Genomic DNA, 57,425 nt, shown 5'->3' with positions numbered 1-57,425 from the left:
GATGCCGAACAACAGCAGATGTCGAAGCTGAGCCACCGAGAAGAAAAGCCCCATCATCGTCGATGGGCCGTCGCCCATGACGGCAGCGATGGTTGCCCAAACGACGAGGCCGGCGAGTGCGTACCCGGCGATCCGCGCGCTACGATCGGTTGGTAGTCTGAACCGTGCTGAGGTCCACACCAACAACAGGACAGCAAGCGGCACTGCCGCGACGTCAACCAGCATGATCTCTAACGTGTACGCTCCGAGCTGACCACCGCGACTGATTCCAGCGATTGGAATCTCAGCCTGGAACGTACAGAGGACGATGACCCCGCTACACAGCCCTTCAAGGAAGTTGTCCGTGAGAACTGCCCAACCAGCATAAACGACGCCAGCGATGGCCACCACCGCGAGGAGTGGGAAACCAGTTATAAGCGTTACGAGAGGAACGACACCCACGAGAAGAACCGTAAGTGAGAGCGCAGAGAGAAGCATACCACGCTCGGTAACAGTACCGGGCGGATCGGAGAAAAATGAGAGTAGTGAGTTTCGCACTACTGTATAACTCATGACTTCTCAGTGACTTCCGGCATAGATAATTATTTTGTCTTGGAGTCAACTTGGCAACGTCTCTCATCGGTACAGTGATCGCAAACGCCCCATACGGCGTTTGCATGGCAAGATTAGCAACGAGAGAAAGATATTTACGAAAACACTATACGGACAGCGGGAAAGTTTCGTATATGCTGCAGAGGGAAGTATGAGTACGCTACAACGCGACCCCGATAAGCGCGTTCAGGTTCTCGACGAAGAGGGACGCGTCTACGATGGGGCCACGGTACCGGAACTCGAGGAGGACGAACTCATCGAGATGTATCGAGAGATGAAGATCGGACGTCACTTCGACCAGCGTGCGGTGAGTCTCCAGCGACAGGGACGGATGGGCACGTTTCCGCCGATGTCGGGACAGGAAGGAGCCCAAGTAGGGAGCGTTCACGCGTTGGCAAAAGACGACTGGCTGATACCCTCCTACCGCGAACACGCGGCTGTCTATAGCTCTGACGTCAATCTGTCGGAGACACTTCGGTACTGGATGGGTGACGAGCGCGGCAACAAGATGGATGACCAGCCCGTCTTCCCGTCGACCGTCCCGATCGCAACCCAGATACCACACGCCACGGGAATGGCGTGGGCGTCGAAGCTCAAGGGAGAAGACCGCGTGTTCATGTGTTATTTCGGAGACGGTGCGACGAGCGAAGGTGACTTTCACGAGGGATTGAACTTCGCAGGGGTGTTCGATACCCCTACGGTCTTTTTCTGCAACAACAACCAGTGGGCGATCTCCGTCCCACGAGAGCGCCAAACGGCTAGCCAAACCATCGCGCAAAAGGCCACTGCGTACGGATTCGAGGGCGTTCAAGTCGATGGGATGGATCCGCTCGCGGTGTACCAGGTGACCGAAGCGGCCGTCGAAAAAGCCCGAGAACCGGACGGAGACGACAGGCGGCCGACGCTGATCGAAGCCGTTCAGTATCGATTCGGTGCGCACACGACGGCGGACGATCCGAGCGTCTACCGCGACGACGACGAAGTCGAACAGTGGAAGCGCCGCGATCCGATCCCGCGGTTCGAGGCGTATCTCCAGAACGAGGGACTCCTCGATGAGGAACGCATCGACGCGATCACGACCGAGATCGAAGCGGAGGTCGACGACGCGATCGACGCGGCCGAATCAACCGATCGACCCGATCCATCAGAGATGTTCGAACACGTTCATTCGAAAACGCCGGATCGGGTGGCAGATCAGCGCGAGGCGTTCGAACGACTTCGTGACAGACACGGCGACGAGGAGCTACTGGAATGAGCACACAAAACCAGCAATCGACCACAGAAGATCTCACGCTCGTACAGGCGGTCCGAGACGGTCTGTACGGCGAGATGGAACGGAGCGAGGACGTCATCGTCATGGGCGAAGACGTCGGGAAAAATGGTGGCGTCTTCCGCGCAACCGAGGGACTGTACGATGAGTTCGGGGGAGATCGCGTTATCGACACGCCGCTGGCCGAATCGGGCATCGTCGGCACCGCGATCGGGATGGCAGCCTATGGGCTGCGTCCAGTCCCCGAAATCCAGTTCATGGGGTTCATCTACCCCGCATTCGATCAGATCGTCTCCCACGCCGCGCGGATTCGCACCCGATCACGAGGACGATTCTCCTGTCCGATGGTGGTGCGCGCGCCCTACGGCGGTGGGATCCGCGCGCCCGAACACCACTCCGAATCCAAAGAGGCCTTTTTCGTCCACGAACCCGGTTTGAAAGTCGTCGTACCGAGCACACCGACGGACGCGAAGGGATTGCTCGCGTCGGCGATCCGCGATCCGGATCCAGTCGTGTTTCTCGAACCGAAGCTCATCTACCGGGCGTTCCGCGAGGAGGTGGCAGAAGACACCTACACCACGCCGCTCGGTGAGGCAGCGATCCGTCGGGAAGGATCGGATGTATCGGTGTTCACGTGGGGCGCGATGGCCTACCGGACGCTCGAAGCTGCCGAGGAACTCGCCGGCGAGATCGACGTGGAAGTCGTCGATCTCCGAACCCTATCGCCACTGGATACGGACACCATCGTGGAGTCGTTCAAGAAGACGGGACGGGGAGCCGTCGTTCACGAAGCGCCCAAGACCGGTGGGCTTGCGGGCGAAATCACCGCCACCATCCAAGAGGAGGCACTGCTCTACCAAGAGGCACCGATCAAGCGTATCACCGGGTTCGACACGCCGTTCCCGCTGTACGCGCTCGAAGATTACTATCTCCCGGAACCGACGCGGATCGCCGATGGGATTCGAGACGTTGTGAACTTCTGAGTACAGATATCGAACGATGACACACGAATTCGAACTTCCGGACGTTGGAGAAGGTGTCGCAGAAGGTGAGATCGTCAACTGGCTCGTCGAAACCGGCGACCCTGTCGAGGAAGACCAGCCAGTGGTGGAGGTCGAGACGGACAAAGCCGTCGTCGAAGTCCCCTCGCCAGTAGATGGGACGGTCGCTGAGCGACGGGCCAAAGCGGGCGAGATAGTGCCCGTCGGTGACGTTATCATCGTCTTCGACACCGACGGAGATGGAAAAGCAACCGAGACCGAGACCGAAACAGAAGCCGAATCCGAAGCCGAAGCCGAACCGGCGTCGACGACGGACGTCGAGGCGGAAGCCACGGATCGCGTTTTCGCCGCACCCAGTGCGCGCCGCCTCGCGCGCGAGCGTGGAGTGGATATCAGTGCCGTCGAGGGATCCGATCCGAGCGGCCGCATCACTGCGGAGGACGTGCGTGCCCACGCTGAAGAAACCCGGGCAGAGGCCAGCGACGGCGTCGAATCGGCCGTCCAGCCGGCCGACGAAAGCGAAGGGGACACATTCACCCCGGCGAGCGAGGGAGCCGACCGCGATAGAACCCTCGCCGTGCCCGCCACCCGGAAGCTCGCCGACGAGGAAGGAGTAGACATTGACGCCGTGCCGACAGACAGCGAACACGACGGCGAGCCGTTCGTTACGGCCGAGCAGATCGAAGCGTATACGGAGCGCCAACAGGCTGCTCAGGCAGCTGATACCAGAGCACTACAGACCGGAGAACGCGAAGAGCGCGTTCCCTACAAGGGGATCCGGCGCACGATCGGCCAGCAGATGGAACGTTCGAAGTTCACTGCGCCCCACGTCACCCACCACGACGAGGTTGACGTGACCGAACTGGTCGAAACGCGCGACGATCTCAAACAGGTCGCAAAAGAGCGGGGCGTCTCGCTCACGTACATGCCCTTCGTGATGAAAGCCGTCGTTGCCGCGCTGAAAGACCATCCGTATCTCAACGCCTCGCTGGATGAATCTACCGAGGAGATCGTGCTCAAAAACTACTACAACGTTGGGATCGCCGTCGCAACCGATGCGGGGCTGATGGTACCGGTGATCGACGACGTCAACCGGAAGGGGCTGCTCCAGCTCAGCTCCGAGATGAACGAACTCGTAACGAAAGCCCGCGAGCGTGAAATCGCCCGCGAGGAGATGCAAGGTGGGACGTTCACGATCACCAACTTCGGTGCCGTCGGTGGCGAGTACGCCACACCGATCATCAACCACCCCGAATCCGCGATCCTCGGACTGGGTGAGATCAAGGAAAAACCCCGCGTGATAGACGGCGAAATCGTCCCACGGAAGGTGATGACGCTCTCTCTGTCGATCGATCACCGCATCATCGACGGAGCGGTCGCCGGGTCGTTCACGAATACGGTGAAGCAATATTTGAACAATCCAGCGCTGTTATTACTATAAGAACATGGTCGTTGGAGATATCGCAACCGGAACCGACGTCGTGGTTATCGGCGGCGGTCCGGCCGGCTACACCGCAGCCATCCGGGCTGCACAGTTCGATCTCGATGTCACGCTCGCTGAAACGAACGCCCTCGGCGGGACATGCCTCAATCACGGCTGTATCCCATCGAAAGCGTTAGTGACCGGTGCAAACACCGCTCATGAAGCCGCCACCGCCGAGGAGTTGGGGATCCATGCCGATCCCAGTGTCGATCTCGGAGAGATGGTGGCGTGGAAAGACGACGTCGTCGACCAGCTCACGGGCGGTGTCGAGAAGCTCTGTAAGGCAAACGGCGTGAATCTCTTGGAGGGTCGAGCCGAATTCGCCGACGAGAACACGGTCCGCGTCATCCACGACGGAGAAGGCCAAGGCAGCGAATCGGTCGAGTTCCAAGACGCCATCATCGCAACCGGAAGTCGACCCATCGAGATTCCGGGGTTCGCGTTCGACGGCGATCGGATCCTCTCCTCGCGCCACGCGCTCGCACTGGAATCGATCCCCGAGAGTCTCCTCGTGGTCGGCGCGGGCTACATCGGGATGGAGCTGTCGACAGTGTTCGCCAAACTCGGGACGGACGTAACGGTCGTCGAGATGCTCGATGACGTGTTGCCGACCTACGAGTCCGACGTATCGAGCGTCGTCAAAGAGCGCGCCCAGCAGCTCGGCATCGACTTCCAGTTCGGTGAGTCCGCACAGGACTGGGAGGAAATGGACGGTGGAATCACCGTACACACAGAGACCGAAGAGGGAGAAATCGACGAATACGGCGCAGAGAAAGTACTCGTCGCTGTCGGACGCACGCCTATCACGGACACGCTGAATCTCGATGCGATCGATCTCGACACTGACGATCGGGGATTCATCCCGACCGACGACCGCACACGGACGACCCTCGATCACGTGTACGCTGTCGGCGACGTGGCTGGCGATCCGATGCTCGCCCACAAAGGAATGAAGGAAGGAGAAGTCGCGGCCGAAGTGATCGCGGGCGAGCCGGCGGCACTGGACTACCAAGCCATCCCGGCAGCGGTGTTCACCGATCCCGAGATCGGAACCGTCGGGCTGACCGAGACCGAAGCAAAAGAAGAAGGGTTCGAACCGGTCGTCGGCCAGATGCCGATGCGCGCGAGCGGACGCGCGCTCACGCTCGAAGAGACGGATGGGTTCGTGCGCGTCGTCGCCGACGAACCCAGCGGATTCCTCCTCGGTGCCCAAGTCGTCGCCCCCGAAGCCTCCGAGCTGATCGGCGAGTTGGGTCTTGCCATCGAGATGGGCGCAACCCTCGAAGACGTGGGCGCGACAATCCACACCCACCCCACTCTCTCTGAAGCCGTCATGGAAGCCGCCGAGAACGCGACCGGCAAGGCGATCCACACGCTGAATCGGTGACCGACTCAACCGACTCGAACGGAGGGGATGATCAGTAACTACGGATTTCGAGGTCGGGAACCCGATCGAAGTGCTCCGTAGTGGCTGTCACGAGCGGTTTCGAGTCGAGAACACCAATGAATAATAATAATAATAATAATATATTAGATCATTCGCGGTGAAGTCTCTTATCAATCCGGTCACGACGCCGCGGAGATCGTTCCCGACTCCTCGATAGCGGCCGCTAGATCGTTAGTATCACCCGCCCAGATTCCGGCGACCACTTTCCAAGAACGCTCACCGGAGAGACGTTTGACCACATCGCTGAAGCTTTCACCCTCACGCTTGCGCCCGCTGAGGAGTTCGTAGGCTTCCTCATCGAGTTGAATAGTCTTTGTGCCATATTGTTACACAGTACACTGTGTACGCTCGAATAGATTGTGCGTTTCAGGAGTTTGCAAGCAATCCGACCCCGAACACTCCACAGAGTCCGACGTGTTTTTCACGCGACCGGGGAAACGCCGTGTAATGAGAGCCATCACGCTGGGACCGTCAGGCACGTACTCCCACCGCGCGGCCCGGGCAGTCGCCGAGGAGATCGAGTTCGCCGAATCGGTGACGGGCATCGTCGAACGCGTCGCAAGCGAGGAGATCGAGCGCGGGGTGATCCCGATCGAGAACAGCATCGAGGGATCGGTGACGGAGTCCCTCGACGCGTTGGTCGAGTATGAGGTTGCGGTCGTCACGGAGATCGTCACACCCATCCGACACGCGCTGCTCGCACAGAAACCGGAGTTCGAAGTCGTCGCGAGCCACGCCCAGGCGCTCGCACAGTGTCGGACGTATCTCGAATCGACCTACCCCGACGTTGTGCTGGAACCCGTATCAAGCACGGCCCGCGGGGTCGAACGAGCACGGAACGATCCGACGGTGGCGGCGATCGCCCGACCCGACAACAGCGGAGAGCAACTCGACGTGCTCGCCGAAGACATTCAGGATCGCAGTTCGAACGCCACCCGGTTTGTCGTGCTCGCACCCCCAGACGAGCGGTCGGTCGCGGGTGGGAAAACGTCGCTCATCATCTATCCCGACGCCGATCATCCGGGGCTGCTGCTCGATCTCCTCGACCCGTTCGCAAAGCGGGACATCAACCTCTCGCGGATCGAGTCACGACCGAGCGGCGATCGTCTCGGCGACTACCAGTTCCACATCGACATCAACGCCGGCCTGTACGAGGAACGCACCCAACGAGCGCTCGACGAGATCCAAACCGTCGTACAGTCGGGGTGGGTCCGACGGCTCGGATCGTACGACACCAAACACGTGATAGAGTGAGCTGCTCGACTGAGTCGAGAGCTATTCGGGTGCTAGATTTATTCAGTATGAGATCGTATCTATCGATATGACGTCGCGTAACCCGTTCGAAGAGATCGAGCGCATGTTCGAACAGATGGACAAGGGGCTCCGATCGTTCGACGCGAACCTCACTCAGGGTATCCCGCTTGATCTCGTCGATGAGGGTGACACCTACAACGTCACAGCTGACCTCCCCGGGTACGACAAAGACGACATCGAAGTACGGCTCTCGCGATCGACGCTGAAGATCAGCGCCGAACGGGACGTGGAAACCGAATCCAGTGAAGGAGAGTTCGTTCGACGCGAGCGCAGCCGTGAATCCGTCAGCCGTTCGGTTCGGCTGCCGGAATCGGTCGTGGAAGACGAAACCGACGCGAGCTACAAAAACGGGGTACTCACCATTACGCTGTCGAAGGAATCGCACAGCGACGATGGAAAATCGATCCCGATCGAATAAGCAACACTCAACGGTCGAACAGAAACCGGCGAGACGAGATGTATACTTCTTTAGGCAGCCCTCCCATTCGTAGCTTCATGACCGACTACGATCCCAACAGTATCGAATCGAGGTGGTACGATCGATGGACCGAGACGGAACGTTACCAAGCGGATCCCGACGACGACGAAGCGACGTTCATCACAGTGCCGTATCCGTACCCCAGTGGAGGGATGCACATCGGCCACGCTCGAACCTACACCGTTCCCGACGTGTACGCCCGATACCGACGGTTACAGGGAGACTCCGTTCTGTTTCCGATCGGGTGGCACGTCACCGGAACGCCGATCATCGGCGCTGTCGAGCGACTGAAAAAAGGAGAAGAGAAACAGCTCGACGTGCTCCAAAACACCTACAACGTTCCCAGTGACACGCTCTCGGAGCTGGAAACACCGATGGGTTTTGCTCGATATTTCATCGAAGAGCACTACAAAAAGAACATGAAGGCGCTAGGTTTGTCTGTCGACTGGCGTCGTGAGTTCACTACCAACGACGAACGTTACAAGCGGTTCATCACGTGGCAGTACAAACGGCTGAACGATCGTGGGCTGTTAGAGAAGAGACTTCACCCCGTCAAATACGATCTCGAACAAGAAAACGCCGTTACGACCCACGACATCCTAGAGGGTGAAGAGGAGGAGTTCCAGGAGTACACGCTCGTGAAATTCGACTGGGACGGAACGACCGTCCCGATGGCAACGCTGCGTCCCGAAACGATCCACGGCGTGACCAACGCCTACATCAATCCCGACGCCGAGTACGTCCGAGCACGGGTAGACGACGAAGAGTGGATCGTTTCGACTGACGGTGTCGAGAAACTCGACTACCAGGCCCGCGACGTCGAGATCCTTGATACGTTCACGGGGGATAGTCTCGTGGGCGAGCAGGTCACGAATCCGGTCACCGAGGAGTCAGTGCTCGTACTGCCCGCGGGGTTCGTGGATCCGGACAACGCGACGGGCGTGGTGATGAGCGTGCCCGCCCACAGCCCCGACGATTGGATCGCTCTCCAGGAAGCAAAAGAGGATGAGGAACGTCTCCGTGAACACGGCATCGACCCTGAGGCGGTTCAGGCGATCGATGCGCGTCCCATCGCGGACGTCGAGGGGTACGGCGAAGTCCCTGCGCGCGATGCCGTCGAATTCGCCGAGGTCGAGTCGACGACCGATCCGGAACTCGAAACCGTCCGGCAGGAGCTGTACAACAACGAGTTCCACAGCGGTCGGCTGAAGGAGATGTATGGCGAGTACGCCGGGCAAATCATCAGCAACGTGCGCGAAGAGATCAAACAGGAGTACCAACAGCTGGGGGCGTTCGATGCGATGTACGACTTCGCGGAGACGGTCATCTCCCGGTCAGGGGGGAAGGTGATCGTTTCGGAACAGGAAACCTGGTTCCTCCGGTACAACGATACCGACTGGACGGAAAAAGCCCACGACGCCGTCGAATCGATGACGGCGATCCCCGAAACCACCCGGGAACAGTACACTCACACGATCGACTGGCTCGAAGAGTGGCCGTGTATCCGCAACTACGGGCTGGGTACGCCGCTCCCGATGGACGAGGATTTCATCATCGAGCCGCTGTCGGATTCGACGATCTACATGTCGTATTACACCATCGCTCACCGGCTCCAGGACGTCCCGGTCGAGCAGCTCACTCCCGAGTTCTTCGACACGCTGTTTTATGGGGCAGACGCCGTCGAGGAGCCGGACGAGACGGCGCTCGAACTCCACGAGGAATGGGAGTACTGGTATCCGGTCGACTTCCGCTGCTCGGCGAACGATCTCATCTCGAATCATCTGACGTTTTACCTCTATCACCACGCGGAGCTGTTTGAGAAGCCACAGTGGCCCCAAGGAATCACCAGCATGGGGATGGGGCTGCTCGAGGGAGAGAAGATGTCCTCCTCGAAAGGCCACGTCGTGCTCCCAGCCGAGGCGATCGAGGAGTACGGTGCGGACACGGTGCGGTTTTTCCTGCTCAACAGCGCCGAACCGTGGCAAGATTTCGACTGGCGCAACGACCGGGTCGAAGACACCCGCGATCAGCTCGAACGATTTTACAACCGGGCGAGCGAACTCATCGAGCGAGACGTTCCCGACGAGCAGCCCGCTCTCGAACCGATCGACCGGTGGCTGCTTGCCAAACTGCAAGCGACGGTCGAGGCGAGCACTGACGCACTCGAAGCGTTCGAAACCCGAAAGGCCAGTCAGGCCGCCTTCTATGACTTCGAGGAACATCTTCGGTGGTATCGACGCCGAACCGACCGGGATCGCGCTGGCGCGGGCTGGACGCTCCAAGAAGTGCTCCGAACCCGGCTAGAGCTGCTCGCGCCGTTCGTTCCGTTCCTCACGAACGAGCTTCACGAACAGTTGACCGGTGAGCCGGCGACGAGATGGCCGAGCGTCGATCCGGCGTTCACCGACCAAACCATCGAGATCAAGGAGTCGCTGGTAGAACAGCTCACCGAAGACATCAACGACATCGTCAACGTCACGGGCACGGATCCGGAACGGATCGCTGTCTACACGGCCGCTGACTGGAAACGCGACGTGTTCGAACAGGTCACGGAAACCGGCCCCGACGTCGGAGCCGTGATGAGTGAGGTGATGGAGCAACCCGAACTCCGCAAGCGGGGTGAAGAGGTGAACCAACTCGTCGGTGATCTCGTCGGACACGTTCGTGGCCGCGACGATGAGACGCTCTCGACGATGACCGAGATCGAAGAGCAGGCAGTGTACGAACAGGCAGAGGCGTTCTTCGCCCAAGAGTTCGGTGCCGAAATCGTCGTCAAAAACGAAACCGACGCCGGAGACGACGAACGCGAACAAGCCAGCGATGCGGTGCCGTTCCGTCCAGCCGTCCATCTGGACTGAACACGCTCGATCCCAGCGTACACGTCCGTGGTCAAAGTATCCAGCCCGCGTACTGACGATTCGGGGAACGTTTTATCTGTTGGCGTACTAGTTACAACCATGAGCACCGACGAGGAAAATCAAACGAGCGTTCCTACCGTGACCCCGGAGTATTTCGGCCGCCCAGATCGAGAGATGGACGTGATCGGCTGGATAATCTTTCTCGGGCTGATCGTGTTGCTCGTCCCGTTGTCACCGTTTTTGATTCTCATCTGGGTTGTCGGTCGACTCATGAACCGCGCGACCAGCCGCGAGTGACCCAGAAGAAGGACACTCACCGAACCGTGGTGTCGACGAGAGAGACAGGCCTACCGTTTTCCTCCGCCTGTGCACGTCCGTAAACCACGTGTGCGGCGGCGACGTCCTGAATGGCCAGCCCCGTACTGTCGAAGACGGTAAGCCCCGTGTCTGCCGTCCGTCCGGTGATGTCGCCGACGACGATCTCGCCGAGAGCCGCGTGAATATCCTCGTCGGTCAACGCGCCCACGCTCCACGGAACGTTGATCTCCCCGGAGTGGGTAGTCTGTTCGAAATCGTCGATGACGAGCGTCGACTCCGTGAGCAGTTGGTCCTCGAGTTCGTGTTTGCCGGGAGCGTCAGCGCCGATCGCGTTGATATGGGTATGGTCGCTCACCATCGATCGATCGACGATCGGTTCAGTCACTGGGGTGACCGTTGAAAGCACGTCACAGGCGGCAGCGTCTGCGACGGAACCGGCCGTGATCTCGAACGCATCGCTGTACCGGTCGACGAACCGTTCGACACGTTCCTCATCGAGATCGCTGATCACGACTTCCTCGATCGGCCGTACCGCGGCGATGGCCTCCAACTGGGTGTACGATTGGACCCCCGCGCCGACGATCCCGAGGCTGGTGGCGTCCTCGACAGCGAGGTGATCGGTAGCGACCGCGGCCGCCGCACCGGTCCGGAGCCGCGTCAGCGCCGTGCCGTCCATGATCGCTAACGGAAACGCGTTTGTCGGATCGGAGTAGATCATCGTCCCCAACACGGTCGGCAGATCGTACTTCTGGGCGTTCTCGGGGTGGACGTTCACCCATTTGATACCGGCTGCGTCCCACTCTCCGGCGTCCAGATACGCGGGCATCGATCGAAAATCACCGTTGTACCGGTCTAACTCGATGTAGGATTTCGCGGGCATCTGGGCGTTGCCCCGCTCGTAGGCAGCGAATGCATCCGATACCGCGCTGATCACGTCCGCCATCGGGGCGTTCGCCTCGACGGCCTCGTGGTCCAAGAGTAGCGTCTCCATGACGGCAAGTTTTGCGCGGACATACTAAACCTACCTGAATCGAAAGAAGCGCAACTGATGTCACAAAAGACTTATTTTAACTTTGTATGAATGAACGGTATGCGAACACTCACACCAGTCGTACTCGCCCTTTTGCTCGTTTTGTCGGGGTGTAGCGGGTTTCCGGTGATCGGAACGGACTCGGATCCCGTGACCGTCACGCCCGCACAAGTGCCGACCGATGGAGAGAAGGGGATGCCGCCGGGCGTTACGGAAAGCGGGATCAGCAGTGTTCAAACGCTGATCGACGCCCACCGGGAGGCGCTGGCGAACCGGTCGGTCGCGATCAACTCGACGTATCGGATCGCTGTGGACGATCGGACAGTAGGAGAGTCGAACACCACCATTCGCGTCGCTGCGGATCGAACGGCCGTCTCCACCGTATCGAAGCACACTCCATCCAATGCGACACGCGAGACGTGGACGAACGAAACGGGTTTCTACTCGAAAGGCACGCAGAACGGGACGGATACATATCGTCACTACAACGCGACACGAGAGAGTTTGCCCCAAGAGCGATCCGACAGTCGGCTGTCGATGGGCATCAAATCGCTGCTGCAGAAGGCGTCGAACGTGTCGGTCGAACCGATATCGGACGACGGATCGCCGGATCGGTATCTGCTTCAGGGGACACAGCAGAGAGATGAGCAATCAGGATTCTCCAGTACCAATATGACGATACAGGAAGGTAATCTGTCCGCAGTGATCGACGAAAACGGATTCATCCGTGAGTACGAATACGAGCGGCGGCAGCGAAACGACACCACGATCGCTCGTGTTAGGACCGACGTGCAGTTTCACGTGAACGCGACGCCACCGGAGCAACCAGCGTGGGTGGATAAAGCGGAAAACGCAACGAGAAACGCTGAGCAGGAAACAGAGGCGTAGAGGGAGCCGCGAGCGTTCTACATCGCGCCGCCCATGCCACCCATGCCGCCCATGCCGCCGGGGGCACCACCGGGACCGCCGGGCCCGCCGTCCTCTTCGCCCTCGGTGGAGAGGTCGCCAGCGGAAATGATGTCGTCGATCTTGAGCACGAGGTTGGCGGCTTCGGAGGCGCTCGCTAGGGCCTGTTCTTTGGCGTGGGCCGGTTCGACGACGCCACCCTCGAACGTGTCCTCGATATCGCCACCGAAGACGTTCAGTCCGGTGTTAGCGTCGCCGTCCTCGTGGACCGAGCGGAGATCGACCAGCGTGTCGATGGGATCGATACCGGCGTTCTCAGCGAGCACTCGCGGGATGAGTTCGATCGAATCCGCGAACGCCTCGACAGCGAGCTGTTCGCGCCCGCTGACGCTGTCGGCGTAGTCGCGGAGGCGACTTGCGAGCTCGACCTCGATCGCGCCGCCGCCAGCGAGCACCCGCCCGTCGGCGACAGTCTGGGAGACGACATCGAGCGCGTCGGTGAGTCCACGTTCGAGTTCGTCGACGACGTGCTCGGTCGAACCGCGCAGCAACAGCGTCACGCCGTGAGACTCTTCGTTGTTGCCCTCGACGTAGAACAGCTCTTCGTCGTCGTCACGCCGGATCGATGCCGAGCCGAGATCCGCTTCGTTGGCGGTATCGAGGTTGCTCACGATTCGCGCACCCGTGAGTTCCTTGAGGAAGCCGATATCGGACTTCTTGACGCGGCGTGCTGCAAGGATTCCCTCTTTGGCAAGGTAGTGTTGGGCCATGTCGTCGATGCCTTTCTGACAGAAGACGACGTTTGCGCCCGAATCGACGATCTGCTCGACCTTTTCTTTGAGCTGGGCTTCCTCCTTATCAAGGAACTGCTGGAGCTGGTCGGGGCTGTCGACGCTGAGCTGGGTGTCGACATCGGCCTCATCGATCTCGATCGGTTCGTCGATGAGCAGGATGTCCGCGTCCTCGACGTCGCTCGGCATGTCGGGATGAACCGGATCCTTGCTGATAACGGCCCCATCCAGCAACTCGGAGGCGCTCGCGGAGCTGCCAGTCTGGGTCTCAATGTTCACGTAATCGAGATCGACGATGCTCTCGCCGTCGCTCTCGACCGTCACGGCACTGACGGCGTCGACGATGAGCTGACTGAGCAGTTCCTTGTTGAGCTCTGCGCCCTTGCCGGTCATCGACGTCTCGGCCACCTTCCGCAACAGTTCCTCATCGGAGGCGTCGACGTCCGTCGCGATCTCGTCGATCTCCGCGCGAGCGTGTTCGCTCGCCATGTTGAACCCGCGGATCACTGCCGTCGGATGAATGTCCTGTTCGAGCAGATCCTCGGCCTGTTTCAACAGTTCGCCCGCGATCGCTACCGCCGTCGTCGTGCCGTCACCCGCCTCGTCCTCTTGGGTTTCGGCCACCTCGATGATCATCTCCGCCGTCGGGTTGTCGATGTCCATCTCCTGTAGGATCGTCACGCCGTCGTTCGTGACGGTCACATCGCCCATCGAGGAGACGAGCATCTTGTCCATCCCTTTCGGTCCGAGTGTGGACCGAACGGCTTCAGCCACCGCTCGCGCGGCAGCGATGTTGTGTGACTGTGCATCGCGGTCTTTGACCCGCTGAGCATCGTCACCGAGGATAACCATCGGCTGACCCATTTGCTGACTCATGATCAGTCAGTCGTTGTTTGCGATTCTATATAAATGTATGTGGTTCAGGAAGCAACAGGGTAACACACGGCATGGAAGTAAGCCCACCCAAACCACGGGAGACAACGAGCACACAGCCACTCCAATGCGGCCGGCTGAGATCGGTTACAGCAATGGAGAGTCCAGTTCGGTAGAAGATTTATATGGTCGACATGGAAAACCGACGAATCGTTGATCAGGTGTCGACGAGACGAAATGAAAACGCCGGGACAGGGATTTGAACCCTGGATCCCAGAGGGAACACGCTTTCCAGGCGTGCGCCTTACCACTCGGCCATCCCGGCTCGTATGAGTGTAGTTTGACCGTCCGTTAATCTTTTTCGTTATCCATGGACGCGTTCGGGAAGTCATGGTCGCTCCTGGTTCAACGTTTTCCTGACGTAGTCGGTATCGATGTGTGTGGCAGCCTCCCGATAATCACGATACAGTTGCTTTGCCCAGCCGACGGCTTTTCTGGTGTCGTTCTCGATGATTCCACTCAGTCCGTTGTCGGCGTACAGAGCCAATACGACCGTGTGAGAGCCGTCCGATTTCCGTTCAAAGATGGCTAATCCGAAGGGTGGGAGCTGTTGGCATTCGTAAATCACGAACGCATCCCGTTGGAACGCGTTGATGAGCCATTCGGAATACAAGGAAACGAGTCCATCGAAGATCTGAGACGTGATGAGAAACTCGAACTCCAAATCGTGCATCATCACCTGTTCGTAGCTAGTAGAGACGTACTGATCGTGCATAACCGGAGTAAGGCCGTACACCGCACGGGAGTCTGTGATCAATGAGAGGATCCGTCGTGTGGGTTTTTCCGGGAGGTGTGGCTCCGGAAGAACCACGTCACCGCCGTCAAACAAGATCTGTTCCCCGTACTGATCGGTCGGGAGAGGCGTCTGCATCCCTTGAGCGCGATAGATCGTCTCCAATGAACGTAAATACGATTTTCGGAGCTGGCAGAGGAGATCACCGAACGCCGTTAGTTGGTAGCCGTTAGCAGTTCGATCGACGATTTCAGCCGATTCCAACTCAGACACTCCTCTATCGACGGTCGAACGGGAGACATCTATCCGATCACACAGTTCCGGCTTTGTGAGTTCGGACTCTGCCAAGTATGGAAGCCACTCATATCTTTTCCGTAGTATTTCAGCGACCTCTGAGGTGGATGGCATACGAAGGCTCTTTGAGCAAGCAACAAAAAATTTATTGATATATGACCACATCCAATCGACAAATTGATAAAGGAACTATACAACCACATAACAATCATTCAGCTAATACTTGTAGCATGTTATAAATATATACTTTCATATATTTATGATATAATATTATTAGATATAAGTTTGGAAGATATACGGAGTCTCCACAGCGCACGTACGAACGAGTCGATGGTTACGAAAGGAACCAGTCGATGGCGACGTGATAACCCACGTCGGTAGAGCGTCGTTCGGAAGGCCGATCAGAAGGAGAGAGAGGTGTATCGAGAGAGATCTGGATCGGATCGAGTCGGTCAGTAGTAATGTCATAGAGAACTGCCGTGTCGGCTTGCATCGCGTTCGGTTGCGGATCGACGATGGTCACTACGGAATCGGACGATCGATCGATCGTGCGGCCGAAGATCGAATACACGGTGTTTTGGTGAGGATACGTGATCTCGAACGCGAGGAGTTCCCACGTTCGTTTGGCGACATCGGCGACAGCAGTCAGCGTACACTGAGGTACCGTCAATCGACAGTCGCCACGTTTCCCGATAACCGCGACGAGTTGCTCGTAGTCAGGGAGCCGTCTGACGATTTCGGTGGTTTGCAGGGGTTCGAACGCCGTCTGACGAACGTCAATCGCCGCGTTCGACACCGCATTCTCCGACCGGTCCAGAACGTTGGCTGCGAGTTCACGAAGACAGCCGCTTTCGATGAGGACGTGTGATCGATCGTCATCGAACTGGTCGAGTCGGTCGTCGGTACGTCCATCAGTTGGACCGGGAGGCGCTGTCATTGTCACCCGATATTCGTGAGAATCTTATTATCTCGCTGGTCGAAAACGTCCAGCATCCATTACCCATTCGTGTACCGTTTCACAGAAATAATTACTGGATGACCAAATCGATCACGTAGTGAGCAAATTACTCAATGGATGAGCAGCGCCCGCGTGCTACAGCCAGTCCACAAAGCGGCCCTCAATGAGCGTCTGTTCTTGTCGTTCGATGTACTCGGTCTGCATCTCCCACACAGCCTCGACGAACGGCGTTCCCGAATCGACCGCGTTTCTGACCCGGTCGTGTTTCCACCGAGCGGGCGTGACACCCTTTTGATACCGTTCTTCTAGCGGTGCGATGTACCGATCGATCTCTCGACGTGTCAACCCTCGCAACGACAGTCCATCCCGAGCATAGTCGAACAGTTCTTCGTAGATGGTCGCTTTGTCCGTCGTCTCGACACCATCGGCAGTGAGCCACTGGAACGATCCCGAAAGACCGTTCCGAGCGGCAGTATAGAAGTTCTCTTCGCTCGCATCCCACGGTAGTTGTTTGACGGGATGTTCACGCTTTGCGAGGCTTTCGAGTAGGCCCGCGTACATCGCCTGTAGACAGATCACGTCTCGAACCGTCGGCTGTCCGGGAAGCGGACGGAACTCGATTCGGGCGTTTGCGTGTGATTTCGTCGGTCCATCAAAGACGGGACGAACCCACCGCCAGTACGTGCCGTGTTTGTGGCGAAAGTGGGCGAACTGATCGCCAAAGCGATCCGATCCGTCGAACAACATCGGAACGACAGTACGGTCGTCTACGATCCGATCGATCGCCATCTCGACGGAATCGATGTCCTCGGGAAAGCACACTTTGGGCTGTTGTGGGGGGTTCAGAATCGACTCGAAAACGGCGATCCGGTTTTCCATCCATCCGTCGTCTAGAATGGTTTGGACATCGACATCGTCGTTGTACAGCTCTGGTGGGAAAAACGGCGAGTTCACACCGAGCGCAAGCAACGGCCCAGCGATCCGAAGCGCGTACTGGAAGTACGTCGGAAGGTCAGGCGCGTGAGAGACCTGGTAGTGCGGTTGAACTGAAGTGATAAGACTTTCAGACATCACGGTGTCGGCTGACAGCGTGACGTGAGGGGCGTCCAGGGACAACTCCGCACCGAACTCCACGTTCGCCATCGCGTGGTAGCGTTCGGAACCGCTCATATTCGTCGCAATGCGAATGTCATTGTCGAGGACGCTCCCCGTGAGATACCCCGTCGCGCTTTCTCCGACCGGGGGGATCGTCCACATCCCATCGCTCACGAGGCGGATCCCGGACGATTTCGTCTCGCGCAGCGCAGCATCCAGTCGGGCCTGAACTTCCGCCTCCTGAGCGGCAAGTCCGTACGTCGACAGCGGCTGTGGCGTGGTTTGCATCTCCGCGTTGTGGAGTCCCAACTCCTTTTCGAATCCGATGTATTCGAGCAACCGGCGTGGGACTCGCTTCAACGCGTCAGTTTCGTCGTCGACACCGTAAAACTCGTATTCGAGACCGACGATTCCCTGTGGATTATCGAAGGTCCCGTCCCGTATCTCCGCTTTCAACCACTCGGTTTCCCGTTCAACACGGGCCATGAACTCGTCGTGGTCTACCGACAGCAACTCGGCAACACGATCCGCGAGATCCGGTGTGGACATACCCCCACCATGTCATCTGGGGTTTTCAACTGTACGGTAGCACGGATATGATCAGTCCTCGGAAAAGGATAAGTATGCAATTGTAGAATACGATAAGGATGATGCATGATGTGTATTGACAGTATCCGACAGTAATTCTCAGGAGCTTCTCGCTACCGACATCGAACAATGGTTCGGCGACTGCCGGAACTATTACAGTCAAATAATACATCTACTAGTATTTATATAGAATCATTTGTTTCACTACGATAGGAGCCATGTCCCATCGAATCATGGTCCCCGTTGTGGACCCCGAGACAGGAAGCGATCTCATCCGTATGGCCGCCGCGAGTGCGCACGCACATGAAGATGAGAATGCTGAGGTCATGGCAGTGAACGTAATCAAAGTGACACAGCAGACGATCCTCTCCCGGGAGCCAGAATTTGAAGCGGAACACATCAAACAACGACGGGCACTGCTGTCGTCGGCCCGCGATATAGTGTCGGAGTTCAACGTCGGATTACGAACGCGGGAGATCGTCGGCCGAAACGCCGGATCGGCCGTTCTCAAGATAATCAAAGAAGAAAATGTCGATCACGTGCTTTTACACTGGAATGGTACCCGCAGCGTACGAAACTACGTGCTCGGCTCATCCATCGATCCTGTCGTTGGGCGAGCTTCCTGTGACGTGACACTGGTAACGTTCGGCCCTGAAGGCGACTGGAGTGATTCCGTCTTGGTGCTCGTAGGGCAAGGGCCACACACGCCGATCGCTGCTCGGCGGGGCGCAGAGTTCGCAACAAAGGGAAAACTCGGATTTCTCAACGTTCAAGAGCCAGATCACACGGATGACAACCACTCTCCGGAGGGACGAAGAGGGGACATCATCGAGACACTCATTGCGGAGACAGGCGTCATGGAAACGTTCGTCAAAAATGCCGAGGAGCTGTGTATCGAGCGCTCGGTTGCAGTAACAGCGGATATCGAACAAGCGATCCTTACACACGCCAGCGAGTACGATACGATCTGTATTGGGGCACCACGGTCTGGACCGGTAGCCCGGGCTATTTTCGGATCACTTCCCGAGACTATCAGTGAAAAAGCCAATTGTACCGTCGTAACGGCCCATGGGACCGATGGATTGCCGATGTCAGTTCGGGAGGCTATCGTTCGGCAGCTGAAAATCTAAAGAATTCAGCCTCGAAAGAGAATAGTCCCACCAGGATTCGAACCTGGGTCTCGGCCCCCAGAAGGCGGAAGGATTGGCCACTACCCCATGGGACTGTTTCGTCATGCAGTGGTATTCGATACATCCTAATGAGTGTTGCGAAGACAAACCGGTTTGTCAGAGGGGTATCGCCAGCTATATGCCCGCCAGCAAGCGACAGGCGAGCATGTACGTCGGACGTTTCATCGTCGTCGCTCCTGGTATCGGTGCGTACCGCGTCTCGTCTCGTTCATTTCCCCATCGGGCGATAACCGACCGGGACGGAACGTTGACCGTCGGTCCCACGACGGACGCACCGGAAACGGACAATCCGTACATCGCGTACAACTGCCTGCGGCAGGTCGACGATACGGTCGTCCTCGGGAACGGTTCTCACGTCGATCCCATCGCTGAGAAGCTCGATCGGGGGTATCCCGTCCGCGATGGGATGGCCGAGGCGCTACTGGCGCTCGATTATGAGAAAGACGACTACGACACGCCACGTATTGCCGGCATCGTTGGATCGGAATCAGCGTACGTCGGAACGGTCCGAACTGACGCACTCCTCGTACACGAGGTCACCACACCAACGCTCGTCGCAACCTACGAACGAGACACTCCCGAGCCGTTCGCGTTCGATGCTGAAACAGCCTCCGAGGCGGCTCGTGAGGTGTATTTCCACGAGTTCGAGCACCCCGTCTGTGCAGCCGGTGTCACCGTCGATGAGACTATCGAAACAGCTGTTGTGAACGACTAACTGGCGCGTGGAGACCAGTCTCCGATCCGAAACCGTGGATCCACACGCGGGTGGACATGCGTACAGGGGAGAGTGCACCGAATGGACCACAGGGAGCGTGGTGACACGGCAATCCGAGGGGGAATGACTGAACGGACGAAGCTCCAATGGGTCGAATCGGCCGGTTGCACGCGCCAACTGACTGTTGTCGTGGGGGCTATGTAACTCTCGCTAAGAGCAGTATAGAGGACTATTGTCAGCTCAGGAGTGGTCGATCGGCAGGGCATTCAGGGGTGTGTGTTTTTGGACCTGCAGACGAAACCGCCCCGTATGTCGGTAGACAAAGTCAACTACCACGATGTGGACCAGGTCGGGAACGCGATGCACTTTCTCAGAGAGCCGCTGAGCTGCGAGCAGCTCGGGTTGACTGTTGTCGAGTGTGAGCCGGGGTGGACAGGAAAGGAACACGATCACAGCGAACAGGGTGAAGAAGAAGTGTATCTGCTTCTCGACGGTAGCGCGACCGTCGTGGCCGACGGCGAGGAGATCTCGCTCGAAGCTGGAGATGCGCTCCGTCTCTCACCCGATACGACGCGCCAGATCCGAAACGGTGACACCGAAAGCACGTTCGTTCTCGCGGGTGCGCCCTGATCTCGACCCAACCGATCACCCGAATTTTCCGGTGATGTAGTCCTCGACGCGTTGATTGTCCGGGTTTTCGAAGATCTTCTGAGTGTCGTCGAACTCCACGAGTTCTCCTCCCGTGAGAAACACGGCCGTCTTATCGGAGATTCGCGCGGCCTGTTGCATGTTGTGGGTAACGATGACGACGGTGTACTCCTCCGCTAACGAATCTATGAGATCCTCGATCTGCGATGTCGCAACGGGATCGAGCGCGCTCGCCGGTTCGTCCATCAGGAGAACTTCCGGATCGGGCGCGATCGCCCGTGCGATGCAGAGCCGCTGTTGTTGACCGCCGGAAAGTTCGAGACCACTCTCATCCAATCGATCAGACACCTCCTCGAACAACGCCGCTTTCCGGAGTGCGTTTTCGACGATCTCGTCGTGATCGCCGTCGATGTTCTGAATCTTTAATCCATAAGCGACGTTATCGTAGATGCTCTTTGGAAACGGGTTGGGTTTTTGGAACACCATCCCGACACGGCGACGCAGCGCAACCGGGTCAACGTCGGGATCGTACACGTTCTTCCCAGCAAGACTGAGTTCCCCTTCGACCCGCGCAGCGTCGATGAGGTCGTTCATCCGGTTGATACACCGGAGGAACGTCGACTTCCCACACCCGGACGGGCCGATCATCGCCGTCACGCCGTGTTCGGGAACATCCATGGTGATGTCGGTGAGCGCTTGGACATCGTCGTACCAGACGTTGATATCGCGTGCTTCGATGATCGGCTCCCCGACAGTCGACTCCGTCGTGTCGAAGCCACCAGATTCGGTTGTCCCGTCACGATCGGTAGTCCGTGACTCCGATCCCGGGTTTGAATCCGAATTCGACGCCGGATCTGGATCGATTTCGGGAGTGATTTCGCTTTCGGTCGATACCGGTTCATCAGTTGTTACGGTCTCGTCGGTCATTGTTGTTCAGTTTCGTACTTGTTACGAACGACGATCGCGATCGAATTGATCGACAGTAACACCACGATCATCGTCACGACACCAGCTGCGAGCACGCCGTGACGAAACGCTTCGTCTGGCAGAAACGCCCAGTTGTACACCTGCAACGGTAACGCGCTCGTCTTATCGAAGAGGCTCGTCGGAGGGGTCACTTTGAAGTCCGCCGCCAACACCATGATCAGCGGTGCGGTCTCGCCGACTGCACGCCCGACCGCGAGGATCGTCCCGGTCAGAACGCCGGGAATCGAACGCGGCAACACCACGTTTTTGATCGTCTGCCACTGGGTCGCGCCCATCCCGAACGAGGCCTGTCTGAGCGAGTCAGGCACCGACCGGATCGCCTCCTGCGAAGAGATGATGACGATAGGAAGGATGAGCAAAGAGATCGCAAGACCACCTGCAAGCAGCGATCCTGCTGGCAGCCCCGACAGCGTGATGGTCGTACCAGCGATCGACACCGTCTGTCCGCTAAAGCCACCGAGGTCGATGAACAGTCCGAGTCCGAGCAGGCCGTACACGACCGACGGAACGCCAGCGAGATTCGAGATGTTGAGCTGGATGAACCGCGTGTACCAGGTATCAGGCGCATACTCTTCGAGATACACCGCTGCACCGACGCCGAGCGGAAACGACGACGCGATCACGACGACCATCAACAACAACGATCCGACGAGTGCGGGATTGAGCCCCGTCGTTTCTGGCATCCCCGTTGGAGTGTCCGTGAGAAACGCCATGTCGAGCCACGCGGCCGGGCCTTCCATTCCGAGCGCCCAGACGAGCACACGGCCGAGGAACGCACCGCCAACGACGACCGCCGGAAAGAGTAACCCGATGCGGACGTCAGTCCGGTGCCTGATCGTCATTACCACGTAGTAGACGGTCGGAACGGCGACCGTCATCATGAGTATGAGCGCCGTTCCGGGATCGAGCACCTTCTGAAAGACGACCGACAGCGCCCCAACCACGACGAGACCGCCAGCGAGTCGGCCGAGACGTCGACTTTCATTGTGGTGCACACGACGACCGACGTAGATAGCCACCGGAGGCGTGAGCGTGAACAGATACGACAGATACTGATTCGGGATGGTCAACACGTGGAACTGGACGTACTCCGGGATCCCGAGCGCCAACAGGGTCAGTACGTGAGATGGGATCGACTCGATCGTCAGCGGGAGGGCATCGGGCACAGCAATGAACCGAGAGACAGGAACGCCGAACAGCGCGATCCACCCGGTGGCAAGCACTGCGATCGTTCGCCTACGAAGGGACAGCTCCATCGCTCGACAGCCGACGTACACGATAACCGGCACCGCGATCGCGGCGATCCACGCGAACCAGACGTAAAACACGATCGCTTCGAACAGCAAAAGCAGGGTCCCAGCACCGAACAGTCCGGCAATCGGGACGAACAGCCCTTCGATTCCGACAGCCAATGTGTCCCGATCCTTGGAGTAGAGAAACAGCCCAACGAGCGCGCTTGGACACAGAAACGCCACGAGATACGTGGTATACCAGCCGAGATCCGCACTGAACGGGCGGATTGCGTCGACCGCCACGTTGGTGAGAAGCACACCCAACGACACGAGTCCCGAAAGCGTCGAGACCAACAACACGTATCTGAACACTACACCACGAGTCCGGCTCACTCGGCCGAACCCCGGCGAGTTTTCGGTTTCGGCCGCCATCACTGATACACCTCCCTGTACCGTTGGGCGATCCGATCGCTGATGAGATTCATGAGCAGTGTGACGACGAACAGCGTCAGTCCGAGCGCGAACATGGCGTGGTACGCCGGTCCGCGAGCGGAGATATCACCGAGCGCGAGGTTGATCATCTGGGCCGTGATCGGCGAGTTCGGACCGATGTACGCCGTCGGATCCAACGGGTTCTGGAGCACGGAACGACTCCCGGAGGCGATCGCAACGGCCATCGTCTCACCGATCGCTCGCGAAAGCGCGAGGATGAACGCTGAAACGATGCCGGAGATCGCCGACGGAACGACGATACTCGTCGAGACATCGAACTTCGTCGCACCCAGACCGTAACCGGCCTGCCGGAGCGCGTCGGGCACTGCGCTCATCGCGTCCTCACTGATCGAGGACACCATCGGGATGATCATGATCCCGACGACGATGCACGCAGACAGGAGGTTGAACGTGGCGAGATCGAACGGGACGACAGCGTTGATCGCGGGCGTGATATACACGAGCGCGAAGTAGCCGTACACGACCGTCGGAACTCCTGCCAAGATTTCCAGTGCGGGCTTTAAAACGGCGCGTTTACGCTCGCTGGCGTATTCGCTCAGGTAGATGGCAGTCGCAAGTCCGAGCGGCAGCGCGATGAGAGCGGAGCCGATCGTGAGCATGACCGTCGCGGACAACGGTGCAAGCAAGCCGAACGACTGGGGTGAGCCACCCGGCGACCACGTCGTTCCCAACAGATACTCCGTGAATCGTACGGTCTGTTCGGGCGCGCTGCCGAGAGGTACCGCCGTAGCTCGGAAGAACTCCACCGCACCGAGCACTAACACCACCACGATCCCGAGGGTTACGACGACCGATACCGATGCACAGGTGAAAAAGAACCACCGCGCGATCCGCTCGCGTGGAGCGGTGTTGGTTTGTCGTGTCACTCCCAGTTCGTCGCTCATCGATCCCCTCCTGTGAGCGTACACTGTCTCATCATTGTTTTTGGACGCTCTCGATCGCTCGTTCAAGCTCCGTTAGTTGTTCGTTCATCCGTTGATCGGTGTTTGGGACGTAACCGACTCGTTCAGTGACGATTCGATCGCTCGTGCTCTTTTCGACGAAAAACCGGGCGAACGAAGCGACCTGTGGCTTCGTGAGCGAGGCCTTCGAAACGTATGTGAACAGCGGGCGAGACAGTGGCTGGTAGTCTCCCGTTTTTGCCGTGTCGATCGAAGGAGCTACACACCCATTTCCGTCATCGATAGCGACCGCCTTCACCGCGTTCTGATTCGATTGGTAGTACGCAAACCCCAGGTAGCCTAGGGCGTATCGATCGCCCGAAACGCCCTGAATGATGGTGTTGTCCTTCTCGGTTGCCTGGTAGTCATCTCGCTGTTTGCCTTCCTCACCGACGATAGACTCAGTGAAGTAGTCGAACGTTCCGGAGGTGTCTGCTGCACCGAACAGGTTGATCGATTCGTCCGGCCACTCCGAACGAACGTCGCTCCATTGTTCTGCGCCGTTTGGCTCCCAGATTTGTCGCAACTCCTCGACGGTCATACAGTCGACCCAATCGGCATCGTTGTTCACGATGACAGTGACCGCATCCGTGGCGACGCGAAGTTCCAACGGTTCGATACCGCTGTCCAAACACCGATTGCGCTCGTCATCCCCGATCGATCTGCTAGCATTATTGAGATCGGTTTTTCCCTGGCAGAAGAAATTCTCGAAGCCTCCGCCAGTACCCGTACTGCTCAGTGACACCTCCACATCCGGATGCTGCTTTTGAAACGCTACCCCGATCGCTTTTGCAAGCGGAAACACCGTCGAACTCCCGGCGATGTCGATGCGTCCTGAGAGTGTTTCGGATGATCCACCATCGGCAACGCCACCGTTCGTGTTGCCCAGATTCGGGTTCGCTGTACACCCTGCCATGGCACCAATACCGGCCAATCCAACCCCCGCGACGAATCGACGCCGTGTCATAGGCCTTTCCGCTGCCATTACACGTATTTGCCCCGGAACGGATTATGAGACTTGCGGATTTTGTATGTAGTTCCTACGTTTCTATATATACTATGCGATAACGATATATCGATAACTGTTGTCATACTGAGATCCGACGTGTCGAACGCTGATAGCGGTGGGAAAAAAGACGAGATCGTCAGCGGCTCACGCGGAATGGCCGGGATCGTACACCCACAGCATGTTCGGTTTGTGGATGGTGCTATCTTCTCCGATGATCACGCGGCCGTCCGGTAAGACCACGATGTTGTCCGGGTTTGCGATGGTGTGTTCCGGATCGACCGACGTGGATCGCGTTAACGACGCTAGTCCACGTCCCAGAAGTGATGTCGCTCCTTCAGTCACCTTGTTGATGCCCTTCGGATCCGGGGTGGTCGAGGAGGACGTTTCGGTGGCAGAAGACGGATTGTACGCACAGTCCTGACAGACGGTGGCGTTCGAGTTGGGGCGGGCGTCGTAAGGACAGCCACCACAGATGGTGGCGTGGTCACCACCAACGACAGCCGGCTCCATCCGATGAACGTCGTAGTTTCCATCGAGCCGGAGACGATACACCGCTCCGGAATCCTCTCGATCGAGGCGAACGTCGTCTTGTGGATCGCCGAACTCGTCGGTATCGTCGTTCGAGCGCATCGTTTCGTTGAGTTCAGACATCGCAAGATACAGATGGTCGCCGGGCGTCGCGTTCGGGCGAACGTTGACGCCTTCCATCTTTCGGAACTCATTGGTTGCGCCCTTAGCGGCGGCAGCCTTTCGGGATTCGAGAAACGCCGCGCGATCGTCGTCTGCGTTGCCGTTCGCCCATGTCTGGATCTGCTCGTCAGTGATGTAGGTCGGATCTGAAGACGGATCTTGGTCGTCGTAGTCGGCGATCCACGATTCGACCGCCTCGTCAGTGGCGTGGGCCAGCTCGATCCACTCCAGTTTGAACGATACGTCCCGTGGATCAGTGCTACCTCCTTGCTGTTTGGCCGCTGCGGCGTACAACGTTCCAGCGGAGAGATCACCGGGCACGTCTGCAACGAACTTGAAAAAGACCGTGCCGGTTCCGTCGTCGCTCATGTACACTGTCTGGGCATCCGGCATCACCACGGCGTTCTCATGAGAGAACCGACCCATCGTGTAGTGTTTGGTCGGCGCAGGATCGTCCGATCGTGGCTCTTCGATCTCGACGATGTATCCGTAGCGGTAGGCGTTTCCGAACCGTCCGAGATACGACTCGATCTTCGCCTCTTGGTTGTTGTAGGTTTGCTCGTCTTCGTGGAACCACGCCCGTGCGTCGGGTTCGTACTCCTCGGAAGTCAAGGGAGTGTTCCAAGGGGTCACCGTTCCGAAACAGTTGTTCCACGTGCCTTCCACCTCGCGGAAATCGACGTTCGTGCGTTCCAACACCGACCACCGACCGGTGGAGCGTGACTGCCGAAGGTGAAGCCGACTCATCATGCCCGGAACATCCTCCCAGTTCGTGAACAGATATCCCTCGTCGGTCGTTTTGTCAGAAGATATGAATCCGTTGAAATCCGGATCATTTCCGTCGGTCAGTGGCTCGCCGTCTGGGGAATACGGCATTCCGAGCCGCTGTCCGCTTTCGGTTTCGTCGTTGCTGGTCGCGAGGATTTGGTATTCCCCGGCTGCGGTCGTAACGTATTCTGCGGGACTTTCCGGCGGTTGGACGCTTTCGAAATCAGCGGGCAGGCGATGCATGTCCACGCCAGCGACGGCACCGATCGCCCCCGGTTGATAGCGCTCTTGGGCGGTTTCCGACGGATGCTGGACGTTGAAAAAGAGCTGTCCGTCCTGGGTGACGAACACGCCCGTAATTTCAGCACCGGCGACCGTCGTCGCAAATCGGTTCAACGTCGCACCGACTCCCTCGTGACCGTGTGAGGGAACAGCCATCACGGATCCGCTTCCGACGATACCGGCTGCCCCGAGGGCAGACAGCAGTTTGAGCGTCTCTCGTCGCGTGTGTTCTGACGCCATGCAACCCAATTACTGTGGGATTACAATGAATTATTCCCCGCTGTCGACAGTTATTGAGAGAACTCCGCTTGAACGATTTCGAGCGTCTCTTCACCGTCGTCCCAGTCGACGAAGATCGCCACACTGGTGGCGCTCGTGATGATGTCGTGAATGTTGATGTGGGCGTCAGCAAGCGGATTGACGATGTCACTGATCACGCCGGGTTGATTGGGAAGCTCTCCACCGGTGACGCGAACCACGGCGATCTCGTCCTCGACGGTGATGCTCGACAGTCGTTCGTCATCGATAACGACGTCGTGTAGGAGGGTCTCAACGCGTTCGGTAAGCGTCTGGTCCACGTAGAACGTGATCGAATCCATCCCGCTTGCGACAGCATCGATGTTGATCCCTTGGTCGGCGAGCGAACCCGAAAGTTGAGAGAGAACGCCCTCCTGATTTCTCACAGAGCGGCCAGCGAGGGTGATACACGCCAACGGCTCATCACGGAGATCGATGAGACTCTCGAACTGTCCCTCGATCGTCGTGCCGCCCGAGAGGAGATCACCGTGTTGGTAATGAACGACGCGAACACCGAAGTCGTCGGTTTTGTACCCGAGCGCGCTGGGTGCGATGACTTCCGCCCCCCGAAACGAGAGGTTTCGAAGCTCATCGACGGTGATCTGACCAACGTTGCGCGCACCCTCGACGACGTGCGGATCGCCGGTCATGACGCCTTCGACGTCGGTGACGATGACGACCTCGTCGGCGTTCATGTAGTTGCCGAGCATGACAGCCGTGCTGTCGCTCCCGCCACGGCCGAGCGTGGTTACGGTGCCGGCATGGTCTTGGGCCAGAAAGCCCGTAATGATCGGTACCTGTCCGTCGAGTCGATCCGCGAGCACCTTCGCGCGCTGCTCGGTCTCGTCGACGTCGACTTCACCGCGGGCGTTCGTGACGATCGGCCAGTCATCAGCACCGGGTTCCAGAAAGAACGCGTCGATACCGCGTGCTGCCAGCGCCGCTTTGAGCATCCGAACGCTGGTCCGCTCGCCCATACTGACGATCTCAGCACGGTCGGATTCGTCCGCGTCGAACGTGATGGAATCGAGAAGGTAATCGGTCGTCGAACCCATGGCGCTCGCCACTACGGCGATCTCGTGACCGTCCTCAACCACTGCCGCAATAGAGTCAGCAGCCCGATTGACACGATTGCCGTTGCCAAGGCTGGTTCCCCCGAACTTCGAGACTACCCGCATCGTCGTTCCCCTCCGAACGGATCCATGTAACTCATTGTCGTATGTCTCTTCTGAGCAGCCATAAACGGCAGTATAACGCGAAGCCTTGCCGTTCCGGTGTCACTACCGATGAGGCTTTATACTCGTAGGGAACCCTACAACGGATATGCACATTCGGGATGCGACCGAGGCGGACGCTGAAGAACTGGCAGCCCAAACAGGGGCGCCGCGTGACGTGATGCGTAACCTCGTTCACGACCGAACGGTGCGTGTCGCCGTCGACGATGACACCGTTCGGGGCTTCATCAGTTTCGACGCCCGCCGTAACACCGTTCACATCACGCAGTTGGAAGGAACGGAAGAGATCTGTGAACGACTACTTGATGAACCGATTCGGTTCGCACACAAAGAAGAGATGGACGTCGAACTACTCGTTCCTGCATCCGACAAACAAACCAAAGAAGCCGTCGAAAACGCTGCATTCGAACGGGACGGGAACGGTCCGACGTTCGAAGGGACACGAACACTCAAATATCGGTTGGAATCCTGAAATGGTCGTATCGTTTTGCGTATGTGTAATCGAATCGGTCACCACATCCGGCCGACCGATGGCTGCGTGTTCGGAACCGAGAGCTAAAACGAACACAGCCAGTGAGAAGGAATTCAGCTCTTCGACCCCTTGGTTTCGAGTGGATTGTTCGAATCCATAGCGGGCTTCCCCCGGGATTTCTTGTCAATACGATACGATAGCCTCCAGTCGAAACGGGGGGTGTGAATCGGTATCGATACCGGTGGGGTGTAATCCCGTGGCGTTTATAGAGATCAGACTAGCGGTTATCATATAAATATACATAGAAAAAATGTGTTCCTACCCTGTAGAACACTCACCAGAACCCAGAAGGTTCAAACGAGATGAGCAGCAATGAGTCCTAATGACAAACCCCGGCGATAAGGACAGTCCGGCAGGGCCGGTTGGATGGCTCAAGTGGTTGTGGACGACGGAGAACGGACTCATCGCCTTCCTCAGGGAGGTCGCAGGATCTATACTGATAGTACTTCTCGTCGGGGGACTACTGTTTGGAATAAGTGGGGTTTGGCCGCCAATGGTGGCGATCGAAAGTCCTAGTATGGAGCCTCATATTCAGAAGGGTGATCTCGTGTTCGTCATGGATGAACACCGCTTTTCGGGAGAAGCGGCCATCAATCACAACGGGAAGAGCACCGGGGTCATTCCCTATCAGCAAGCACAACAGACGGATCATAAGAAGTTCGGTACGTACGGGGACGTGATTATATACAAGCCGGACGGGTCAGAACGACAAACACCGATCATTCACCGGGCACGGTTCTGGGTGGAAGAGGGTGAAAACTGGTACGACAAGGCAAACCCAGACCACATCGGGAACGCAGAAAACTGTGAGGAGCTATCCAACTGCCCAGCGGAACACAGTGGATTCATCACGAAAGGTGACAACAAAGAGAAAAATGGTCAGTACGATCAAGTCGTGGGACTGAGTGAGCCTGTCAAACCCACGTGGATCATCGGAACGGCCGTATTCCGCATCCCGTACCTCGGCTCTATTCGGTTGCTGATGGGGATGATCAGCGGGCACGTAGCCAGCGCAGCCGGAATGTATGGAGGACTCCTCGGTACGGGGATGCTGGGTGGAGCGATCGTGATGGACCACGCTCGATCGTAGTCTACGCCCCAGTGAAAACAGGGTGATATTTTCACAGTCCGAGGAAACGGCTTACGCAACCGTGTGGAACGTTACTCGTCGAATCTAGCTTGGACGAACGGTTGTGCTTCTTCTACGTCTGCGAGCCGAGAGTCGCTCAACAGGATCGTTTCGGTGTCCTCAAGAGGGACGGAGAGACTCATCTCTTTGGTTCGTCCGTACCGTCCTTTGCTGACCACGACAGCGTTCACGATCCCGAGCATGTCTAGCTCGCTGATGAGATCGGTTACACGACGCTGTGTCAACACGTCCACACCGATTTCGGTGCAGAGTTGTTTGTAAATGTTGAACACCTCGCCGGTGTTGATGTTGCGAACACCGTGGCGTTCGAGGAGAATAATGGCGTATAGAACGAGTTTTGATTGTGTCGGGAGCGTTCTGACGACTTCGACTACGCGGTCGAGTTCGATCTTCTCTTGGGCTTGACGGACGTGTTCTTCCTCGATGAAATCCGTTCGATCGCGTTCTGCAAGCTCTCCCGCGGTCCGAAGGAGATCCAGCGCCCGACGAGCATCACCGTGTTCTTGGGCTGCAAACGCCGCACACAGCGGGATTACGTCGTCGGAGAGTGCTCCCGATTTGAACGCTACCTCCGATCGGTGTTGGAGGATGTCTTTGAGCTGTGTTGCGTCGTAGGGTGGAAAGACGATCTCCTCTTCACCGAGGCTCGATTTGACGCGTGGATCGAGGAAGTCCGTGAACTTCAGATCGTTCGAAATACCGATGATGGAGACGCGCGAATTTTCGAGCTCGGAGTTCATCCGTGAGAGGTTGTACAGCGTGTCGTCACCGCTCTTCTCGACGAGTTTGTCGATCTCGTCAAGCATGATAACTACCACGCGCTCGGCGTATTCGACGGCCTCGAAAAAGGTGGAGTACACCCGATCGGTCGGCCATCCCGTCATCGGAACGGATTCGAACTGTTCGCGGTCGTCCGTCAACGTCTCGATTCGGTCGTCGATCGCCGTGATCGAGTCGAACTCCGTCTCCGAAAGTACGGAGACGGACTCGTTTGCGCGTGCTTTGAGATCGTTCAGCTCGGACAGTTGCTGATCGATGTACTGCTCGTTCTGGTCGATGAACGTGTTTGCGAGCTGAGCGAGGACGCGATATTGAGTGTCTGTGACCTCGCAGTTGATGTACTGCACCTCACACGGAACTTCATACTTCTCGGAAGTGCTTTCGAGTTCTTCGCTGACGAACTTCGCTGAAGCGGTTTTTCCGGTTCCAGTTTTTCCGTAAATGAGGATGTTCGATGGCGTGTCGCCACGAAGTGCCGTCACGAGGATCGTGGCCATGTTGTTGATCTGCTCTTCGCGGTGTGGAAGACGGCGTGGGGTGTACGACGGCCGTAGAACCTCTTTGTTCTCGAAAATCGGCTCGCTATTGAGAAGATCATCGAACAGTCCCCGAGAAGCCTCCTCATCCCCGGGGAGTCCATCGAACAACGCGTTTTGACCGTCGGTGTCGACTGGCTCCTCGTCGAATATGGTGTCCGAATCTCCGTCCCTGCTTGTGTCTGGCATTCCTTCGTTCACCCCTCCATTTCAAGTGGAACCGATCCGCGCATTCGTTATAATAATCGATTTCGAGTGTCTAACGCTGTTTATCGAGGGGGGGAGGCTGCCCCTCGTGTCCACCTGATGCAGGGGAACACGAGGGTGAGATTCCCATTAAACGTTGCGGTTCGGACGGATGAGGTAGTGTAACATGCTGTGGTAATCGTAACGTTTCATGTTATCTATTGTCGTATTTCTAGATGCAGTGCGCGCTGTATTCCTATTATCTCACTCTATCTACTACTAGTTGTAAAGACGGTCAGGTTTACAGACGATGATATTGATTTTCCCCTAGAGATTCGATAGGGTTCGGCAGTGATATAAGGTACATTGGATACATAAGGTAAATCGATTTCTGTCGGAGCTATCCTAGGTATAATGAGTTGTAGGTGATATAGCCAGATATAGCTGTAGGTGATCTAGTCTCTGGGGTGCCTGATGATCACGCTGATTGATGGATGATCACGGTGGAGGATGTGAGCTAGAACATGACGTACGAGAATATGACGTTGGGATACTACGATGTGACGTTGGGATATTACGGAACATCGTGTCGGAATATCACGTCAAACCCCCCCACCCCTTCGTTTCAACTGGAACCCGTACAAGGCCTAGGGCGGAAATGAGAACCGTGGAGCGAGTACTAGTATAGCGGAAGTTTTAATAGGAAGGCCTGAGAAATGCATCCGTAGGATAAGAAAAGAAACTACTTATTCTGTTTTTACTGTTACTAGCTTGTTTCTAGGTAGTTTGTTTGCTAGTTCCGCTATCTAGTTCTAGTTCTTTGTGTTATACAGTACCAACTACAGTAATTAATTTTTTGATGACATTATAAATTCGTTATTTCTAGAGGGTACCCACCCTTCTAGGCGTTCCAGTTGAAACGAAGGGGTGGGGGGGGTTAGTGGGACCCCCGACCATTTAACGATCGAGTATCTATTAGAAAACAAACCGTGACCTCAAACAATACTGTCGATCCCGACTTGTCAAGACAACTTCATCTCTCAAGTTAATAGCGTTCTCTCCAACCAAAATATACTACTATGAGATGTTGCAAAAATAATACCAAAACAAAGATATGGTTGTCTGACGCACGCTTAAGTACATCGGATGGAGAGTTGCGGGTATACGCGGCCGACGGCCGTGGGAGGAGCGCGTTAGGATGGGTCTGATAGCGAGCATCAAAGACAGCATTTCAAAGCTGTTCTCGGGAAGTGAACCGAAGCGGATAGGTATTTACGGGCCGCCAAACGCTGGAAAATGTCTTGCGGCAGACGAAGAGGTACTGCTTTGGGACGGTACCCGTCGATCGATCGACGATATCTACTCGTCTGCGCGGACGGCGTGTCCGGACGCGCCTGACGTGAGTGATTTACCGCACGAGCGATGGATCGAATGTTCGGAAGCAGGGATCCGTGTACCGGCGCTGACCGGGGAGCTGTCGATCGTTCCGGCGACCGTCTCGCACGTGTTTCGTCAGCGATATCGAGGTGAGATGTACCGCGTCCGGACTAGTTCGGGAAGTTCAGTCGTCGTTAGCCCCGAACATCCGTTTATCGTCCGATCGGACGGCGACGTGACCCAACAGCAGGCACAAGCCCTTTCGGTAGGAACCCCCATCGCTCGTTTCCCTACTGTCTCTCCCCTCACCACTTCCGATCGCTGGTCGTCCAGTGGGGGAACCGATACTAGCAGTCGGTTTATGACTGACGGTGGTGTACACACGGCCGTTTCGTCGACGGTCGATACCTCTCACGGCGAGAACATCGTGTGGGAGCCGGTCGTTTCGATCGACACGGTGGAGTACGACGGTGCCATTTACGATCTTACCGTTCCCGAACACCATACGTTCACGACGTCTGATGGACTTGTCGTTCACAACACGACGCTTGCGAACCGCGTTGCGCGGGATTGGACGGGCGACGCGGTCGGTCCCGAAAGCCACGTTCCTCACGAAACCCGTCGAGCCCGCCGAAAGGAGAACGTCGAGATCGAACGCAATGGATCGGCTGTTACCATCGATATCGTCGACACACCGGGGGTGACCACGAAGGTCGATTACAACGAATTCCTCGAACACGATATGACCAAAGAGGACGCCGTACGCCGGTCTCGAGAGGCAACCGAAGGCGTTGCAGAAGCCATGCACTGGCTTCGAGAGGACGTTGACGGCGTCGTCTACGTGCTCGACAGCACGACGGACCCGTTCACACAGGTCAATACGATGCTCGTCGGGATTATCGAGAGCCGAGATCTACCGGTGTTGATCTTCGCCAACAAGATCGATCTGGACGACGCGAGCGTCCAGCGCATCGTCAACGCGTTCCCACAGCACGAGGTGGTACCTCTATCCGCTCTCGAAGGGGACAATATGGAAGAAGTCTACGACAAAATCGCGGACCATTTCGGGTGAATCAGATGGTTGACATAACGACGGAAGACGGTGTGCAGATCGACCTCGTTAGCCGTGAGCGGATGCAAAGTCTCCGTAGCATGGAAAAGATCCGCCTCATTCTCGATGGCGTCCGCGAGGGGAACATTGTTATTCTCGAAGAGGGGCTCTCGCCTGACGAGGAATCCAAGCTCATTGAGGTGACGATGAACGAGATCAGTCCCGATGAATTCACCGGCATCGAAATCGAGAGTTATCCACAACAAGAATCGAATCCTGGATTTTTCAGCCGGCTCTTTGGTCGTGATCCACCGAACAAACTGACCGTTATTGGCCCGGCCAACCGTATCGAGACGCTCCACAAGGATGAAAACTTGATCCAGGCCCTTGTAACACAGTAACGAATCGAGCGCTAATGCCACACCAGTGTACTAACTGCGGCTGTGTGTTTGGGGATGGCTCGAAGGAGATGCTTTCGGGCTGTCCAGAGTGTGGGGGAACGACGTTTCAGTTCCGACCAGACGACGTGGATGATGGGGACGCTCCGGTGGCCGAGGAGCCGCCGGACCCGCCTGAAGGGGCTGTCGGCACGCGTGTCGGTCGCGCGACTTCGATCGTCCGTGGATTGATGTCGAGTGGTTCGTCGGATCCACCGGTGGCCGACGAGGTACGCTCCGAGCGTACTGACGAGGGGCGAGACGCCGATGTACTCGATTCTACCGAGCCGGACCCTTCCGATGGACCGGAGGATTCTGCCCAAGCGACCGCTCGATCCGAGTTCGTTTCCTCCGACAGTCTTCCCCCTCACACACCCGATACCCCTTCATCAGAGTCATCTCGATCGGCTCCCGCTTCTGATCCCCCACCAAGTAACGGTCGTGTCGTTCGAGAGCCGACCGGCGAACAGCCAGATCTCGCGGAACTTCGGGCGGAACTCAACGATCAGTTCGAGTCGATCAAAATCCTCGAACCGGGACAGTACGAACTCAACTTGATGGAACTGTACGACCGCGAGGAATACATCATTGCCCTCCAGGAGAACGGCCATTACATCATCCAAATGCCTGAAACATGGCTCTCTGATGATGGATAGATTTCACTCGTACTCCGTATGAGCGTTCCGTCGCTTCGACCCAGAACGTTTTTCAGTATTCGTGGTTCAAGGGCGCGTATGGCATCGAACCCCCTGCCAGTGAATCCCGCTATCGGGTGGCGAGCGCGCGTTGGATTCGGGGGTCGCTTTTTTTCCGCGTAGGCGACGGTGGAGCGGTGTCGAGCGGAAATGCGACACACCTCGAAACCGACGCCTTGTGCGGATTGCGGTCGAAACCAATTCCGATTTCGAATCACTGACTACGACACTACAACGCATGAAACTCCCACGAACCCAAGTCGCCGTACTCGAAACGGCGAGCGCGACCGAACCGCGGTCGATCTCCGCGATCGCGGTCGAAACGGACGAAAACGAGACGGCTATCACTCGCGCAGCGTTCGAACTCGCTGACGCGGGTCTGCTCGATGTGACCGAGGAGACGACCGAATCCGTCACTCTGACCGAGGAAGGCGAACAGTATGCCGAGTACAAACTGCCCGAGGTTCGGCTCTATCGGGCTGCCATCGAACACGGTGCCGAAGAAACGCCGACTTCGATCGGTGAACTGCTTGATCCAGCGGATCTCGACGGCTCGGCGGTAGAGATCGCGCTGTCGAACTTCGCCCGCAAGGGATACGGCGAGATCGAGAACGGCTCCGTTTCGGTCGATCCCGATCAGGACCCTGATTCGGACGCCGAAGCCGCCGCGTTATCGGCGATCGATTCGGATTCGGACGTCGGGATCTCGACGGACGTACTGGCAGCATTAGAACGCCGAGAGCTGCTCGTGCGCGAGGAAACCACCACCAGATCGGTCACGCTCACCGACGACGGGGTGACCGCGCTCATGGAGGGGATTGAGGTGGCTGACACCGTCGGCCAGCTCACGCCGGAACTGCTTGCGAGCGGGGAGTGGCAGGATGTCGACTTTGCGGAGTACAACGTCGAGGCCGACACCGAGACGATACACGGCGGTCGAACGCATGTACTACGCCGGATCGCAAACCGCGTCAAGCGTGTACTCGTCGGAATGGGGTTCAACGAGATGGACGGCCCGCACGTGGACGCGGATTTCTGGATCAACGACGCGCTGTTCATGCCCCAAGACCACCCCGCACGCACCCACTGGGGTCGATTCGCGCTTTCGGATCCCGATCGCATCGATGATCTCCCAGATGAGCTTGTCGATCGCGTCCGTTCGGCCCACCGTACCGGCGTGGGCGAGGAGAGCGAGGGATATCATTCCCCGTGGGACGAGGACTTCGCACGAGAGCTCGCGCTGCGCGGTCATACAACGTCGCTATCGATGCGATATCTCGCTGGCGAAGCGGCTGGCGATTTCGAACCACCACAGCGGTATTTCAGCGTCGAAAAGGCGTACCGAAACGACACACTCGACGCGACTCATCTCTTAGAGTTCTTCCAGATCGAGGGATTGGTGATGGCCGAGAAGCTTTCTGTGCGTGATCTGATGGGAACGTTCACGGAGTTCTACCGGCAGTTCGGGATCACGGACATCCGATTCAAACCCCACTACAACCCCTACACCGAGCCGAGTTTCGAGCTGTTCGGGCGTCATCCGACGACGGGTGAACTCATCGAGATCGGCAATAGTGGGTTGTTCCGCCCGGAAGTACTCGAACCACTTGGCGTAGACTGTGATGTGATGGCATGGGGACTTGCGCTCGAACGACTCGCAATGCTCATCACCGGTGCTGAGGACATCCGAGATCTCCACGGGACGCTCACTGATCTTGAGTTCCTGCGAACTGCGGAGGTGACTTACTGATGCCAGTTGTTGATATCGACACCGACGAACTCCGACAGCTCGCCGCGACCGAGAAAGATGACGATGCGTTAAAGCGCGATCTGTTCGCGTTGGGGTTGGAGTTCGAGGGAGAAACTGAAGAGGGTGAGCTCCAGTTCGAGTTCGCCCCCGACCGACTCGACCGTCTCAGCGTCGAAGGTGTGGCGCGTTCGCTCCGGTACCAGTACGGCCACGATCGAGGGGTGTACGTTCCGACCACCAACGATTCCGAATGGGTCATCGAAGTCGAAGAATCCGTTCCCGAACAGCGCCCGTACGTCACCGGTGCGGTCGTCCGTGGACTCGACATGCACGAGGGTGAACTCCAGTCTCTCATCCAACTGCAGGAGAAACTCCACGCAACGATGGGTCGCCAACGCGCGAAAGGAGCGATCGGGGTTCACGATCTCACGATGCTCAAAGGACACCATGGCGGCGACAGTCGCGCGAAGTCGATCACGTATCGAGGCGTCGAACCCGATGGCGACCGATTCGTTCCGTTGGATAGCGACGCCGAACTCACGCCTGCGGACGTGCTTTCGGATCATCCGACCGGCCAGACGTATTCCGAACTCGTCACGGAGTACGAGCGGTATCCCGCGATCTACGACGACATCGGGCTGTTCTCGTTCCCACCGGTTATCAACGGCAGACGGACGGAGGTCTCAACCGACTCCCGGGATCTGTTCATCGAACTAACCGGGACCGACCAATGGACCATCGACAAGATGTGTGCCATCATCTGCTACGCACTCGATGCGCGTGGTGGTCGTGTCGAGCGCGTTACGGTTGATTATCCCGACCGACAGTTGGACCGTCCGGACCTTTCGGTTACACACAAAACCGTCTCTCACGAACGCATCGAGTCAGTGCTCGGAATCGATCTCAGCACGGACAACGTGGTCGACTACCTCGAACGAGCTGGACTCGACGCCGACATCGGTGACGATCGAACCTACGAGGTCGCAGTTCCGCCCTATCGGGTCGATGTGCTCCACGCGATCGACATCGTCGACGACATCGGCCGGGCCTACGGCTTCAACGATCTCGAACCACGCTATCCCGACGTAAGCACCATTGGCGGCTGTCACGACCGCACACGACGAGAGGACGCAGTTCGTGACGTGCTTGCCGGGCTGGGCTTCGAGGACATGCTGAACTTCCACCTCTCAAGCGAACAGGAATGTTTCGATCGGATGAACGTGGAGATCGATCCAGGCGACAGCGACGCGTTCGGTGTCAATCGGCCGCCGATGATCACTGAACCGTACAGCGAGCAGTACACCATCGTTCGAACGTGGGCGCTTCCATCGCTTCTGATGGTACTCGAAAACAACACCCACCGGAGCTATCCACAGGACCTCTCCGAGATCGGACTGTCCGCCCGCGTCGACGAACGTGAGGAGACGAAGGTCCACGAACGCCGGACGGTCGCGGCGGTTCTCGCGCGCACCGATGCCAGCTACGAAGACGCGAAAGCCCGCCTTCAATCGGTCGCCGACGCGCTCGGTGTGACCCTCGAAACGCCGCCGACTGCCCATCCCAGCTTCCTCGACGGACGGACCGCTTCGGTGGTGCTCGATGGGGAACACGCTGGTGTTATCGGAGAACTCCATCCGTCGGTGCTCGTCGAACACGATCTCGAACTACCCGTCGCCGCCTTCGAGTTCGATCTGGCAGCGATCGAGTGATAAGAAGGCGCGTTCCGGGTCGCAGTGCTCGAACGGGAATACAGATGAATATACGGGAGAGCTTTGGTATATTCACGTCTAACTCAAAGACCCCATGTCGAAGTCCACGGACGAACGTGGACGACTCTACTTCCCGAAAGACGTCCGAGAGCGGTTCGGTGATCGGTATCGCATCGCCGAACTTCCCAGACACGTCGCACTCTTTCCCGTTGACGATGATCCGTTGGAAGGGATTCGCGCTGCTGTTGGGGACGCGTTCGAAGGGATGGACGTGGACGAACTGAAAGCGGACGCACGAACGTCCGTCACACAGGAGATACAAGAAGAGACCTATCGTCGGTCACGGAATAGTGAGGACTGAGCTGCGTACGTCGAAACGGATCTTCTCGTTGGTAAATGACGAGAATTGGCTCCGTGAACCGGCTCTCAGCGCCCTCAAAGAGCACGACAACGTTCACACATCGATTTTCGCCTACGCCGAAGTTCTTGTATTGTTTTACGATCGTGCCACAGCGTCATACGATGTCGACGTTCCGCGAGCGATTTCCAACCTTCTAGAACTCGTTCCGATTGCTCCAAAAGCGCATGAGGATGTCGTTCTCGCTGGGGCAGCTTTCATCGATGAGTACCACTTGCCCCCGTTCGATGCGCTCCACGCTGGTATCGTCGCTACCAGGGGTGAGAGTGTTCTGACTAGTGAACGAGACTACGACGCCGCAGGGTTGGAGCGGCTTCCACCGGAGCCGACGCCGGACGAGGAATGATCTGTTTGCTCTCGCTTTACTCCAAATCTACCCCAACCGCCTCCTCGATCGAGTCGAAACCGTCCCGTTCTAACAGTTCCAGTAGTCCTCGGTTGATGTCACGAGCGATCGTCGGTCCTTCGTAGATGAGTCCGGTGTACAACTGGACCAGCGACGCACCGGCCCGGATCTTCGCGTACGCTCCCGCTGCATCCGACACGCCGCCGACGCCGATCACGGGGACATCGGTCCGTTCCGCGACGAACCGGACCGCGCGCGTCGCGCGCTCTTCGATCGGATCGCCGGACAATCCACCGGTCTCGGCTCGGTGGATGCTTTCTAAGGAGTCGGGCCGGTCGGTCGTCGTGTTCGTCGTGATGACCCCATCCAGTTCCAGATCGTCGACAACAGCCAACGCCGCTTCGGTTGCCTTGTCGGTGAGATCCGGCGAGAGCTTCACGAGCAGCGGCGACGCACCGGCGTCTTTGAGCGTGCCGAGAATCTCCTCGAGGTGATCGCGGTTTTGTAGTTCGCGCAATCCTGGCGTGTTCGGACTCGATACATTGACGACGAAATAATCACCACTCGATTCGACCCGTCCGTAGGTGTAGAGATAATCCTCGGCAGCCTCCGACAGCGGCGTCGATTTCGACTTTCCAATATTCACCCCGACGGGAACATCTACGCGCGTCCGCGCGAGACGAGCACCGACTGCGTCCGCGCCGTGATTGTTGAATCCCATCCGATTGATGAGTGCCCGATCTTCTGCCAGTCGGAACAGACGGGGCGTTGGATTTCCCGACTGGCGCTCGGCCGTTACTCCACCGACTTCGACATGTCCGAAGCCGAGACCGGAAAGCGCCGACGGAACCTCAGCATTTTTGTCGAACCCTGCAGCGACACCGACCGGATTCGGTACGTCGATGTCGAACACCGTCGAGGAAAGACGTGGATCGGTCACTCGGTAGCGCTGTACCAGCGTTCGGTCGATTCCGCTTTTCTGGGCAACTCCGAGCATGGAGTGAACGACGCTGTGAGCTGTCTCTGGAGGAAGCTGAAACAAAACCGGCTTGGCGACGTCGTACAACTGCATCAGAATTCGTGTTCGAGATCCTCATCATCGTCCGCTTTCTGGATGATGATCTTATTGTCCCGCACCCGCACGAACACCTCATCACCGATCTCCATACCCGCAACCGTCAGCTCGTCCTCGTGGAGGTTCAAGTGTACGTTGTGGTACTCGCCGTTGTCGTCCTTGGCACCGCTCGGACTGAGCGTTTTCTTTCGCACCATCGCGCTATCGTATTGCAATCTTCGATATACGCTATACATAAGTCTGGCGTGCCGGGGATATGGTCAGTGAATCTTCACGATAGAGGCCATCTATATAAATGTACTGGGCGCTGGGTCCCGATTTTGGGGATACAGTTATATGACGGTATGTACTGATGTGACATGGAGGTGTGAAAATCATGGCACGCAGTACGGATGACAAACGAAACTTTGCCCTTCGTGAGTCGGGGGGCCAGGAGACGAGCGTTTTCTCCGGTCGAACGCCACGTCAGGCAGCACTGAAGGCAGCTCGACGACTCGAGCCAGCATCGTCGGAAGATGAGGCTCAACGCACGAAGATCGAGCTCCGAGAGAAGGGGACGAAGAAGGTTCATATCTACGAAGGCTGGGCGTGGGAAGAAGATGCTCCTGACGACAAACCTGATTGGATGCCCGACCGAATCACAGAGGCCAACGTTTCGAAGCAAGGTATCGAACACCTAGAGGAGATCTGATCTCTGCGATCAGTCTCTACGATTTTTCGCCTCTTATTGCTGTAGTCGCTACACACGTTCTGAAAGATCCATATGATCCCGGATCGAATCGTCGAGTGCGCGGCTCTCACTCGGCCAGACCAAGCGTGCGAGCGCGGGATGACGCGCCGGTCTCCAGCCGTGCGATACTACTGGGACGATAGCCACGCATGGACAGTCGCGTGTATCGTGCGATTGCATTTCATGAAAACGCATGACGAAGCGGCTTCGGTTCGACGGGCTTAAGGTGTCGCTGCCATTCGAATGAAATGCGAGCGACGTGGGACACACCCCCCACGGGGGTGGTGAACCACGGTCCGATGCCCTTATATATGTGGGGGCATTCGGATGAAATACGCAGCGAGCATGGGTCTGTTTCCCGGATCCATACTCGATCCGAAGCCCTTATGTGTGTAAGGGCATTCGGATGAAATACGAAGGAGCATGGGTCGTTGGATCCGACCTATGCTCGGATCGGTCGGCACGGGCCGTTCGATGGGTTTAAGCCCATCAATGGCCTACGATCAGATCCGAAGGACATGAGGATTCCACCCCTACGGTCCGCCGTTAAGATGGGATCTGATGTTAGCCCTGGTAGTTCGGTGATACTCGGTCGGTCTATGTATCACCGCACGACCGATAGTTGGTGCATTTGACATGCATTCCGCCTAACCCTCCCCATTCCGGGGAGAACATTCCGGTTGATCCTGCCGGAGGCCATTGCTATCGGAATCCGCTTTAGCCATGCGAGTCGCACGGGTTTAGACCCGTGGCGAACTGCTCAGTAACACGTGGCCAAACTACCCTATAGACACGGACAACCTCGGGAAACTGAGGCTAATCCGTGATAACGCTCTTTCGCTGGAATGTATTGAGCGTGAAAAGCTACGGCGCTATAGGATGTGGCTGCGGCCGATTAGGTAGACGGTGGGGTAACGGCCCACCGTGCCCATAATCGGTACGGGTCATGAGAGTGAGAGCCCGGAGACGGACTCTGAGACACGAGTCCGGGCCCTACGGGGCGCAGCAGGCGCGAAACCTTTACACTGCACGCCAGTGCGATAAGGGGATTCCGAGTGCGAGGGCATACAGTCCTCGCTTTTGTACACCGTAGGGTGGTGTACGAATAAGGGCTGGGCAAGACCGGTGCCAGCCGCCGCGGTAACACCGGCAGCCCAAGTGATGGCCGCTATTATTGGGCCTAAAGCGTCCGTAGCTGGCCGGACAGGTCCGTTGGGAAATCCACTCGCTCAACGAGTGGGCGTCCAGCGGAAACCGTTCGGCTTGGGACCGGAAGACCCGAGGGGTACGTCCAGGGTAGGAGTGAAATCCCGTAATCCTGGACGGACCACCGGTGGCGAAAGCGCCTCGGGAAGACGGATCCGACAGTGAGGGACGAAAGCTAGGGTCTCGAACCGGATTAGATACCCGGGTAGTCCTAGCTGTAAACGATGCTCGCTAGGTGTGGCGCAGGCTACGAGCCTGCGCTGTGCCGTAGGGAAGCCGTGAAGCGAGCCGCCTGGGAAGTACGTCCGCAAGGATGAAACTTAAAGGAATTGGCGGGGGAGCACTACAACCGGAGGAGCCTGCGGTTTAATTGGACTCAACGCCGGACATCTCACCAGCTCCGACAGCAGTAATGACGGTCAGGCTGATGGTCTCTGCCCGAGCTGCTGAGAGGAGGTGCATGGCCGCCGTCAGCTCGTACCGTGAGGCGTCCTGTTAAGTCAGGCAACGAGCGAGACCCGCACCTCTAGTTGCCAGCAACATCTCGCGATGGTTGGGTACACTAGGGGGACTGCCGCTGCCAAAGCGGAGGAAGGAACGGGCAACGGTAGGTCAGTATGCCCCGAATGAGCTGGGCAACACGCGGGCTACAATGGTCGGGACAATGGGATGCCACCCCGAGAGGGGGCGCTAATCTCCTAACCCCGGTCATAGTTCGGATTGCGGGCTGAAACTCGCCCGCATGAAGCTGGATTCGGTAGTAATCGCGTCTCAGAAGGGCGCGGTGAATACGTCCCTGCTCCTTGCACACACCGCCCGTCAAATCACCCGAGTGGGGTCCGGATGAGGCCACCGTCCGGTGGTCGAATCTGGGCTCCGCAAGGGGGATTAAGTCGTAACAAGGTAGCCGTAGGGGAATCTGCGGCTGGATCACCTCCACAGACCGGGACCAGGTCGATGACCTGGCCCACCTTTCGCGGATCGGTTCGTGCGATTGACCGACCGAGCACCTTAGAACTATCAGGGCTAACAGGTAGGGCCCATAGCTCAGTGGGAGAGTGCCTCCTTTGCAAGGAGGATGCCCTGGGTTCGAATCCCAGTGGGTCCATGTTCACCGGACGAAACCGTGTCCCTTAAGTGGAAGACGGTGTTCGTTCCGGTAACGACAGATGCACCATCCCGTGACAAGCGTGGATGGGAAGGGTCGATAGCCACTATCTGCACAGTGGCGGATGAGACTGTATGTACGTGCGATCCAGGCGCTCACTGGACCCGTTCATCGTGGTCCAGAGCATTATATTCAATGATACCGTATGGTATCAGCGTGGCTACTGTGCCGCGTGGTGAATGGCTCGGCTCGAGTGCCGACGAAGGACGTGCCAAGCTGCGATAAGCCTCGGGGACCCGCACGGAGGGGTGGAACCGAGGATTTCCGAATGGGAATCCCCACAGCAATTGCTTCGCGCAATGGGGAACGTCCGGAACTGAAACATCTTAGTACGGACAGGAAAAGAAACCGAATGGGATGTCGTTAGTAACGGCGAGTGAACGCGGCGTAGTCCAAACCGAAGCCTTCGGGCAATGTGGTGTATGGGCTGGCCGTAATCGGTTGATTGACTACGAGAAGTCTTCTGGAACGGAGCGCGATACAGGGTGACAGCCCCGTATCGTAGTCAGTCGACCGTGGGCCGGTTCCCTGAGTATCGGGGGTCGGAAATCCCTCGTGAAGATGGCAGGCATCTACTGCCAAGACTAAATACTACTCGAGACCGATAGTGGACAAGTAGCGTGAGTGAACGCTGAAAAGCACCCTGAGAAAGGAGGTGCAATAGGGCCTGAAATCACGCGGTGATGGAGCGATGGAGCGTACAAGGCCGATCGTGAAACGACGTGAGGGCGATCTCACTGTAGGAAGCGATCGGAGCCGACGTTCCATCGTACGTTTTGAAAAACGAGCCAGGGAGTGTGTCTGTATGACGAGTCTAACCCGTTCATCGGGGGAGGCGTAGGGAAACCGACATGGCTGCAGGATGTGGCTTTGCCACGTTCCAGGGCCGCCGTGTTCAAGCGCGGGGAGTCATACGGTCACGACCCGAAACCGGGCGATCTACGCGTAGGCAAGGTGAAGCATGGCGAAAGCTATGTGGAGGCCTGTTAGAGTTGGTGTCCTACAATACCCTCTCGTGATCTACGTGTAGGGGTGAAAGGCCCATCGAGCCCGGTAACAGCTGGTTCCGATCGAAACATGTCGAAGCATGACCTCTGCCGAGGTAGTTTGTCGGGTAGAGCGACCGATTGGGGTGACCGCCTCCGAGAGGAGTCGGCACCCCTGTCGAACTCCGAACTGACAGACGCCATTGACGCAGGGAGTCCGGTGTGCGGGGTAAGCCTGTGCACCATGAGGGAGACAACCCAGAGCTGGGTTAAGGTCCCCAAGTGTGGACTAAGTGCAATTGAAGGTGGTCTCGAGCCATAGACAGCCGGGAGGTGAGCTTAGAAGCAGCTACCCTCTAAGAAAAGCGTAACAGCTTACCGGCCGAGGTTTGAGGCGCCCAAAATTATCGGGGCTCAAGTCCACCACCGAGACCTGGCGGCACGCGTTACAGCGTGATTCCGTAGATCGGCGCTCCGGTTGGATGGAAGCGCGGGGGAGACTTCGTGTGGACCGACCGGTGACGAAAATCCTGGCCATAGTAGCAGCGATAGTCGGGTGACAATCCCGACGGCCGAACGGACAAGGGTTCCTCAGCAATGATCGTCAACTGAGGGTTAGCCGGTCCTAAGTCTCGTCGTAATTCGAGCGAGACAAATGGGAAACTGGTTAATATTCCAGTGCCGTTGTGCAATGAACGTCGACGCTTTAGGGTCGTCCGAGCCGGGCCATCGCCCGGTCGAACCGTCAAAGTTCGTGGAAGCCGTAATGGCACGAAGCGAACGAACGGCGGGATAGGGAAACTCGGATCAACCTAGAGCCCGTGAAAAGACAAGCACAACGTCCGTACCGAGATCCGACACAGGTGTCCGTGGCTGAAAACGCCAAGGCCTGTCGGGAACAACCGACGTTAGGGAATTCGGCAAATTAGTCCCGTAAGTTCGCGATAAGGGATGCCTGCCCTGGAAAGGGGCAGGCCGCAGTGACCTAGACGCTCCGACTGTCTAGTAACAACATAGGTGACCGCAAATCCGCAAGGACTCGTACGGTCACTGAATCCTGCCCAGTGCGGGTATCTGAACACCTAGTACAATAGGACGAAGGACCCGTCAACGGCGGGGGTAACTATGACCCTCTTAAGGTAGCGTAGTACCTTGCCGCTTCAGTAGCGGCTTGCATGAATGGATCAACGAGAGCGTCACTGTCCCAACGTTGGGCCCGGTGAACTGTACGTTCCAGTGCGGAGTCTGGAGACCCCCAAGGGGAAGCGAAGACCCTATAGAGCTTTACTGCAGGCTGTCGCTGGGACATGGCCGCTGATGTGCAGCATAGGTAGGAGTCATTACCCAGGCGTCCGCTGCTAGCGGACCGCCGAGACATCAGTGAAATACTACCCGTCAGTGGCTGTGACCCTCACTCCGGGAGGAAGACACCGATAGCCAGGCAGTTTGACTGGGGCGGTACGCGCTCGAAACAATATCGAGCGCGCCCTAAGACCATCTCATCCGGGTCAGGAATCCGGAGAAGAGCGCAAGAGCAAAAGATGGTTTGACAGTGTCCTGCCTAACGAGGGACGCTGACGCGAAAGCGTGGTCTAGCGAACCCATTAGTCCCGCTTGATGCGGGCAATGGCTGACAGAAAAGCTACCTTAGGGATAACAGAGTCGTCACCGGCAAGAGTACATATCGACCCGGTGGCTTGCTACCTCGATGTCGGTTCCCTCCATCCTGCCCGTGCAGCATCGGGCAAGGGTGAGGTTGTTCGCCTATTAAAGGAGGTCGTGAGCTGGGTTTAGACCGTCGTGAGACAGGTCGGCTGCTATCTATTGGGGGTGTTTGGTGTCTGATGTGAACGGCCGTATAGTACGAGAGGAACTACGGTTGGTCGCCACTAGTGTACCGGTTGTCCGAGAGGGCATGTGCCGGGCAGCTACGCGACACGGGGTAAGGGCTGAATGCATCTAAGCCCGAAACCCACATAGAAAAGAGACACCGCTGAGACCACTCGTAGAAGACGAGTTCGATAGACTCGGGGTGTACGCACCGAGGCAACGAGGTGTTCAGCCCGCGAGCACTAACTGGTCGACGCCACTCATTCGTACTGGCCCGATGAACGGGTCCAGGCGCAAACTGGATCGCACGTACGATACACCGATCGTGGTCTGTAACTACGGTTCGATTCCGTGGATCGGCATTGAGGCGGCCACAGCGGCGGGGCAACTCCCGTACCCATCCCGAACACGGCAGATAAGCCCGCCTGCGTTCCAGCGAGTACTGGAGTGCGAGAGCCTCTGGGAAAACTGACCCGCAAGGGTGGCCAAGTGCAGGTCGAGGTTTGCCAGCCACAGTACACGCAGGGTTCGTCCCGGTGGACCTGGCGACCAAACTGTCGACACCTGTAACTGGTGGTTCGCCGCCTTTCCATTCATACTACTTTCATTCATTTCGGATAGCGACAGCTAACGATCGCTATCCTTATTCGTCTCGCCCGAATAGAGACATCCAGCGCCAAGGTGGCAGAGTTCGGTTGACGCGGTCGCCTGCAGAGCGACTCTACGCCGGTTCAAATCCGGCCCTTGGCTTCCACTCAATTTTCATAACTGGAGCCAAGCGTCTACTTTGGACGGAGCGGTCGGTAGCCGGATCGTGACGGTCTCTCGTGCAGCTGCCCATGCTTAGAGCAAGTACGTTCCAGATTGACTAGACAATGAATTGTCACGTATTGATACGGGTTTTGCGACACCAGTTTGCACAGCGAGTCGACTCCGACAGCCATAGCAACTTCAAGCAACTACCGAGCACCGATGTCGGACGCTGAGCACCTGGTAATTCGTCTGTGGCATCGATATCGCTCGGTGCCGATCGTCTATCGACTCGCTATCTCATTCGTTCTCGGTGTTGGGGTCGCGTTTACGGTCGGTGCTCCAGCCACACGGCTCGCACCAGTGGGTGATCTCTTTTTGACGCTGTTGGAGATGATCGTAGTACCGGTCGTCGTGTTCAGTTTGCTCGCTGGTGTCCGTCGGCTGTCGCCGAGACAGATGGGACGCGTCGGCGGTATCGTTCTCGGGTTGTATGCAGTAACGACGGCCGTTGCAGGGAGCATCGGGCTGGCAGTTGCGAACCTCCTCGAACCGGGACGAAGTGTCACCTTTACCGGCGGTAAAGCGCAGTCCGCCCAGCCCCCGAGCATCAGTGAGGTGCTCCTTGGTGTGGTTCCGGACAATCCGGTCGATGCGCTGGCTAGCGGCGATCTCCTTTCCATCATTTTCTTCGTGATCGTCTTCGGAATCGCACTCGCCATCGCTCAAGATCGGGCCGAGGAGGGTACCCTTCGTGATGGTACCGACGAGACGGTGATCCGTGATGGTGCCGAGACGTTCTTCAAGCTTGCCGAAACCGGGATGGAGGCGATGTTCATCCTCGTGTGGGGAGTGATGGAATACGGTGTGATCGGCGTCTTTGCGCTCGTCGCCTCCGAGCTGGCGGGCAAAGACGTTGGTGCCATCCTCGCACTCGGATCGCTCGTCGCAGTGGTGTTCGTCGGCGTCTTCATCCACATTACCGTTACGTATCTCGGCGTCATCGTTGGAGGACTGTTGGGAGAGTCTCCGATGGCGTTTCTACGCGGTACGAAGAACGCGATGATCACGGCGTTCAGCATTCGCTCCTCAAGCGCCACGCTGCCCGTGACGATGACCGATGCTGAAGAGCGGTTGCGCATCGACGAGAGCGTCTATGGTTTCTCGCTCCCGTTTGGATCGACGGCCAACATGGACGGTGCGGCGATCCGACAGGCGGTGACAGTCGTCTTTGCCGCCAACGTCGTCGGACAGCCACTCGGACTCGGTGATCAGGTGGCGATCCTCCTCGTCACGGTGTTGATCAGTATCGGTACCGCTGGCGTTCCCGGTGCGGGGTTGATCATGCTGACGATCGTGCTCCAACAAGCGGGCCTTCCCCTGACCGTTGTCGGGTTCGTCGCCGCTGTCGATCCGGTGCTCGGTCGGATAGCGACGATGAACAACGTCACCGGTGATCTTGCGGTGTCGACGCTGGCTGCCAAGTGGACAGACGCGATCGATTTTCAAGACGGCGTCTGGACCACCACCGAACCGGGATCGTCGAACCCTGCTGTGGCCGATGAGTAACCCAAAGAGCGTTGTTAATCCCACTCGAACCGTCGTGTATGACGACTGATTCGTTCAGGTTCGAGTATGAACCGGGAACGATCGTGTACGGTCGTGAGAGTGTTGCCACGATGGGTGAGGAGCTCGCTCGTCGGGATGTCGATCGCGCGCTCCTCGTCACCGGCTCCACGGTTGGGAACACCCCTAGCGTCGTAGACCCGGTTCGAGAAGGGGTTGGCGACCGGCTGGCTGGCGTGTTCGCAAAGACGACGCCCGAAAAGCGATTGAACACTGTACTCGATGGCGTTGAGCGGTTGCGTACGAGTGATGCCGACGCGGTGGTGAGTCTCGGCGGGGGAAGCAGTCTCGACGTAGCGACGGTTATGAGCGTGCTTGCGACCGACGACCGCTCGCGAGAGACGATCCGATCCGAGTTTCTCGAATCGGGATTCATCTCTCATCCCGAAACGGACGTGCTACCCGTGTTCGTGGTACCAACCACGTTGGCCGGTGCAGATCTCTCAATTGCTGCTGGAATCACTGCTGATCCCGACGACCGGCCGACGGTTCATGGTGGCGTGTTCGACGAGCGGCTCATGCCCGAGGCACTCGTGTACGATCCGGCGTTGATCGAGACGACGCCCCATGAGATCCTGTGTGCCTCTGCGATGAACGGCTTTGATAAAGGGATCGAATCGCTGTACGCACCGAACCGGACGCCCATCACGGACGCGACGGCGATGCGGGGGCTAACGTTGCTTGCCGAGGGCCTTCCGCGACTCGGCTCCGGTGCGCACGACAACGCACTTCACGACGCGATCGAGGGAACGATACTAGTACAGTACGGCGTTTCGCGGAACACTGGATCGACGCTGTCGCTGATTCACGCGTTCGGTCACGGTATCTCCCGTGGCTACGATGTCCAGCAGGGTGCAGCCCATGCCATCATCGCACCCCACGCGCTTGAACTGTTGTTCGATCGGGTCGACGGTCGGTGCGCGAAGATCGCTGCTGCGCTCGGTGTCGGTGCGAGCGACGACCCAGCCACGGCCGTCATCGATGCGGTCACTGACGTCCGTGATTCGCTCGGTCTGCCTGCCCGTCTCCGATCCGTACCGGATCTCTCACGGGAAGAGCTGTCAGCGGTCGCAAATGCAGTTGTCACTGACGGACTGATGGAAAACACGCCGAACGGACTCGATCCGACGGAATCGGAGATCAAAGCCGTTCTCGAAAACGCGTGGTGACCGTGTGATGTCAGAAAACGCCACCACCAGGGCTCGAACCTGGGACAACCTCGTTAACAGCGAGGTGCTCTACCAGCTGAGCTATGGCGGCCCGTCGTTTGTCACGTGGTAAATGGTAGTCGCATTCGCTTGAAATCCTTTTCGCTTTCGCGGTCCGGTCGCTTTCGCGGTCCGACACGCTTTACCACCAGAGGATCTACCGACGTGCTATGTGCGATGCGTTCGATGCGGTCACCGATCGGGTTCGTTCGCGTGTCGACCCCGATCAGACGGAACGAGAACGCCTTGCGGAGACCGCGGCGGCGCTCACCGCGCGGGCGGAGGAGGCTGTTGAGGAGCTACCCGTCTCGGCAGACGTGTTACAGGTCGGTTCGACCGCGCGGAACACGTGGATCAGCGGTGACCGAGACATCGACGTGTTCGTCCGATTTTCTCCCGATCTTTCGCGCGAGCAGCTCGAACGATACGGGTTACGTGTCGGGTGGAATGTGCTTCCCGATGGCCGCGAGGAGTTCGCAGAGCATCCGTACGTGACGGGCGAACGCTCGGGATTTGGCGTAGACGTCGTGCCGTGTTTCGCTGTCGAGAGCGCTAGCGCGATCCAATCGGCGGTCGATCGAACGCCGTTTCACACTGAATACGTCGCTGCTCGTCTCGATCCCGAGACCGCGGGAGCTGTTCGTCTCGCAAAAGGCTTTCTGCGGGGGATCGGTGTCTACGGTAGCGATCTCAGAACACGGGGCTTCTCGGGCTATCTGACCGAGCTGCTCGTGCTCGAATACAGTAGCTTCCGATCGTTCATCGAATCCGTCGCTGAGTGGACCCTACCCGTCACGATCGATCTCGAAGGACACAGAGAACGCTCGTTCGACGCGCCGCTGGTCGTGATCGATCCCACTGACCCAGAGCGCAATGTCGCTGCGGTCTGTGCCGAGCGCAACGTCGCTCGGCTGATCCACCACGCTCGGGCGTTCCGTGACGATCCTACAGTCGACCGGTTCGTTCCGGACGATCCCGAGCCGCTCTCTCCCGCGGAGATGCGCACCCAGATCACCCGCCGCGAGACGACGCCGATCGCGGTGCGGTTCGATGCCCCTGATCTCGTCGATGACCAGCTGTATCCCCAACTCGATCGATCACTTCGAGGACTCCGCGACGAACTGGATCGGCGGGGCTTCGATCCCCTCCGGGCGGCAACGTTCGCAGACGAACACGCCGTGTTGTTCGTCGAATGTGAGGTTACTGACCGTCCGGCAGTCGAACGCCACCAAGGACCGCCCGTCGACGCCGTCGAACACGCGAGCGGCTTCTACGAGAAGTACGCCGATAGTGACGCGTACGGTCCGTTCATCGACGGTGACCGGTATGTGGTCGAGCGCTCTCGCGAACTCACGAGCGTCCGCTCGGTGCTCGAAGACCGGCTGTTCTCGATCGCGCTCGGCGTCGACATCGAGGACGCGCTCCACGAGGACTACGAAATCTTGGTCGGCGCACGAACAGCGACACTCGCAGAGACGTTCGGTACAGAGTTCGCCCGCTACTTCGACCCGAAACCGTAGCCCATGTTCGGCGGTCAGAACGGTTGTTCTTTCCCAGCCGGTGCCGTCGGTTTCAGCGCCAGCGAGACGGATCGGCGCGTCGAACACCACGCCATCACTGTGGCTGTGTCCGTGCACACTCGTCGATCGGTGCTGCTTTGAACCCGATCAGATCAAGCCGTGATCCCGTCCGCCGAAGATCCGGCTTGGCATACACGACGACGTTCTCGTACCACCGATGTCGGATTGGTGGTGTCGATCCACGGATGTTGGCTGTCAGAAACACCAAAAACAACCGAACTGTGTGTGCCACGCTCCGTGTTGTAGATGTCTTCTTTCCCTCAGCCGATGATTCATGCACGGGCGACGGTGGCTGCCGCTTCCTCTATCAAACCTCTGCCAGCCCGACGATCGAGCATCTAGCAGAAGATAATCCCTATGCGCGTTGCTCTGTGAAAGAGGGTATGGACACACCGATCGAGTCGGTTTCCGAGCAGTGGGAAGCCGTGATTGACGACATGGAAGCGACGGCAAACGACTACCGGGCTGCTGGTTGGACGGTCGTTGAACTTCATCCCGGCGACGTGACACCGCTTCCGGGTGAACCTCCCCGCTTCGACGTGCTCGTTCCTGACAACGAGTTCGATCAGCTCCAAACAGCCGTTTCCGAGGCTGCATTCGATACCACCGAATTGTACCGGGCCGAAGACGGGGGCGTCACGTTCGTGCTCACGGTTACCTGTGACACTGATCGAGAGGTCGCCGTCTGTTGTCCCTTGTACTACGACCGTCAGACGGCAATTGAACTGTCCGACCGAGCGGACGACGGGCTCACCACCACCATCAGAACGCTCGCGGACGACCGGACGATCGGCATCGACTACGACGACTTCGATCTCTCCGAGACCGAATCCCCTTCGGCATAGCTACTCCTCTTCGAGTTCGTCCGATCGAAGTTCGGCGCTGGCCTCACGCACTTCCCGCATCATGCTCGACACGCGTTCTTCGGCCTCAAGCTCTTGTTCGACTGAGAGATCGACACCTTCGACTTCCAGTAGGAACTTCGCAACCTCGGTGGATTCGTACATGATGTCGTCAAGCTCTTCGGCAGTGAAAAAATCACACATCGCCCCGTAGAGAAACGTCGCTCCTGCCGTCCTGATCTTCTCTTCGAACGCCGACCGGGCCTGATTGACCGCCTGAGGGGTGTAGGTATCTTCCATGAACGGCACGAGATCCGGGAGGTTTTCCCCGATTTTCGTCATCTCGACGCCCGTCTCGGTTCGGAAATCCGAACACAATCGGGCGATGGCCCACTCGCGCGCCGTGATGTACGTGCGGTCTCGAAGAAACTCGTTCGCTCGCTCGTACTGGCTGCCGTCGATCTTCTTGAACCGATCGTACTGCTGGATCTCGGTGGGTATCTCGTGTTCCTGTTCGGTTTCTGATTCCGTGTCGGAGCCGTCGCCGGTTACGGTATCACCGGATTCGACCGGGGGGACTGCAGATGATTCTCCGTTGCCTACAGGATCGTCGGTCATACTCATACTGGGCGCTGGGCGATGAAAAAGCGTGTCGCCAGACTACGTCTGGCTACTAACCGGAACGCGAAGTGTTCCGGTGATGTCGCCGAGAGACTTTTAGCTCGCGCGAGCAATCGACCCCTATGAAACTGCTCGTCGGCATCGATCGCAGCAATCGAACGAAGGCAGTGCTCGAAACGGCCATCGAGCGCGCTACAGCCATGGGCGACGAGATCACTGTCGCCGTCGTGGAGACTGATAACGGTCCACCGACTGATCTGCTCGAACAGGAGGTTCGAGAGTTCTTTTCGGAACGTTCCGTCGATGTCTCGATACGGTCACTCACCGGTCACGCCGGTAGTCAACTCGTCGAACTCGCAGAGCGCGAGGAATTCGATCGGGTCATCATCGACGGGGGACGACGGAGTCCACTCGGGAAGATCCAGCTCGCAGATATCGCGGAATTCGTCCTCTTGAACGCAACGATGACAGTCACGCTGGTACGATGACACGTATCTATCCTTCTGAACCGGCCGGACAGTTCGATCCCCCGCCGATGACGTTCGAGGACGCCGCTGGTCACACGGTGGAGATCACCGAGTACACCGGCGGCGATTTCGACGCCTTCCTCGAGATGTATCTCGCGTTCGATCCCGAGGACCGGGCACAGGGTATTCCCCCGACCACGGACGACCGAATCCGGGAGTGGCTCGATCGCATTCTTACTGAGGACGCCGTCAACGTTGTTGCCTCGACGGAGAACCGACTCGTCGGCCACGCGACACTCGTCCCTGACGGGACTGACGAGTACGAACTCGCCATTTTCGTACTGGGTGAGTACCAGGAGCTTGGCATCGGAACGAAACTCATCACGGCGCTGTTGGGTGCCGGACAGGACCACGGGATCGAACAGGTGTGGTTGTCGGTCGAACGGTGGAACAGCGCCGCACGCACGCTTTATCGAAAGGTGGGCTTCGAACCGAGCAAAACCGAGAGCTTCGAGTTCGAAATGTCGCTTCGGTTGTGACTCATTCCGACTCGGCTTCGACCCGCTGGGCACACTCGGTAAGTTCTTGGGCGAGCGTGCGCGCCTGTTCGGCGGTCAGTGTCACCGAGTCGGCGTGTGCTGGCAACTGTTCGAGTTCGGTGTTGTCGAGTTCGAGTTGCAGCGTGACGTGTTCGGGTTCTGTACGAGGTGTGCGAACGTTGAGCGTCGCCATCGCTTCCTCTTCGAATCCGTGTCCCTCCGCGTGACCCGAAAGGAGATCGAGGGTGGTGTACGCGTTGACCGTCATGATTCGGTCGGCCATACCGGACGAACACGCCTGAGAACGGTAAATCTGATCCTTCGAGCGTTAGTCGTCGGCCGGCGCGGGCGAACTTGCCATCTCGTCGTCTTCGGCGTAGGGGTACCACGTCATCTTCGTGTTGTGCATGTAGGGATCCTCGTAGCTCGTCTCCTCGGGATCGGCGAGTTCCTGTAGCTCCTCTTCGTTGTGAGCCGAGATGAACTCGCGGAAGCTCTCGTCGTCGCGCTGGGCCTCGTAGGTTTCGAGTAGGTTTTCAATGTATCCCGGCACCTCATCGGCCGCGACGCGCATTTCGATCCAGTCGGCAAACTGGGGTTCTTCTCCCAGACCACCGCCGAGACCGATGTCGAACGCTTCGACCGGTTCGCCGTTCTTTCTGGTTTTCATCCCACGAAGGCTGATGTCGGCGATCTGGGGCTGGGCGCACGATGCCGTACAGCCCGACAGGTGAATATGAAAGTCCTCCACACCGTCAGGCACCGACACGTTGTCCCGGAGCCAGTGGGCGTAGCGCACCATCCGGTTTTTCGTTTCGACGATCGATAGCGAGCAGAACTCCGTGCCCGTACACGCAATCGAGCCGCGCATGAACGGATGGGGATCGGGACTGTACTCCGTCAACAACGGTTCTGCGAGGAAGTCATCGAGATCCGACTCGTCGATGTCGGCGATAATGAGGTTCTGACGCTGAGTGACGCCGACGAGTTCCGACCCGTATGCCTCGGCGGTGTCGGCGAGTTCGATGACTTCTTCTGCTCCCATCCGACCGACGAGTACGCTCAGTCCGACGAAATGCTGCCCGTCGTGTTGTTCGTGGACGCCGACGTAATCGCCCGGGGCGTCGGCGCGCCCTGCGTTGTAATCGTACTCATCGCGGAGATCTTCGCCCGCCGTCGGCAGTTCGTGATCGACGTACTCCTCGTCGAGGACTTGCCGGAACTTCTCCGATCCCCATTCATCCATCAAGAACTTGACACGTGCGCTAAAGCGATCGTCGCGGTCTCCGTGGTCTCGGAACAGCGCCGACACGCCCCCAGCCACATCGTAGATCGTCTCGGGCGTACAGAACACGTCGATGTCTCGAGCAAATCGGGGTTCTTTCCGGGCGAGTCCACCCCCAACACGCACATTGAAGCCTTTGACCGTCTCACCATCGATCTCCTTGACCGCCGGTTCGAACGCGAGATCGTTGATGTCCCCCTGTCCTGCGCCACGAGTGTCTCCGGTCACCGACACCTTCCACTTGCGAGGAAGATTGGCGTGATCAGGATTGTTCTTGAACTCCTCGTTCAACCCCTCGATGATCGGCCACACGTCCATGTGCTCATCGGCATCCCGACCGGCGACGGGGCTCCCGACGATGTTGCGCCAGGAGTCACCACAGGCCTGAATCGTCGACAGTCCGTGTTCTTCGAGCTTCTCGAAGATCGCCGGAACGTCTTCGATCTGTATCCAGTGCAACTGGATCGATTGGCGAGTGGTGAAATCGACGAGCCCGTTACCGAACTCGGGGTTATCGACCGGTCCGTGAGCGTACTCGTTGGCGATTTCCCCGACAACGCGGAGCTGTTCCGGCGTGAGCCGACCACCGGGAACCCCGACACGCATCATAAAATTGCCTTCCTGACCCTTGCGCTGGTGGTACAACCCCCACCATTTGAACCGCTCGAACCACGCGTCGTGTTCGTCCTCCGGGATAGAGTCCCACCCTTCTTCGGCGAATCGAAAGAGATGCTCGCGGATCTCGGGTCCGTACACTTCGTCTTTCCATCCCTCGACTTTACTCGGCATATCAACGTTCAACAGTCCTGCGCCTAAATCTTCACGTATTCCGACAAGGTTGCCTCCCTCATCAGCCATTAGGAAAATATCTCCGCTATCTCGTGGCGGGACGGGGCTGGTGAATGCTCTCGGGGACGACGGGACGGAAACGGTCGGTTTTCGGGTCGACAGTTCCCATCTGGAGCCATCCTGTCACACCGTCGGATCCACACGCGATACACTGGCCAGCGATCCGTGCCTCGACGTTCGAGCGATCGACGCCGACCGCGACGAACCCCTCGGCGAGCACGTCGGCGACGTCACACTCACAGAACTCGTGCTTTCGTAACCGCCACAGATCGCTCACAGGCATAACGCGACGGTCGTTCACGCTGATCCACGCCCCATCGTCGAGTTGATGAACCGACGTCGTCACGACTGGGGTTTTCTTCCGAACGATAGTAATCCCGACGATCCGGGTAGTGGTTACCGATCGTCATCAACCATCGGTGATTTCTGATAAGTCCTACGGTGTCTTCGCTTTCGCTCACGTCATCAACTCTGATGACGCTTCGAGGCAACATAACCATGGGACGAAACACGGATTATCCAATATACACTGAAATAGATACCGGTAAATATTTCTCACAGGCGATAGTACGGGCCAGCCTTACAGCGGGACACGGGCTTATACATGATAGCATCGTAAGAGGAGTGATGACAGACGCGGAACTGAGTAATCTGCGACAGCATACGTCAGCGGATGTCGCGCCGGAACTTTACGAAGATTCCGAGGTGCGTTTCAGATGAGCAACGCCGATAGCAGGACATCGAACGTGGACGTCGAGTCGGAGACCAGCGCGTGTCGGCTCGACGATGATGGCGACACCGACCAAGAGACCGATCGCTCCCATCTCGAAGGGGTCGAGGATGGGTGTGGGTGTACGGAAATTTGGGAACACCTTTCCGAACAGCGGGATGGGTGAGTGTCCCCCACTTGTTACCCGAGACGTTTTTCATTATCGCCTTCGTTTTCGTGAGTGATGAGTGATAATCCACCGCCGACAGACCGTGAATCTCCCGTCGGCCAGCCAGTAATTCGTGGGAATCCGGAGTTGGCGGGAGAACGCGCTCCGCAAGCGGTTCAGTTCGATCCATCGGACCCCAGCAGTCTTTCGGCGGCGGCAGAAA

The 57,425-nt window shown here is 57.9% G+C and carries 50 protein-coding genes, 5 tRNA genes, 3 rRNA genes and 2 pseudogenes (2 of these 60 cut by a window edge); 36 read left to right on the top strand and 24 right to left on the bottom strand.

Annotated elements, in window-relative coordinates; all coding sequences use genetic code 11:
• Positions 1–552, bottom strand: partial view of an O-antigen ligase family protein gene (locus tag MW046_RS07910; protein WP_247992576.1) — the 5' portion only. It extends 1,050 nt beyond the left edge of the window; 552 of the gene's 1,602 nt are visible here — the first part of the coding sequence; its start codon is at positions 550–552; the stop codon falls past the left edge of the window.
• Between the two features lie 190 nt (positions 553–742).
• Here MW046_RS07910 and pdhA point away from each other — a divergent pair, with 190 nt between their 5' ends.
• Genes pdhA through lpdA form a run of 4 tightly spaced genes read left to right on the top strand, consistent with a single transcriptional unit; the run spans position 743 to position 5,732 of the window.
• Positions 743–1,846, top strand: coding sequence for a pyruvate dehydrogenase (acetyl-transferring) E1 component subunit alpha (gene pdhA / locus MW046_RS07905; RefSeq protein ID WP_247992575.1), 1,104 nt, complete (start codon positions 743–745; stop codon positions 1,844–1,846).
• On the top strand, positions 1,843–2,844 hold the full coding sequence (locus MW046_RS07900; protein ID WP_247992574.1) for an alpha-ketoacid dehydrogenase subunit beta: 1,002 nt from the start codon (positions 1,843–1,845) through the stop codon (positions 2,842–2,844). Before pdhA ends, MW046_RS07900 begins: the two co-directional genes overlap by 4 nt.
• 16 nt (positions 2,845–2,860) lie before the next feature.
• Entirely contained in the window at positions 2,861–4,303 is a 1,443-nt protein-coding gene (locus MW046_RS07895) for a dihydrolipoamide acetyltransferase family protein (RefSeq protein ID WP_247992573.1), read from the top strand.
• A 4-nt stretch (positions 4,304–4,307) separates the two neighbouring features.
• Positions 4,308–5,732, top strand: coding sequence for a dihydrolipoyl dehydrogenase (gene lpdA / locus MW046_RS07890; RefSeq protein ID WP_247992572.1), 1,425 nt, complete (start codon positions 4,308–4,310; stop codon positions 5,730–5,732).
• Between the two features lie 305 nt (positions 5,733–6,037).
• On the opposite strand, the pseudogene MW046_RS19815 reads toward lpdA, so the two are convergent.
• Positions 6,038–6,100, bottom strand: a pseudogene (locus tag MW046_RS19815) (antitoxin VapB family protein); the annotation flags it as partial.
• A gap of 139 nt (positions 6,101–6,239) precedes the next feature.
• Here MW046_RS19815 and pheA point away from each other — a divergent pair.
• The 4 genes from pheA to MW046_RS07865 all read left to right on the top strand — a co-directional run bounded on the left by pheA (position 6,240) and on the right by MW046_RS07865 (position 10,739).
• Entirely contained in the window at positions 6,240–7,046 is an 807-nt protein-coding gene (pheA, locus tag MW046_RS07880) for a prephenate dehydratase (RefSeq protein WP_247992571.1), read from the top strand.
• Positions 7,047–7,113: 67 nt separating this feature from the next.
• On the top strand, positions 7,114–7,524 hold the full coding sequence (locus MW046_RS07875) for an Hsp20/alpha crystallin family protein (RefSeq protein ID WP_247992570.1): 411 nt from the start codon (positions 7,114–7,116) through the stop codon (positions 7,522–7,524).
• 77 nt (positions 7,525–7,601) lie between these two features.
• Positions 7,602–10,442, top strand: a complete 2,841-nt coding sequence (gene leuS / locus MW046_RS07870) for a leucine--tRNA ligase (RefSeq protein ID WP_247992569.1) — start codon at positions 7,602–7,604, stop codon at positions 10,440–10,442.
• Positions 10,443–10,541: 99 nt separating this feature from the next.
• The gene (locus MW046_RS07865; RefSeq protein ID WP_247992568.1) at positions 10,542–10,739 is read left to right on the top strand and encodes a DUF7535 family protein; all 198 of its coding nucleotides are present in this window, start codon (positions 10,542–10,544) and stop codon (positions 10,737–10,739) included.
• A gap of 16 nt (positions 10,740–10,755) precedes the next feature.
• Here MW046_RS07865 and MW046_RS07860 read toward each other — a convergent pair whose 3' ends face one another.
• The gene (locus MW046_RS07860; RefSeq protein WP_247992567.1) at positions 10,756–11,751 is read right to left on the bottom strand and encodes an ornithine cyclodeaminase family protein; all 996 of its coding nucleotides are present in this window, start codon (positions 11,749–11,751) and stop codon (positions 10,756–10,758) included.
• A gap of 99 nt (positions 11,752–11,850) precedes the next feature.
• Between MW046_RS07860 and MW046_RS07855 the strand changes: the two genes are divergently transcribed.
• A complete protein-coding gene (locus MW046_RS07855; protein ID WP_247992566.1) occupies positions 11,851–12,678 on the top strand; it encodes a DUF7537 family lipoprotein in 828 nt (275 codons plus the stop codon).
• 17 nt (positions 12,679–12,695) lie between these two features.
• Here MW046_RS07855 and thsB read toward each other — a convergent pair whose 3' ends face one another.
• The 5 genes from thsB to MW046_RS07830 form a co-directional block, all read right to left on the bottom strand.
• Positions 12,696–14,339: a thermosome subunit beta gene (gene thsB, locus MW046_RS07850; RefSeq protein ID WP_247994744.1), complete on the bottom strand. Its 1,644-nt coding sequence runs from the start codon at positions 14,337–14,339 to the stop codon at positions 12,696–12,698.
• Between the two features lie 265 nt (positions 14,340–14,604).
• A tRNA-Ser gene (locus MW046_RS07845) sits at positions 14,605–14,685 on the bottom strand.
• Between the two features lie 63 nt (positions 14,686–14,748).
• Positions 14,749–15,561 carry a helix-turn-helix transcriptional regulator gene (locus MW046_RS07840; protein WP_247992565.1) on the bottom strand — a complete coding sequence of 271 codons (813 nt, stop codon included), beginning with the start codon at positions 15,559–15,561 and terminating at the stop codon, positions 14,749–14,751.
• 220 nt (positions 15,562–15,781) lie between these two features.
• Positions 15,782–16,384, bottom strand: a complete 603-nt coding sequence (locus MW046_RS07835; protein WP_247992564.1) for a hypothetical protein — start codon at positions 16,382–16,384, stop codon at positions 15,782–15,784.
• Positions 16,385–16,540: 156 nt separating this feature from the next.
• Positions 16,541–18,049 (bottom strand): glutamate-cysteine ligase family protein, encoded by a 1,509-nt coding sequence (locus MW046_RS07830; protein WP_247992563.1) that lies wholly within the window; start codon positions 18,047–18,049, stop codon positions 16,541–16,543.
• A 257-nt stretch (positions 18,050–18,306) separates the two neighbouring features.
• Between MW046_RS07830 and MW046_RS07825 the strand changes: the two genes are divergently transcribed.
• On the top strand, positions 18,307–19,218 hold the full coding sequence (locus tag MW046_RS07825) for a universal stress protein (protein ID WP_247992562.1): 912 nt from the start codon (positions 18,307–18,309) through the stop codon (positions 19,216–19,218).
• Between the two features lie 22 nt (positions 19,219–19,240).
• Here MW046_RS07825 and MW046_RS07820 read toward each other — a convergent pair.
• Positions 19,241–19,313: transfer RNA gene (locus tag MW046_RS07820), tRNA-Gln, on the bottom strand.
• A gap of 110 nt (positions 19,314–19,423) precedes the next feature.
• Between MW046_RS07820 and MW046_RS07815 the strand changes: the two genes are divergently transcribed.
• From MW046_RS07815 to MW046_RS07810, 3 genes are all read left to right on the top strand, one after another.
• Positions 19,424–19,993 (top strand): IMP cyclohydrolase, encoded by a 570-nt coding sequence (locus MW046_RS07815; RefSeq protein ID WP_247992561.1) that lies wholly within the window; start codon positions 19,424–19,426, stop codon positions 19,991–19,993.
• Between the two features lie 81 nt (positions 19,994–20,074).
• Positions 20,075–20,197 carry a hypothetical protein gene (locus tag MW046_RS19415; protein WP_282190200.1) on the top strand — a complete coding sequence of 41 codons (123 nt, stop codon included), beginning with the start codon at positions 20,075–20,077 and terminating at the stop codon, positions 20,195–20,197.
• Positions 20,198–20,302: 105 nt separating this feature from the next.
• On the top strand, positions 20,303–20,623 hold the full coding sequence (locus tag MW046_RS07810; RefSeq protein ID WP_247992560.1) for a cupin domain-containing protein: 321 nt from the start codon (positions 20,303–20,305) through the stop codon (positions 20,621–20,623).
• Between the two features lie 15 nt (positions 20,624–20,638).
• On the opposite strand, the pseudogene pstB reads toward MW046_RS07810, so the two are convergent.
• The 6 genes and pseudogenes from pstB to MW046_RS07780 all read right to left on the bottom strand — a co-directional run.
• A pseudogene (pstB, locus tag MW046_RS07805) lies at positions 20,639–21,409 on the bottom strand (phosphate ABC transporter ATP-binding protein PstB); the annotation flags it as partial.
• Between the two features lie 155 nt (positions 21,410–21,564).
• Complete coding sequence (gene pstA, locus MW046_RS07800; protein WP_247992558.1) at positions 21,565–23,292, bottom strand: phosphate ABC transporter permease PstA; 1,728 nt, start codon at positions 23,290–23,292, stop codon at positions 21,565–21,567.
• Positions 23,292–24,257 carry a phosphate ABC transporter permease subunit PstC gene (pstC, locus tag MW046_RS07795; RefSeq protein ID WP_247992557.1) on the bottom strand — a complete coding sequence of 322 codons (966 nt, stop codon included), beginning with the start codon at positions 24,255–24,257 and terminating at the stop codon, positions 23,292–23,294. The genes pstA and pstC overlap by 1 nt, the downstream gene beginning before the upstream one ends.
• 31 nt (positions 24,258–24,288) lie before the next feature.
• Entirely contained in the window at positions 24,289–25,281 is a 993-nt protein-coding gene (locus MW046_RS07790; RefSeq protein ID WP_247992556.1) for a PstS family phosphate ABC transporter substrate-binding protein, read from the bottom strand.
• A gap of 186 nt (positions 25,282–25,467) precedes the next feature.
• Positions 25,468–27,303 (bottom strand): PhoX family protein, encoded by a 1,836-nt coding sequence (locus MW046_RS07785; protein WP_247992555.1) that lies wholly within the window; start codon positions 27,301–27,303, stop codon positions 25,468–25,470.
• Positions 27,304–27,353: 50 nt separating this feature from the next.
• On the bottom strand, positions 27,354–28,538 hold the full coding sequence (locus tag MW046_RS07780) for an aspartate kinase (RefSeq protein ID WP_247992554.1): 1,185 nt from the start codon (positions 28,536–28,538) through the stop codon (positions 27,354–27,356).
• A 145-nt stretch (positions 28,539–28,683) separates the two neighbouring features.
• Between MW046_RS07780 and MW046_RS07775 the strand changes: the two genes are divergently transcribed.
• On the top strand, positions 28,684–29,067 hold the full coding sequence (locus tag MW046_RS07775) for a GNAT family N-acetyltransferase (protein WP_247992553.1): 384 nt from the start codon (positions 28,684–28,686) through the stop codon (positions 29,065–29,067).
• A gap of 382 nt (positions 29,068–29,449) precedes the next feature.
• Positions 29,450–30,217, top strand: a complete 768-nt coding sequence (locus MW046_RS07770) for a S26 family signal peptidase (protein ID WP_247992552.1) — start codon at positions 29,450–29,452, stop codon at positions 30,215–30,217.
• 71 nt (positions 30,218–30,288) lie between these two features.
• On the opposite strand, the gene MW046_RS07765 is transcribed toward MW046_RS07770, so the two are convergent.
• Positions 30,289–31,782 carry a Cdc6/Cdc18 family protein gene (locus MW046_RS07765; protein WP_247992551.1) on the bottom strand — a complete coding sequence of 498 codons (1,494 nt, stop codon included), beginning with the start codon at positions 31,780–31,782 and terminating at the stop codon, positions 30,289–30,291.
• A 1,195-nt stretch (positions 31,783–32,977) separates the two neighbouring features.
• On the opposite strand from MW046_RS07765, the gene MW046_RS19810 reads away from it, so the two are divergent.
• The 7 genes from MW046_RS19810 (at position 32,978) to MW046_RS07720 (ending at position 39,562) form a co-directional block, all read left to right on the top strand.
• A complete protein-coding gene (locus MW046_RS19810) occupies positions 32,978–34,228 on the top strand; it encodes a hypothetical protein (protein WP_497007296.1) in 1,251 nt (416 codons plus the stop codon).
• 5 nt (positions 34,229–34,233) lie between these two features.
• Complete coding sequence (locus tag MW046_RS07745; protein ID WP_247992550.1) at positions 34,234–34,608, top strand: DUF2073 domain-containing protein; 375 nt, start codon at positions 34,234–34,236, stop codon at positions 34,606–34,608.
• 14 nt (positions 34,609–34,622) lie between these two features.
• A complete protein-coding gene (locus tag MW046_RS07740; RefSeq protein WP_247992549.1) occupies positions 34,623–35,300 on the top strand; it encodes an OapC/ArvC family zinc-ribbon domain-containing protein in 678 nt (225 codons plus the stop codon).
• Positions 35,301–35,577: 277 nt separating this feature from the next.
• Positions 35,578–37,089: a phenylalanine--tRNA ligase subunit alpha gene (gene pheS, locus MW046_RS07735; protein ID WP_247992548.1), complete on the top strand. Its 1,512-nt coding sequence runs from the start codon at positions 35,578–35,580 to the stop codon at positions 37,087–37,089.
• Positions 37,089–38,798, top strand: a complete 1,710-nt coding sequence (gene pheT / locus MW046_RS07730) for a phenylalanine--tRNA ligase subunit beta (RefSeq protein WP_247992547.1) — start codon at positions 37,089–37,091, stop codon at positions 38,796–38,798. Before pheS ends, pheT begins: the two co-directional genes overlap by 1 nt.
• 94 nt (positions 38,799–38,892) lie before the next feature.
• Entirely contained in the window at positions 38,893–39,159 is a 267-nt protein-coding gene (locus MW046_RS07725; protein WP_247992546.1) for an AbrB/MazE/SpoVT family DNA-binding domain-containing protein, read from the top strand.
• Positions 39,149–39,562 carry a PIN domain-containing protein gene (locus MW046_RS07720; protein WP_247992545.1) on the top strand — a complete coding sequence of 138 codons (414 nt, stop codon included), beginning with the start codon at positions 39,149–39,151 and terminating at the stop codon, positions 39,560–39,562. The genes MW046_RS07725 and MW046_RS07720 overlap by 11 nt, the downstream gene beginning before the upstream one ends.
• Positions 39,563–39,578: 16 nt before the next feature.
• On the opposite strand, the gene MW046_RS07715 is transcribed toward MW046_RS07720, so the two are convergent.
• Together MW046_RS07715 and MW046_RS07710 are read right to left on the bottom strand one after the other, a co-directional pair.
• The gene (locus tag MW046_RS07715) at positions 39,579–40,634 is read right to left on the bottom strand and encodes a quinone-dependent dihydroorotate dehydrogenase (protein WP_247992544.1); all 1,056 of its coding nucleotides are present in this window, start codon (positions 40,632–40,634) and stop codon (positions 39,579–39,581) included.
• Complete coding sequence (locus MW046_RS07710; RefSeq protein ID WP_124953987.1) at positions 40,634–40,834, bottom strand: AbrB/MazE/SpoVT family DNA-binding domain-containing protein; 201 nt, start codon at positions 40,832–40,834, stop codon at positions 40,634–40,636. The genes MW046_RS07715 and MW046_RS07710 overlap by 1 nt, the downstream gene beginning before the upstream one ends.
• 179 nt (positions 40,835–41,013) lie before the next feature.
• Between MW046_RS07710 and MW046_RS07705 the strand changes: the two genes are divergently transcribed.
• From MW046_RS07705 to MW046_RS07670, 8 genes are all read left to right on the top strand, one after another.
• Positions 41,014–41,328 (top strand): non-histone chromosomal MC1 family protein, encoded by a 315-nt coding sequence (locus tag MW046_RS07705; RefSeq protein ID WP_247992543.1) that lies wholly within the window; start codon positions 41,014–41,016, stop codon positions 41,326–41,328.
• Between the two features lie 712 nt (positions 41,329–42,040).
• Positions 42,041–43,512, top strand: a 16S ribosomal RNA gene (locus tag MW046_RS07700).
• A gap of 97 nt (positions 43,513–43,609) precedes the next feature.
• A tRNA-Ala gene (locus MW046_RS07695) sits at positions 43,610–43,681 on the top strand.
• A 211-nt stretch (positions 43,682–43,892) separates the two neighbouring features.
• A 23S ribosomal RNA gene (locus MW046_RS07690) occupies positions 43,893–46,822 on the top strand.
• Positions 46,823–46,920: 98 nt separating this feature from the next.
• A 5S ribosomal RNA gene (gene rrf / locus MW046_RS07685) occupies positions 46,921–47,039 on the top strand.
• Together the 16S, 23S and 5S rRNA genes with 2 tRNA genes alongside form the textbook arrangement of a ribosomal RNA operon.
• Before the next feature lie 193 nt (positions 47,040–47,232).
• A tRNA-Cys gene (locus MW046_RS07680) sits at positions 47,233–47,307 on the top strand.
• Positions 47,308–47,529: 222 nt separating this feature from the next.
• Complete coding sequence (locus MW046_RS07675) at positions 47,530–48,876, top strand: dicarboxylate/amino acid:cation symporter (protein WP_247992542.1); 1,347 nt, start codon at positions 47,530–47,532, stop codon at positions 48,874–48,876.
• 38 nt (positions 48,877–48,914) lie between these two features.
• Positions 48,915–50,102: an iron-containing alcohol dehydrogenase family protein gene (locus MW046_RS07670; protein ID WP_247992541.1), complete on the top strand. Its 1,188-nt coding sequence runs from the start codon at positions 48,915–48,917 to the stop codon at positions 50,100–50,102.
• Between the two features lie 18 nt (positions 50,103–50,120).
• Here MW046_RS07670 and MW046_RS07665 read toward each other — a convergent pair.
• Positions 50,121–50,193, bottom strand: a tRNA-Asn gene (locus MW046_RS07665).
• 118 nt (positions 50,194–50,311) lie between these two features.
• Between MW046_RS07665 and cca the strand changes: the two genes are divergently transcribed.
• Complete coding sequence (gene cca / locus MW046_RS07660; protein ID WP_247992540.1) at positions 50,312–51,661, top strand: CCA tRNA nucleotidyltransferase; 1,350 nt, start codon at positions 50,312–50,314, stop codon at positions 51,659–51,661.
• A gap of 94 nt (positions 51,662–51,755) precedes the next feature.
• Here cca and MW046_RS07655 read toward each other — a convergent pair whose 3' ends face one another.
• Positions 51,756–52,001, bottom strand: coding sequence for a hypothetical protein (locus tag MW046_RS07655; protein ID WP_247992539.1), 246 nt, complete (start codon positions 51,999–52,001; stop codon positions 51,756–51,758).
• Between the two features lie 103 nt (positions 52,002–52,104).
• Here MW046_RS07655 and MW046_RS07650 point away from each other — a divergent pair, with 103 nt between their 5' ends.
• Complete coding sequence (locus MW046_RS07650) at positions 52,105–52,566, top strand: DUF7529 family protein (RefSeq protein WP_247992538.1); 462 nt, start codon at positions 52,105–52,107, stop codon at positions 52,564–52,566.
• Here MW046_RS07650 and MW046_RS07645 read toward each other — a convergent pair whose 3' ends face one another.
• Positions 52,567–53,181, bottom strand: a complete 615-nt coding sequence (locus MW046_RS07645; RefSeq protein ID WP_247992537.1) for a DUF5806 family protein — start codon at positions 53,179–53,181, stop codon at positions 52,567–52,569.
• A gap of 125 nt (positions 53,182–53,306) precedes the next feature.
• On the opposite strand from MW046_RS07645, the gene MW046_RS07640 reads away from it, so the two are divergent.
• On the top strand, positions 53,307–53,672 hold the full coding sequence (locus MW046_RS07640; RefSeq protein WP_247992536.1) for a universal stress protein: 366 nt from the start codon (positions 53,307–53,309) through the stop codon (positions 53,670–53,672).
• Positions 53,669–54,190, top strand: a complete 522-nt coding sequence (locus tag MW046_RS07635; RefSeq protein WP_247992535.1) for a GNAT family N-acetyltransferase — start codon at positions 53,669–53,671, stop codon at positions 54,188–54,190. Before MW046_RS07640 ends, MW046_RS07635 begins: the two co-directional genes overlap by 4 nt.
• Before the next feature lies 1 nt (position 54,191).
• Here the strand turns inward: MW046_RS07635 and MW046_RS07630 are convergent, their stop codons facing one another.
• From MW046_RS07630 to MW046_RS07620, 3 genes are all read right to left on the bottom strand, one after another.
• The gene (locus MW046_RS07630; RefSeq protein ID WP_247992534.1) at positions 54,192–54,473 is read right to left on the bottom strand and encodes a DUF6360 family protein; all 282 of its coding nucleotides are present in this window, start codon (positions 54,471–54,473) and stop codon (positions 54,192–54,194) included.
• A 45-nt stretch (positions 54,474–54,518) separates the two neighbouring features.
• Entirely contained in the window at positions 54,519–56,264 is a 1,746-nt protein-coding gene (locus MW046_RS07625) for a nitrite/sulfite reductase (protein ID WP_247994743.1), read from the bottom strand.
• A gap of 85 nt (positions 56,265–56,349) precedes the next feature.
• Positions 56,350–56,670 carry a DUF8134 family protein gene (locus tag MW046_RS07620; RefSeq protein ID WP_247992533.1) on the bottom strand — a complete coding sequence of 107 codons (321 nt, stop codon included), beginning with the start codon at positions 56,668–56,670 and terminating at the stop codon, positions 56,350–56,352.
• A 370-nt stretch (positions 56,671–57,040) separates the two neighbouring features.
• Here MW046_RS07620 and MW046_RS07615 point away from each other — a divergent pair, with 370 nt between their 5' ends.
• Together MW046_RS07615 and MW046_RS07610 are read left to right on the top strand one after the other, a co-directional pair.
• Positions 57,041–57,220, top strand: coding sequence for a DUF8595 family protein (locus MW046_RS07615; protein WP_247992532.1), 180 nt, complete (start codon positions 57,041–57,043; stop codon positions 57,218–57,220).
• 57 nt (positions 57,221–57,277) lie between these two features.
• Positions 57,278–57,425, top strand: partial view of a DUF7119 family protein gene (locus tag MW046_RS07610; RefSeq protein WP_247992531.1) — the 5' end (the start) only. It continues 518 nt past the right edge of the window; the window shows 148 of its 666 coding nt (coding positions 1–148); it begins with the start codon at positions 57,278–57,280; the stop codon falls past the right edge of the window.

It is taken from the genome of Halocatena salina, assembly GCF_023115355.1.
Classification (GTDB): Archaea; Halobacteriota; Halobacteria; order Halobacteriales; family Haloarculaceae; genus Halocatena; species Halocatena salina.
This window is presented reverse-complemented; position numbering and strand designations above follow the sequence as displayed.

Excerpts from the sequence above, each read along its gene's own strand:
- pdhA (WP_247992575.1), top strand. The coding sequence starts at position 743 with ATGAGTACGCTACAACGCGACCCCGATAAGCGCGTTCAGGTTCTCGAC.
- MW046_RS07900 (WP_247992574.1), top strand. The coding sequence starts at position 1,843 with ATGAGCACACAAAACCAGCAATCGACCACAGAAGATCTCACGCTCGTA.
- MW046_RS07895 (WP_247992573.1), top strand. The coding sequence starts at position 2,861 with ATGACACACGAATTCGAACTTCCGGACGTTGGAGAAGGTGTCGCAGAA.
- lpdA (WP_247992572.1), top strand. The coding sequence starts at position 4,308 with ATGGTCGTTGGAGATATCGCAACCGGAACCGACGTCGTGGTTATCGGC.
- pheA (WP_247992571.1), top strand. The coding sequence starts at position 6,240 with ATGAGAGCCATCACGCTGGGACCGTCAGGCACGTACTCCCACCGCGCG.
- MW046_RS07875 (WP_247992570.1), top strand. The coding sequence starts at position 7,114 with ATGACGTCGCGTAACCCGTTCGAAGAGATCGAGCGCATGTTCGAACAG.
- leuS (WP_247992569.1), top strand. The coding sequence starts at position 7,602 with ATGACCGACTACGATCCCAACAGTATCGAATCGAGGTGGTACGATCGA.
- MW046_RS07865 (WP_247992568.1), top strand. The coding sequence starts at position 10,542 with ATGAGCACCGACGAGGAAAATCAAACGAGCGTTCCTACCGTGACCCCG.
- MW046_RS07860 (WP_247992567.1), bottom strand. The coding sequence starts at position 11,751 with ATGGAGACGCTACTCTTGGACCACGAGGCCGTCGAGGCGAACGCCCCG.
- MW046_RS07855 (WP_247992566.1), top strand. The coding sequence starts at position 11,851 with ATGCGAACACTCACACCAGTCGTACTCGCCCTTTTGCTCGTTTTGTCG.
- thsB (WP_247994744.1), bottom strand. The coding sequence starts at position 14,339 with ATGGTTATCCTCGGTGACGATGCTCAGCGGGTCAAAGACCGCGATGCA.
- MW046_RS07840 (WP_247992565.1), bottom strand. The coding sequence starts at position 15,561 with ATGCCATCCACCTCAGAGGTCGCTGAAATACTACGGAAAAGATATGAG.
- MW046_RS07835 (WP_247992564.1), bottom strand. The coding sequence starts at position 16,384 with ATGACAGCGCCTCCCGGTCCAACTGATGGACGTACCGACGACCGACTC.
- MW046_RS07830 (WP_247992563.1), bottom strand. The coding sequence starts at position 18,049 with ATGTCCACACCGGATCTCGCGGATCGTGTTGCCGAGTTGCTGTCGGTA.
- MW046_RS07825 (WP_247992562.1), top strand. The coding sequence starts at position 18,307 with ATGTCCCATCGAATCATGGTCCCCGTTGTGGACCCCGAGACAGGAAGC.
- MW046_RS07815 (WP_247992561.1), top strand. The coding sequence starts at position 19,424 with ATGTACGTCGGACGTTTCATCGTCGTCGCTCCTGGTATCGGTGCGTAC.
- MW046_RS19415 (WP_282190200.1), top strand. The coding sequence starts at position 20,075 with ATGGACCACAGGGAGCGTGGTGACACGGCAATCCGAGGGGGAATGACT.
- MW046_RS07810 (WP_247992560.1), top strand. The coding sequence starts at position 20,303 with ATGTCGGTAGACAAAGTCAACTACCACGATGTGGACCAGGTCGGGAAC.
- pstA (WP_247992558.1), bottom strand. The coding sequence starts at position 23,292 with ATGGCGGCCGAAACCGAAAACTCGCCGGGGTTCGGCCGAGTGAGCCGG.
- pstC (WP_247992557.1), bottom strand. The coding sequence starts at position 24,257 with ATGAGCGACGAACTGGGAGTGACACGACAAACCAACACCGCTCCACGC.
- MW046_RS07790 (WP_247992556.1), bottom strand. The coding sequence starts at position 25,281 with ATGACACGGCGTCGATTCGTCGCGGGGGTTGGATTGGCCGGTATTGGT.
- MW046_RS07785 (WP_247992555.1), bottom strand. The coding sequence starts at position 27,303 with ATGGCGTCAGAACACACGCGACGAGAGACGCTCAAACTGCTGTCTGCC.
- MW046_RS07780 (WP_247992554.1), bottom strand. The coding sequence starts at position 28,538 with ATGCGGGTAGTCTCGAAGTTCGGGGGAACCAGCCTTGGCAACGGCAAT.
- MW046_RS07775 (WP_247992553.1), top strand. The coding sequence starts at position 28,684 with ATGCACATTCGGGATGCGACCGAGGCGGACGCTGAAGAACTGGCAGCC.
- MW046_RS07770 (WP_247992552.1), top strand. The coding sequence starts at position 29,450 with ATGACAAACCCCGGCGATAAGGACAGTCCGGCAGGGCCGGTTGGATGG.
- MW046_RS07765 (WP_247992551.1), bottom strand. The coding sequence starts at position 31,782 with ATGCCAGACACAAGCAGGGACGGAGATTCGGACACCATATTCGACGAG.
- MW046_RS19810 (WP_497007296.1), top strand. The coding sequence starts at position 32,978 with ATGGGTCTGATAGCGAGCATCAAAGACAGCATTTCAAAGCTGTTCTCG.
- MW046_RS07745 (WP_247992550.1), top strand. The coding sequence starts at position 34,234 with ATGGTTGACATAACGACGGAAGACGGTGTGCAGATCGACCTCGTTAGC.
- MW046_RS07740 (WP_247992549.1), top strand. The coding sequence starts at position 34,623 with ATGCCACACCAGTGTACTAACTGCGGCTGTGTGTTTGGGGATGGCTCG.
- pheS (WP_247992548.1), top strand. The coding sequence starts at position 35,578 with ATGAAACTCCCACGAACCCAAGTCGCCGTACTCGAAACGGCGAGCGCG.
- pheT (WP_247992547.1), top strand. The coding sequence starts at position 37,089 with ATGCCAGTTGTTGATATCGACACCGACGAACTCCGACAGCTCGCCGCG.
- MW046_RS07725 (WP_247992546.1), top strand. The coding sequence starts at position 38,893 with ATGTCGAAGTCCACGGACGAACGTGGACGACTCTACTTCCCGAAAGAC.
- MW046_RS07715 (WP_247992544.1), bottom strand. The coding sequence starts at position 40,634 with ATGCAGTTGTACGACGTCGCCAAGCCGGTTTTGTTTCAGCTTCCTCCA.
- MW046_RS07710 (WP_124953987.1), bottom strand. The coding sequence starts at position 40,834 with ATGGTGCGAAAGAAAACGCTCAGTCCGAGCGGTGCCAAGGACGACAAC.
- MW046_RS07705 (WP_247992543.1), top strand. The coding sequence starts at position 41,014 with ATGGCACGCAGTACGGATGACAAACGAAACTTTGCCCTTCGTGAGTCG.
- MW046_RS07675 (WP_247992542.1), top strand. The coding sequence starts at position 47,530 with ATGTCGGACGCTGAGCACCTGGTAATTCGTCTGTGGCATCGATATCGC.
- MW046_RS07670 (WP_247992541.1), top strand. The coding sequence starts at position 48,915 with ATGACGACTGATTCGTTCAGGTTCGAGTATGAACCGGGAACGATCGTG.
- cca (WP_247992540.1), top strand. The coding sequence starts at position 50,312 with ATGTGCGATGCGTTCGATGCGGTCACCGATCGGGTTCGTTCGCGTGTC.
- MW046_RS07650 (WP_247992538.1), top strand. The coding sequence starts at position 52,105 with ATGGACACACCGATCGAGTCGGTTTCCGAGCAGTGGGAAGCCGTGATT.
- MW046_RS07645 (WP_247992537.1), bottom strand. The coding sequence starts at position 53,181 with ATGACCGACGATCCTGTAGGCAACGGAGAATCATCTGCAGTCCCCCCG.
- MW046_RS07640 (WP_247992536.1), top strand. The coding sequence starts at position 53,307 with ATGAAACTGCTCGTCGGCATCGATCGCAGCAATCGAACGAAGGCAGTG.
- MW046_RS07635 (WP_247992535.1), top strand. The coding sequence starts at position 53,669 with ATGACACGTATCTATCCTTCTGAACCGGCCGGACAGTTCGATCCCCCG.
- MW046_RS07630 (WP_247992534.1), bottom strand. The coding sequence starts at position 54,473 with ATGGCCGACCGAATCATGACGGTCAACGCGTACACCACCCTCGATCTC.
- MW046_RS07625 (WP_247994743.1), bottom strand. The coding sequence starts at position 56,264 with ATGCCGAGTAAAGTCGAGGGATGGAAAGACGAAGTGTACGGACCCGAG.
- MW046_RS07615 (WP_247992532.1), top strand. The coding sequence starts at position 57,041 with ATGAGCAACGCCGATAGCAGGACATCGAACGTGGACGTCGAGTCGGAG.